This is a genomic window from Methylobacterium sp. CM6247, from assembly GCF_054817925.1.
Window position 1 is genome coordinate 1 of the sequence record NZ_JBTXKX010000001.1, and the last position, 44,509, is coordinate 44,509.

Sequence of the window (44,509 nt, forward strand, 5' to 3'; positions counted from 1 at the left end):
ATCCGCGCCGCACCGAGGAGCGCGTCACCGGTCTTCCGTCTTGTCATGGCTTCTGGCCCTCAGCGCGTAGCTTCGTCGCTTTAGGGATTACAGGACGCGGCATGTTCCGCCGCTCCCCGCTCTCCTGCGAACGATCAACCCCCGATAAGTCTTTGGTCAGATTACCATATTCTCTATATAAAACAATGTTTTAGGCCTGTCGCATCCGTGTCGGTTAAGGTCGGGCGACAGCTTCGAACGGCGCTCTAAGTGCTTGCGACGACACGTAGGCTTGCTCCGCTCCGGCATGCGACTCGTATTTGGTTTCGCCCACCCGCCTTGGCCTCGTAGAGAGCTCGATCGGCAATCGCGATGAGAGCAGCCGGATCCGCGGCCCGCATTTGGGGGATCTGCGCCAAACCACCGCTCACAGTCAGCACACCATGCGGGTTTGCTGCGTGCGGCTCCCTCCAGCCGGCGATGGCTTCACGGATGCGCTCAGAGACGATTTCAGCACCAACTGCGTCTGTGGCGGGTAGGATCACCGCGAATTCCTCACCACCGATGCGACAGGCGAGGTCATGAATGGGGTCGATCGCGGCTTCGATCGATCGCGCGATCAGCTTGAGCGCCTCGTCCCCTTTCTGATGTCCATAGCGGTCGTTGAAGCCTTTGAAATGGTCGGCATCAAGCAGGATCAGAGAGAGCGGCTGCTGGCTGCGGACAGAACGACGCCACTCGCGTGCAAGCACTTCGTCGAAGCGTCGGCGATTGGCGAGCCCCGTCAGGGCGTCGGTGGTCGCCATCTGCTCCAGCTCGACGTTTAGCGCAGCCGTGACCTGCTCGGACCGCTTCCGGTAGCTTAGCTCCCGACCAAACAGCCAAGTCAGAACCACCGTCGTGCCACAGAGGCTGAGCACGACGAATCCAAGCCCAAGGGCATTCTTCCACCAGTCGGCGTAGATCTGTGTGGGGGCAACGGACGTACTTAGGCGCAGCGGGTAGTTGCCAATCTGCGCGAAGACGAAGTGGCGATCCCCTTCACCCACCATCGCGGGACCGACGAAACTTCCGCTTTTGGCGGTCAAAATCTTCTGGTAGCTCGGCGTCTGCATCACGCTGGTGCCGAGCGGATGCGAACCGAGTGGTGTACGCATCACAACCGTGCCGTCGGGGCCGTACAATGTGACGGTGCCGGCATGCTCTGCCTTAGCCGAGCTGAGGAGATCGCGGAAATAGTCGATCTGAATGCCACCGGTGACGATGCCCGCGAAGGAGCCGTCCGCGTTCGACAGCCGGCGGCTCATCACCAGCACCGACTGACCGCTGAGACGTGAGATGACCGGCTTGCTGATGTACAGGCCGTCATTCGCGCCGTCGGCAAAGTGGCGGAAGTACTCTCGGTCTGCTGCGTTGAAGGAGATAGGGCCAAGGGTTTGGGAGTTGGCAATGACATTGCCATTCCGATCCAGCACGAGGACGTAGGCAAAGCCGGCCGCTGAGATCGCCCGGTCAAACAGGATCAGGTGGCGCAGTTTGGGGGACGCCTGCAAAACTTCTGTCAGTTGCAGATTGTCGACCGTGGCCTGCAGCGAGAGATCATACAGTTCGATGTTGCGTGCGATATCACGCGCCAGCACCTCCACGAGGCTGCGGGAAGTGATTTCTGTGCGCTGTTCTGCATCGAGGCGCATCTGCCACAGCATGAAGGCTGAGATCGCGCAGAGGCCAATGACTGAAAACAGGTTCAGGGCACCTAGCCATAGGGCCGATTGGGTCCAACCAAACCGACGTCGAACAGTGGGCGGCACAGACATCGTGAGGACTCTCTGTTCCGGTGTCTGGGGGCCCATGCTTCAGAGCGAGGGCACTCCAGGAGGCAAGGCCCTCTGGCAACCGTCGCCTTACATGCAACTTCCGAACGATTAGGCGGACGAGGCTCTCGGCGTGAGGAAAGGCTCAATGCCGACGAGCGCACGGGCGCAGGACAGCGTGCAGCATCAATCACGGGGCGTTCATTATCTAAATAGCTGATTAGCTACAATTCTCCAATGATCGAAGCGAGTGATCCGTAACTACCGGTTTTATTTGCTCTGGTTTTCCCAGAGCAGAAAACCGGCATTCAGAAGCCGAAACTCCTTCGGTTGCAAAACAGTTCCATTGAGTATTGCTCCATACCAACTAGGACTTGGTTATAAAGCCATACAACCGATTTATAATTCGTTAAGGAATGGCTGTACCTATTTATGCAGTCATCTGAGCTGTTCTATGAAGACCAGTTTGGTGCAGTGCACAGTTTATGTAATATACCAAGATCCTGGGGTTTGGAGATATTAATGGCTACCGTATCGATCCTCACCAATGCCGGTTTCGACGTCCGCGATTTCTTCCTGCCCAATCTCGGCGATGCCGACAGCGTCACGTTTACGGGTCTGGTCGACAGTGTCGGCGATCTCCTCCTCGGCGGCAGCCGCACGGATACGTTCGAGGTTCTGACCGTCGAGGCTAACGGCCTGACCTACAACTACACCGGCAATTGGGAGATCGAGGCGTCGACTGGCCTCCTCACAGGGACGGTCTCGGCCAGCGGCGGATACGACGGAGTCGAGGTGAAACTCGGGGATACGGTCTTGGCGACGCTCGACCTGCCGTTCCAGCCGGTCGACCTCGGGACGGAAACCAGCCCCGGCATTCTCGGCAGCGTTGGAGACCTCGCCACGGATCTCGTGGGCGGCACCGTGGATCTTCTCCTCGGAACCCTGGATGAGACTGTCTCCCTGGTCGGGCTCAACCTCGACGCCACGCCCGACCTCATCGACATCGTGATCGATGCTGGTGGCACCCAGATGGGCGGCGACGGCGATGATACGCTGCGCGGCGGCAACGGCGCGGATACCCTCGACGGAGGCGCCGGCAACGACACCATGATCGGCGGCGCCGGCGACGATACCTACATCGTCGATTCGTCCGGCGACACCGTGGTGGAGGATGCCGACGAAGGCGAGGACACCGTTCGCTCCTCGGTAACCTACACCCTTCCCGACAACGTCGAGAACCTCGTCCTCCGGGGCACCGGCGACATCGACGGAACAGGCAACGCCCTCGACAACAGCATCACCGGCAATGACGGCGACAACCGCCTCGATGGCGGGGCTGGAAACGACCGCCTCACTGGGCGTGGTGGGGACGATGTCCTCGTTGGCGGCACCGGCGACGACATCATGCGCGGCGGAGCCGGCGACGACGTCTACGTCGTGGATTCCACGGGCGATCAGGTCATCGAGGCCGCCGACGAGGGCAACGACACCGTCCGCTCATCGGTGACCTACAGTCTCGGCGCCAATGTCGAGAACGTCGTCCTGCTCGGATCCGACGCCATCGACGCCACCGGAAACGATGGCGCCAACAGCCTAACCGGCAATAGCGGTGACAACCGTCTCGACGGAGGCGCCGGCAACGATACCCTTTCCGGACGTGGGGGAGATGACACCCTTTTCGGCGGCACCGGCGCGGACACGATGCGCGGGGGAACGGGCAATGACACCTATGTGGTCGATGATGCCGGTGATCAAGTCATTGAACTGGCCCGCGAGGGCAACGATACCGTGCGCTCCTCGATCGACTACACCCTTGGGGCCAATGTCGAGCGCTTGGTGCTCACCGGAGCCGGAGACATCGACGGGACCGGCAACACCTTGAGCAACGCCATCTTCGGCACCGATGGCGACAACACGCTCAGAGGCGGAGCCGGCAACGACACCCTGCTTGGCAAGGGTGGTAACGACATCCTCGATGGTGGGACCGGCAATGACGCCCTTTATGGCGGTCTCGGCGACGACACGTACTTCGTCGACAGGGTCGGCGATAAAGTCGTGGAACTCCCGGGCGAGGGCCACGATACTGTTCGATCCTCCACCAGCTATAGCCTCTCTGCGAACGTCGAGGATCTCGTCCTCACGGGTAACCGCGGCTTCAGCGGCACCGGCAACGACCTCGACAACCACATCACCGGCAACGATGGTAGCAACCGTCTGAGCGGCGGTGCGGGCGACGACGTGCTGACAGGTAACGGCGGCAACGACACCCTGCTTGGTGGCACCGGTGCAGACACCATGCGCGGGGGCAGCGGCAACGACACCTACCTGATCGACAATGCCGGAGATCAGGCCATCGAACAGCCGGGCGAAGGCTTCGACACGATCCGCTCGACCGTCAGCCACACGATGGAAGCCAACATCGAGAAAATGGTGTTCAACGGAGCCGCGGATCTCACTGCCAACGGCAATGCCGGCAACAACCAGATCTACGGCAACGCCGGGGCCAACCAGATCTACGGCGGTGACGGCCGTGATCTCCTCTATGGCCGCGACGGCGCAGACACGTTCGTCTTCAAGGACGTCACCGACAGTGACGTTGCTGTTGCCGGACGCGACATCATCAAGGACTTCGATTTCGCCGCGGGCGACCGCATCGACCTGAGCGCGATCGATGCGAACTTCGGTCAAGGCGGAGACCAAGGCTTCGATTTCATCGGGACGGACACGTTCTCGGGTCAGGCCGGCGAGTTGCGGATGAAGTTCGGCGGCGGCAACACCCTGGTACAGGGTGACACCAACGGCGACGGAGCATCAGACTTCGACTTCATCCTCCAGGGCCATCATGTCCTCGACAACGGATCGTTCGTCGTCTGACACTTTCCTACACTCTCTGAAGGGGTTGCCATTGGGCAGCCCCTTCTTCTTGGCAGCAGAACGACGGATCAGATAGTGACAGCTCGCAAATGACGCCGCTGTCTCCGCAAGCCGCGCAATCGATTACGCATGCGTGAAAGTTATTCATCCTTTGATGCATAGCGTGCGTTAACCCGCCTGGTATGAGCAACCTCCAGCGATGGAATAACCATGCCGCCGCTTCCGCCAAATGAGGGCGAGCGTCTCGCGGCTCTGCGCGATCTGCGCATCCTCGATACGGCGCCTGAGGCCCACTTCGATGCGGTGTGCAGCACTGCGGCCGCGCTGTTCGCTGTGCCTATCGCACTGATCACGCTCATCGACAGCGACCGACAATGGTTCAAGGCCAAGTGTGGGATCGCTGCAGATGGCACGCCGCGTGATATTGCATTCTGTGCATATGCCATCCTGTCGGACGATGTTCTCGTCGTCGAAGATGCAACGACGGACCCACGTTTTGCCCAGAGCCCTTTAGTAACGGGTGAGCATGCCATCCGTTTCTACGCAGGCGCCCCTCTTGTTCTTCGATCAGGCATTCGACTTGGCACGCTGTGCCTCGTCGACACCAAGCCGCGAACGTTTTCAGAGCTGCAGGGAACCCAGCTTGAAGGCCTCGCTCGGATTGTTGTGGCTCACATCGAACTTCATCGGGCGCGGATCGCAGCTGAAACCGCCTTGGAGGAACGCACGCGATCGGAAGCACTGATTAGGGCGAGCGAGGCGCGCTACCGGACCGCACATGCGAAACTTGAGCAGACAGCCGATCTCCTCCGGCTTGCTCAGGAAGCTGCCGGAGCGGGAATTTGGCAGTGGAGCTTGGATGGAGATGTGGCGCAAAACTCTCCTGAGAGCGCCCACATGCTTGGGTTCGATTGCGAGTCGGGCTCAACGGACTGGATCGACATCGGCATCGCCGAATGGGCCGCAAGGGTACACCCGGACGACCTTCCACTTGTCCATGCGGCTCACGCAGCAGCGCTTCGTGATGGCTCGAACTACAAAGTAGAGTATCGGGTGAGGCGACCCGAGGGCAGTGCTGGGTACCGCTGGCTTATGAGCTTTGGCCGCATCATCCGTGATGAGGCAACTGGCAAGCCGCTGCAGATCGTCGGCCTTGATCTCGATGTAACCGAGCGACGCACGACCCAAGACGCTCTCATTCAAAGCGAAATGCGCCTACGCACGAGCGAGGAGCGCCTTGCCCTCGCCCTCGACAGTGGTAGCGATGGCTTATGGGACTGGAACGTCACCACGGGGCAGGTTTGGTACTCCGACCGCTGGTACACCATGTTTGGTTACGAGCCAGGAGAGGTCGAAGCGCACATCAACACCTGTATGGGGCTCACTCATCCTGACGACCTGAAGCAGACGCTGGCGCTTGTAGCGGAGCATTTCGAACAGCGATCCGCCACGTACGCCTCTGAGCGCCGCATGCGAACCAAGTCTGGCGACTACACCTGGGTTCTCTCACGTGGCAGAGTGGTGTCGCGGGACCCGCAAGGCACCCCGCTGCGCATGGTTGGCACTTATATCGACATCTCGGAGCGTAAGGCGTCTGAACACCGCATCGCCTACATGGCACGCCACGATGCGCTCACGGGCTTGCCCAACCGAACCGTTTTTTACGAGCATTTAGAGCACCGCCTGGCCGAGGTTCGCCGCGGCCGAGGCCAGGCAGCGCTGCTGTGCCTTGACCTCGATCGGTTCAAGTCCGTCAACGACACACTCGGCCACCCTGCGGGCGACCAACTGCTCTGCCAGATTGCCACGCGCTTGCGCGCAAACATTCGCGACGGCGATGTCGTGGTACGGCTCGGCGGCGACGAGTTCGCGATCATCGTCTCGCACGTAGACCACTTGCACCAAGTCAGCTCGCTGGCACAGCGTATGATCGATGCGGTAGGCCAACCACTCGATCTTGGCGGGCACCTCGTGACTGTCGGCGTCAGCATCGGGATTGCCCTGTCTCCGTCTAACGGCGACACAGCCGAAACCCTGTTCAAGAACGCGGACCTCGCGCTTTATCGAGCCAAGGAGGCAGCGCGCGACAGCTACCGCTTCTACGAAGCCGGTATGGATGCGGCTATCGAGACCCGCATGCAGCTTGAGTTGGAGATGCGTGAGGCCATCATGTGTGGCAGCTTTGCCATGCATTATCAGCCTGTGTTGCGTCTGTCTGACCACAGGATCGTCGGCTTCGAGGCGCTGATGCGTTGGCCTCACCCAACACGTGGAATGATTGCGCCTGGTGCGTTCATCCCATTGGCCGAGGAAACCGGACTAATTGTCTCGCTCGGTTCCTGGGCCCTGCAGGAGGCATGCCGGGAAGCTGCCTCCTGGCCCGGCCATCTGCGGATCGCCGTCAACGTCTCTGCCGTTCAGTTCCAGCAACCGGGGCTTGAAGAGAGTGTCATCTCGGCTCTGCGTAGCTCAGGTCTCCCGCCCCATCGTCTCGTATTGGAGATCACCGAGAGCGTTCTCGTCCAGGATGCGGAGGCGGTGATCGCCTGCCTGCACCGCTTGAAAAGCTTTGGCGTTCGCATCGCGCTTGACGACTTTGGTACCGGCTACTCGTCGCTAAGCTATCTACGCCGGTTCCCCTTCGATAGCATCAAGGTTGACCGATCGTTCGTCAGCGAGATCGACGACCCTGGGGCTGCGGCGATCGTTCGGGCTGTGGTGGGTATAGCGACGCAACTTGGGGCAACGGTTACGGCGGAAGGCGTTGAGACTGAGCATCAGCTTGAGCAGGTCGGTTTAGAGGGTTGTACGGACACACAGGGTTATCTGATCAGTCAGCCGCTATCATCAAAACACACTATCGAATTTATCATGCGGAATTTGAATAATTTTACATTTCCGAATTTATCAAATATTTGCAGGACAACTACGCACCGTGTTTGTGTGATGTAAAGTTTGTTCGCCCAAAAATGCATGTAATAAATTGTATTGAGGTGTCACTGCACGATAGAACATGCCGTCGTTAAAATATGGATTTTGTTGGAATTGGGTGCATACGGAAGATGCGTCCGCAAAACGACCGGATACCCGACACTGTCGAGTTATGCATTGGACGCACAGGCAGCCTCTGCGAGGCATACCAATGGATATGCGGTTTGGAATGACTGGGTTGGGTAGATTTCCGCCTGACCGCTTACGGTCGACAAAGCATGGAAGCGGACCTTGTCTTCGTGCGGGCTTTTGATCAGTTCGGCAGGAGTCCCGCCTCTTGATAGCTCCTGACCAACGAGTCGAACAGATTTATGTCCGAACGGCTTCGAGCGATGATCTGAGCTCCAACTACAGCAGCATAAATGGCACGGGCTCTCGTCTCTGCGTCCTTCGGCTCAACTAGCTTTGCAGCAATTAGCTGATCGCGAAGCCAAGCCGTATTAACGTCTGCAAAAGACTGGACCTCCTTCAGAACCTGCTCAGGCAACGCGTCATACTCTGTCGCCATGAAGCTGCTGAGGCACATGCGATTGTTGCGCTCCAAAGAGAGACGAAAAATGCTGGGGTATTGCCGCAGCGCTTCCATCGGGCTTTGCACATCCGTTGAAATAGCCCCAAGATCGCGGGCAATGTCTTCCCAATAGCGGCGCGCGACTGCCTCGCCGAGGAGGGCCTTATTGGCGAAATAGTAGTTGATGCTGGCGGCCTTGATGCCAACGGCCTCCGCGAGGTCGCGGAAATTGATGCCGCCGTATCCATAGGCCATCGCTGCTTCCCTCGCGGCCACGAGGATCGCCTCACGCACATCCCTCTTCAACGTCTCTGCCATTCTCAACCTCCATCTGTCATATGGCAGACAGGGGTTGACAGCACAAGACGCCTGCCTTAGCTCGTTACCTGTCATCTGACAGACAGGCAAAGTCTTTAGGAAAGCGAGACGACGATGTCCGACAAGCTCAAGCTCTTCACCTCACCCTCGGCCTTCCCGAACCCGCAGCGCCTGCGGATCTTCATGCACGAGAAGGGCATCGCCGATCACTTCGACGAGACGGTCTACGACATGTCACCGGTCGGCGAGCAGCGGGGTTGGAAGCACCTGAAGATGAACGCTTGGGGCGAGACACCGACCCTCGCACTCGCTGACGGATCTTACTTGAGCGAGACCTCCGCCATCGCCCGCTACCTCGACGACACGTTTGAAGGCCGCAAGATCATGGGCGAGACGGCGCACGAGCGTGGCCTTGATCAGATGTGGGACAACCGGGTGTGGGTGCACATCCTCTATCCCATCGTCACTGCATTCCATGTCCTGCATCAGGGTCTGGGCCCGAAGCTCGAACTGACCAGCAATCCGGCCTGGGGCGAGCACTCCCGCAAGGTGGCACTGGCGCATGCCGGCTTAATCGACCGGCACCTCTCCGACGGCCGTGCGTGGCTGCTGGGAGGCGATCAGCCGACGTTCTCGGACATCACGTTGGCGACGGCCATCGCGTTCTCCAAGTTCCCGGTGAACGCCACTCCGCTCGATGAGCGCTTCGAGCATCTCGATGCCTTCTGGCAGCGCTGGCAGTCTCGGCCGGCCTTTATCGCTGCCTATGCGGATAGGAGCAGCGGTGTGCCGGAGATCGACAACCGGACGTGAGCGCCCAGCGGTCGGTCCCGGCCGGGGTCCGACCGCAACCCTGCCCGAGGAGGTCATCATGCCTTTTGCACGTATCGGTTAGATCCAGGGGAAGCCCCCCGAGTACCGCGCTGCCGTGGCGGACATAGTCTATCAAAGCATCGTCGACGTCCTCAAAGCACCTGATGGCGACCGCTTTGGGGAAGCGCCGACGGTCATCGTGACGACTGGCATGGGTCGGCACCTGACGGTCCGCTTCACGATGCGGTAGGGCTGACGCCTGCAAACCCTCCGTGTTGGGAATACCGTCGTTTTCCCGACGAACAATGGATGCGCTTGGGACACACGTTGAAACAGCCCCGTTTATGTCGGGAAAATATGACTGGTTTTCTATTGCGGATTAAACGTGCTTGAATCACTATCCCGACATGCTCGTCGGATATGCCCGCGTCTCCACCCTCGATCAAAACCTCGACCTCCAGCGTGATGCGCTGACCAAGGCCGGGTGCGAACGGCTGTTCGAGGAGAAGAAGTCGGGAAAGGCCGGCACGAAGCGTCCCGAGTTCGAGGCTGCCCTCGCCTACCTGCGCCCCACCGACGTGTTGGTGGTCTGGAAGCTCGATCGGCTCGGCCGCTCGCTCGTCGAGATGATGCGCACGATCGACAGCCTTCGCACGAAGGAGATCCACTTTCGCAGCCTTACCGAGCAGTTTGATAGCGACACCGCTCATGGTCGCTTCGCCTTGCAGATGCACGGCGCCATGGCTGAGTACTTTCTCGACCTGAACCGTGAGCGCACGATGGAAGGGCTGAAGGCGGCCCTGGCCCGCGGCCGGAAGGGTGGCCGACCGAAGAAGCTCACCGATGCCGATCTCGAAGTCGGGCGCGCCCTGCTGCAATCCGGTACGATCTCGATCGCCGCCATCGCCCAGCGCCTCGGGGTCAGCCGGGATACCTTTTACAGCTACTTCCCCCAAGCCAGGGCACGCAGCCAAGCTGCCGCCGCAGCCAGGGAGACCTGATCGCGATGCCGATCCGGCGTGAGCACCGCTTCTACTACCCGATCGACTGGCCGCAGCTCTCCGCCGTGATCCGCTTCCGACGGGCAGGAGGTGCCTGTGAGGGATGCGGACGGCCGCACGGGCAGACGATCTACCATTTGGGCGACGGACGCTGGTGGGATGCCTCGACCGGCTGTTGGCGTGACGGAGGGGGGCACACTCTCCAAAGCCTCCCGAGCTTCGAGGAGCTTGGGCGCCTACGCCCGACCAGGGTAGTGCTCGCAACCGCGCATCGCGACCACGACACCGGCAACAACACGGACAAGAACCTCGCTGCGTTCTGTCAGCGGTGCCACATGAACCATGACCGGCCGGAGCACCAACGTCGTCGATGGCGAACCCTTTTCCGGCGCAAGGCCTCCGGCGACCTATTCCGAGGTTCGTACTAGCCAACGCCTTTGGCAGCCTGGCGCATCAGACGAAGCCACTCGCTGAGTTCGCGACGAGTTTCTACTGCTTCGGCTGTGTAGCGCCCGTGTCGATACATACCATTGCGCGAGCCCCGGGTAGGTGATCAACCCGCATCCTGCTCAACGATATGGATGCGCAGCTTCCGAGCTACGTCTGCTGCCGCCGTCCCTCCGGCCTCAAGCGCCTCGGCTTGGTTTGAAAATTCCGCACGTGAGCGAGTGATGAGGAACCGATCAGTGCCGCAGTAGATGGCCCACGCCCATTCAAGCGGTTTTTTGCCCGTGGCTTCGGCCTGAATTTGGAGAGATGTCGGTTTACCGTGGGGCATGGTCTTATAATGCAACGGGCGCTTATCGGCTCCAAAATGTAGAAGGATCTCGCAAACATTGAAAGAGGAGCTATCAATGGTTAACTTTCTTCTAAATCAGAGTTAAAATATAATTTTGGTCGCTATAGATTGAAATTTACAAGTTGGCCTCTGAGTATTCATTCCTGTGCGTCTGAGGCATAGCGCGAATACATCGTAAAGACCCTCCGACCTTCGAGCGAAGGCAATATACTAGTTCGTTTCTGTATTCAGTGCATTATGGTCCAATGCAAAATCAGCATGACGCACCGCACAATTATCGTGGTTAAATCTCTCTAACGGCCGGCTCATCGCTGACCAATGTGGAGAATTACCATGAGTACCGCCCAGGCCTTTACCCTTGCGATCCTTGCCTCTGCGACCTTCGTATCTGGAGCAGCTGTGGCTGCGGATGCAGTTCACCTCACCCCTCCCCTCTTCCGCGAGCACGCTCGAGAGACCCAGAAGGTGCGCAGCGTCAGTGATCTGACCACAACGCCTCAGCCAACCGTGGCGGCGAAGTCGGTGATCATGCCTCGCACGGTGCAGGTAGTTGCTGACGCTGAGGCTGCCGCCGTTCGCTGAACGGCGTTTGCGGGCTGAGCATCGATGCGCTGCGGGCAACATGCCTGCAGCCGGCCGGGTTGCTAATACAGCTCGTATGGTTAAGGTTCTACGTAGGAAGTGCGCAGAACCGCCGCGCCTTCCGCGGAGAGACAATTTGCTAGTCAATCACGATCGCCGCATTCTGACCAAAGCTGCGGAAGCCGTAGCCGGTCGGATTTCCGTTAAGCGCGAGCTGGATCGGTCCTGGCCTAGCGATCACAGTCGCCTTTGTGCTCTCCAAAGCCAAGGCGATCTACGGTGGATCGGCGAGCAGGCGGGGCCGCATATTGGCGGCGTATTCGCAACGTGGCAGATTACTCTGGAGGGAATGGCGCGCCTTGAGCGGCTAACTACCCTGCCGTCTGAACCGTTCGATTTTCCGGCAGCCGCTTAGCTCCGAACGATCGGCTAACGGCGTGCACAAGCGTGCAATCGGTTCCTATCAACGTGTCCCAAGCTTCACCTGTAGGTAGCGTTCAGAGGCTGGAACCCCTACTGGCGGCGCCAACCCTGAAAGACCCGAGCGTCGCCCATGTAGGCCCGCACCGTGGACGGGGCCTTGCTCACGCGTTGGTACGCCTGAACGATTGCGGCTGCTTCGGCTGGAAGGCCCACAATCGGCGGGCCGTTTTCCCCCGGCTGCGTCTCAAGCATCATCGTCACGGCCGAACACCTCACCCTCTTCCGCCAAACGAGCATTGGCCTCGTCGGTGCTCAATTCCTCCAAAGCCCGATGCTCGGAGAGCAGGCGCCGCATCGTCCGGTCTGCGTCCGAGCAGTCAGAAGGCTCATCCGCGTTGGGGGCGCATCCCTTAATCGTCTCTTCTGTCTGCTGATCGACAACCGTGCGGTCCGCGGCACTGAGCCCCTCAAGATCCCCAAGACCGAGTTCGCTCGCGACGTGAGCAGCAATCTCTTCCCGCTTCGCTGCGAGGGCCAACACTACCGTTTGAGCCTGATCCTTTGCATCGTCGCGTCCGACCTGCCGGGCCAATGCCCGGCGCCAGCCGACAGGAAGCGAGGCACCGCGAAGGCGCATGCGGTCTGTGACGCCGGCCAACACGATTTGCCAATGCTCCGCCGTGAGCGATGCCAGGTCCGGACTGAAGCCGAGGTTGTGGGCCATCACACCCGCAGCCTCTTCCCATTCAGCGTCCAGCTTTCGCTTCTCAGTCGAGAGGGGGATGATCGGTGTTTGGGACATGCTGTGCCTCCTCGGATCCGGAAACATAAGGGCCGTGCGGCTCGGGACCATCGGCATCGCACCCCCTCCCCGCTCCGAGCGCGTCTGCGATCATGTCGCCGAGAACGTCGGCGTCTCACTCAATTGACAGGACAATTAGCGCTCTGGCTGTCGGGCGATCCTACAAACGGATCGCTCGCGATGCATCGATCACTCCCCGCAACTCTTCCGGTTCTGGCTTGATGCTAACGGCGGCCTGAGGGCGGAGTGGGAGGCAGCCTCTCATCATCGAGGTTTTCATCGGGTTCGTCGGTCATATTATTTTCATCGTCTGGCGCTGGCTGCTCAATCTGCCCAGGCGGCTTACCCTCAAGGCCAAGGTCTCGCTCCCGCTTCGTTTTAGGGGGCACCATGATGCGATTATCATCCGAACCGACCCGAAGGTCCTGTGCCAGTCCAGGGCTAATGGGGAGCAGCGTGAGGGATGAGACAGCTAGGATCGATACGAGCTTCATTATGTTCATCCATAGCGAATGTCAGAAGCTTCCTGGGTCGCACGCGCGACATCTAACTTGCTAGTCCTCTTCTCACACGCTGAGGATGCTCATAAACATAGAACCGGCTGAATTTTTTCACCGATCCTTTAATCTGCCTGTCTCGAAACGTTCGAGAATGACGCTTATCGGAAGTTGCGCGCCGCATTATAGCATGGCGACAGTTTCATGCTTTAATGCTGTAGCGCTACTGCTCCCGTGATGCTCCGGCCTGTCTTTTATCGACGGCCGGAAAATGAGAGCGGACGAAAACGGGCGGCAGCACGAATGCCACCGCCCTTCCTCAATGCCTCGTGACCGGCTTATGCAGCCGTCCTTGGGCCGAACGTCCAAAACGGCTCGGGGTCGGGCAACAAGGTATCGCTCCACCTGTTCGCTGGCCAGGTGCTCAATGGCTTGATGCTGCAATGCTGCAGCATCAAAGCGCCATGGTAGGCTGTGCTACTCCCCGACCTTCCGGCCGGCCTTGATGGCCTCGACCGACGGGTGGCCGTGCTTCTGCAGGGCCGCGTCGATGCCCTCCATGATGACGTCATGCACCTTCACGTCACGCGTGAATGCGATCTCTCGCAGACGACGATGCACCTCGCGCGGCAGGTAGACGGAGGTATGGACCACCTCGGGTCGAGCCCGCCGGGACGGTGGCTTCGGAGTGGGCGCGGGCTCGGCTGGCGCAGGCTGGCCAGATGGCGCGAGCCCCGCGTCTGAGAGGGTGAGGCCGCCGACGATCGAAGGTCGCTTGCTCATGCCTTATTGCCCTTCATCTTGCGATCCGCCCAAGCCCACAAGGCGCGCACCTCGTCGGCCGCCTTTCCTTCGCTGGCGTATTCCGTCACCCCCTGCCCGGCGGCGAGCGCGTCTTGATGGTCTGCCCGCTGAGTTAGGGCCGGCTCCGCCAGCACCCCGAACATGCCGAGGCCGTTGGCGGCTTCGGTCGCGCGCGAGCTGCGCCCGGCCGGGCACTGATTGAGAACGAAGGCGAAGCGGTCCCGCATTTCCAGGCGCATCAGCGTCTCGATGGTTGGCATGGTGGCATGCAGGTCCAATCGTGACGGGCGCGCCGGTATCAGGGCAAGGTCGGCGGCCTGCATGGCAAGGTTGCCGCCGGTCGAGGACACGCCGGCCGTGTCGAGGATGGCGAGGGTGTAGCCTTCGCCGTCCAAGGCCTTGAGGATCGCTGCAAGGCTGCCGAGCTGATCGGGGCCGATGCGGTCGACGGCGGGGGCGTCGGCGGTGCGCATATCCCCCCAGGTTCCGAGCGAGCCTTGAGGATCTAGGTCGAGCGCGATGACGCGTTCTCCGGCCTCTGCCGCGGCGACCGCTAGCGAGGCGGCCAGCGTGGTTTTGCCGGCTCCGCCCTTCTGCGTGACGAGGGTAAGGGTTCGCATAGACATCCTATCGTGCTGTCGCGTCACAGCGGTAGAGCACAAAAGCATGAAAGCATCATCACCGGACAGCATCACCGCACGATAGAATGACAGCGTTATCTTTCTACCATGCTTTCGCGGCATAATGGTGTAGTGCTGCAATGCTAGAGCGCCACGATGTAGGCTGCGACCAGCACGGCGGCGGTGATGACATTGCCCCGGCCGACCTCGTGGCCGGCTCGCTTCAGGAGGTTGCAGCGCCAGCGGCGGGCCCGGCCGAGGAACCGAGCAATGTCGGAATGACCGAGGGATACGGCGGCGCGCTGGGTAAGACGGAGCTTCATCGGGGAGCGTCCTGCTGAGAGATTTCGCGGTCGGAGTCGGAGCCACGGAGCCAGACGACCTGGCTGCCGTGGTGCTGTTCGGGAGCGACGAGGGACGGTTCAGCGTCGGCGCCGTCCTCATCGTTCTCGTCGCCGTCGAGGCCGTCGAGGATGGCAATCAGCCGGTCGGCAGCATCCGTGGCTGCGAGGGCTGCGGCCTCAATCTCGGCCCGGATCATCGCCGGGGAGGGGCGGGGCGAACGCGCCACCGTGGCGCGCTTCGGCCGGAAGATGTGAACGTTGCTCATGGTCAGGCCGCCGCCTGCGGGTCGAGATGGTCGATGATGGAGAGGCACAGGCCGACGAAGGAGCCAGCCCCCCTACAGTCCGCCGTGTCGTCCAGCTTCAGCGCCAGCCGCGCGGCCTGCGCCTTCACCCGGAGATCGGAGGCCGATAGCGCCGGCGCGGCGTTGATCGCCTCCCGTAACCGCCAATGCTCGGTGAACAAAGGAGCGTCTAAAGCCTCGTCGTCTCCCGCCGCATCGCGGGCCGCGTCGCAGGCTTCCAGTTCGCCCCAGAGGACTTCGAGAGGCGAGGGCGAGACGGGGGCAGCGCCGGCCACCATGTTGAGCACGTCGCCGGCTATGTCGTAGGGCAGGGCCTCCGGCTCGTCGGGATCGTACTCCCGTCCATCCTCTTTGAGATCAGTCGCTCCATTCATCTCGGCGGCGATGCGGGCTTTGACACCGAGACCGGCCAGGGATCGCGCAGGGGTGTCACGGATCTGTTCCAGGACGCCGGCCCGCGCCTCGATGGCGACGGTCAATGCATCGCGCGCCTTGTCTGCGCCCGCCTCGTCCTTGGCGGCACGGATAGCCTCTTGCCATTGGTCCCAGGCCGCCACGATGCCATCGACGCGCTGTTGAACATGCGTGTCGGGCTTCATGCGCCGCCCGTCCGGCTGCAACTCGCCATCGTCGCCAAAGGTCTGGCGCAGGCACCGCCGGCCGCGCATCTGCTCGACCTCTGTGGCGCCGTAGGGCAGCGTACGGAACCTCCCCTCTCCAACCGCTTCGGTGCGAGGGCGCGGGATAGCGGTGTGCATCCAGTCGCCGCGCCAGGGGTTCAGCTCGATCGGCATCAACGGCTCGACGTACCGACTGCGGGCCTCCGTGAGGGCCGCGCCCGCCTTGAACACCACCGCATCAGCGACGTGAAACCGAGCTTCCAGGGCGAGCAGGAAGGAATCGTCCAAGGGCGATACGCTGGACGCAGGCAAGGCCACGGCTGCGTCAGGCTTCCGCCGGCCAAACCGAGCGAGACTGGCCTTAAGAGTGGTGGCCCGATCCTTCAGCGAAGGGCGGGACGGATTGCGACCGATCAGAGTTTGCAGATTGAGCGAGGGCATTGGCGCCCCTCCATGATGCGAGAAAGGAAAGGGCGGTTCAGGCGCTCAGTTTGCGCGTCGAGGCGTATTGGTGTTCGAGATCCGCGAGCGGTACGCCCGACACATTGGCAGCCGAGCGCAGCAGGTTCGGCCACGCGCCGCCTGTGTCTTTCCATGAGGATTCCGCAAGCACACGGACGAGCCCGGCCATGCCTTCGGGTGTCGTTGCGACATTGCGCGAGAGTTCGACGCGCAGGGCCTTCACGCCGTCGCGTGCGGCCTTCAGCGCCTTTTCAAGTTCGACGTACCCCGTTGCAGCCTCGACCTCGGCCACCCGCGCATCGAACGCATCGGCGAGCGGCAGGATCGCCTTCCAGCGCCGGATGCGGTGGGGCGTCTGGCCGCCCCGCCCAAGAACCGGAACGGCTAGGGTAATGACCTTCCGCAACACGGCGCCTCTCCATGCGCAGTGCGAGGAATGAAGATGGTCGTTCTCTTCGGAGAGCGCCGGGACATAGTGAAAGCGCAGCCAAGCGCCCCAGACCGGTTTCTGGAGCGGGGGCGAAAGGCTGTCACATTCCCATCGAGTCGCCCGTAGGTCGGCTGGGACTTCCTTCATCACCGCCCAGACCGCAGCCCATGCGACGTCGTGAGCCTCATCCGCTGCGGTCTCGATCTCCCTGGCGCGCATCAGAGCGTCGAGCGCATCGAGAAGGTGTTGGTCAGGATGCGCCGCAGCAGGAGCGGGCAAGGCGAGCGCCGGCAACGGCATTGCCGCCATGATCGAACCGGCCACCATGGAGCGCCGGCCCTGGTCCGCGCCCGCAGCAGGGCGACGGCCCAGACGCGAGAGGCTGGCTTTCAGCGAGGCGGCGCGCTCGCGCAGGGTCGGCTTGGCGGGGTCACGATGAACGAGGCGGGCGAGGGGGTTGCGCATCGAATAGTTCCTTGGCGTTGTCGTGCTGTCGTGCTGTCGTGCTGTCGTGCTGCGATGCTTCAGGCCAGCGTGGCGAGGCCGATGGAGACCATGCCGCCAGCGATGAGAGCGAAGCCGGCCAAGGCGGCGCCCATGGACGCGAGGACGCGAAGAAGGGGAGCGACCGGCTCGCGGGGCGGCGTCACCGGCAGGAAGTCGAGATGCAGCGAGCGGGCGAGGTCACCGGCACGGGCGAGGACCGCCGCGTCCGTGATGCCGTCGTGCTGAATGTGCCACCGCAGATGACGGAGGAGCGTGAGCGAGCCGAACCGGGTCGCGCAGGGCGTCACCAGCAGGCGGTTGAGGGCGGCGCTCATCTCGGCCAGGGCGCCGGCCACGCGAGCCTCTGGAGCCGCCTGCCAGACGGACCACGCCTCATCGTGAGCGTCGATGGCGGCCAGCATCGGGTCGGCGTGGAAGGGCACCCGCTCGACAACGATGGTCGGGACGAGGGAGACAGAGAAATCGGGGATCTGGGCATAGGTCATCGGTCGGGCTCCAAGGGGCTCGTGGTTTCAGGAATTCAGGGATTGAAGGAGTGAGGCGTTCAGGCCGTCGCGTAGGCCATGGCAGCGGCGCGGAGGCGGGCCGCGTTGTTGCGAGCGGCAACCTCGTGGATGCTGTCCGTGTAGGAGGTCGAGAGGCCGACGCGGACACGGGGCTCGATGGCGTCAGCGGCCTTCAGCGCCTCGATACCGAGACCGGCAAGGCGAACCGTCTCACGGGCCTCAGACCAAGCCCGCTTGAGCGCCCAGGTGAAGCAGCCCCAGCCGAGCGAGCGGAACGGCACGCGGGGGTAGTTGTAGGACTCGCGGAAGATGGCCCAGGCGCGGGCCAGGACGCCTCTGCGGAGAGCGGCAGGCATCGGAGCCACGGGGGCAACGGCCGGGACCGCGAGGCGGCGAGCGGCAGTGGCGCAGGCCCAGAAGAACCGGAGAGCGCGGGAGAGAGCCGCGCCCCAGGTCAGGGTCGGATCGTTCCGGCGGTGCTTGCGGGCCTCTACGATGGCGCAGGCCATGATGACGGAGACGTTGAACGATCCACCGGTGACGAGGCCGTGCTTCGCGGCGATCTGGACGCGGCCAGCATCACGCTTGGCGGCGCTTTCGGCCAGCATTGCGGCGTTGAACTCGGCCTTGGTCGGGCCAGAGTTGCGAATGCCGCTGAGGACCATGGACCAAGAGATAGAGCGGGAGTGGAAGGTCATCGGCCCAGCCCTCAGGAAGCGGCGACGGCACGGGTGCCGAGCTTGCGCACCAGGATCTCGCGGGCCTTGGCCTTGTCGGCGAAGCCACCGCGGACGCGCTTCACCTCGACGCCGAGCCAGACGTGAGCGGCCTGCGGGTCGCCGGTCTCTCTGACGCGAAAGAACTGGCCGGCGAGGGTTTCGATGATCGTTGGCATTAGAAGCGCCTTGCTCAAAAGCTGATTTCAGTTATATAGTCTGAAACCAGATGAGGTCGCAAGTCAAAAAGTATGAATTTGGTCGAAAAGACGCTTTCCGCAGGGCAATGCCGGGCTGCACGAGCATTGTTGGACTGGACCCGAGAGATGCTGGCCGAGCGCAGCAAGGTCTCGCGTGCGGCAATCGCGGATTTCGAGACCGATAAGCGTCAGGTTCGAGAGAGGACCACCGACGATCTGATCCGAGCCTTTGAAGCCGCTGGTATCGAGTTCATCCCCGAGAACGGCGGCGGCGCGGGCATTCGGTTCCGAGAGCGGAAGGATGCCGACCCGAACTTGTGCGCCCCATAAAAGGGACCGCTTTCTTTAATCGGAATAGGGGTGGCCGAAGGAAAACGTGCTCAGACTCGCGCGCCCTAAAAGCTCCTTGTCAGAGGCGCCGGCTTCCCGTTCCGCGATCGGAGAGTACGCGAGCAAGCGTTCCCATCGAATCGGTCTGTATCGATGGGAACACTAGGAGGAAAAGAGGATCAGAAGCGTCCCGCCTTCGTTCTCACAAAATACAGAATTTGCTATCTATTGCTTACTAGAAAGCGCAATTCACATTGCATGTCGCTTTCTCCAAGACTCAATGATGTGCTTATGACCCATGCCTGCCGATTCTGTGGCAACAACCACGAGAGGTTGGGGAAGAGTTTTAAGCCGATACTTTCTTATAAGTGTCAGTCATGCGGTTCTATAGTTCTAATGAGTTATGAAGATAAAATAATACTGTTTCGTAGATACAATTTGCTAAAGATAAAAAAGTAAAAATTGTTGTAAAATACTTGCCGGCTACAAGTGTCGCAACGTCGAATGGCGCCGTAAAATCTTTAATATATCGGAAGCGATTGAATGCGCGAGTGACTTAACCATTCTAATTAAGTAGTCATACGCACAGCATTGCTGGAAGTTTCAGTAAATTGCTTCTGATCTTTCAAGCTCGGTGGACATCGGCACCCCCAAAAAGATGGCAGTGGCTTCGCAGATTCCTTACGTCGCACTCAATCGGCGACTTCAGCCCGGTAACGCGTACAATTGTAGGCAAGGACGCATCGAGCAGCCGCCAGCGAGCGATCATATTCTGGATAAATAGTCCGGGATTTGCCGTATCATGGTGAAGCGAAACCGTACCGCCAAAAGGCGAGCCTTCGGGAGCGTGTATAAGTTTAAACTGGATCACATGATCCTCCCGGGTGGCGCTAAGCATACGCTTGTCGGAGGCTTGGTGCGATCGCTCGGAATGGGGATGCGAGGCTCAACCGTTTGGGCTCAAATTTCAAACTGAGACAGTGCCCAAGCCCAAAGTGCTTCCTTCAGCCTGCTCGCCCGCGTCAAGCGGATCGTTTGTAAAGCAGGATCCTGGAATTTGGACCACCACAACGGCCCCTTGGAGTTCTGCCGCAACCTCAACCTCAACCTCAACCAGTACCGCCATCGCCTTTCCGAGACGGTCCAGCATCGCCTCATCCATGATGCCTGGAAAAGCGGCCTCCAGCGCGTGGGTCGCTCCGACGATCGCCGCGCGTGATGCCGGCGTACACCGGCTTTTGAGCACTCAATCGACCGGCGAGAAGCGCTCAATGAAGCGCAGTCCGTCCCACAACTCGACTACCCGTCCATCCACCATATGACGTGCGAGGACAGACGCTTTCTGATCGTTGACGGCAGAGAAGACCCGCGTACGAAGGGTCCTCCCCCCGTGGTCGAGCAACCGAGCGCTATAAAAATGCGGCTCCGGCATCAGCGGGACAAGCGGGCGACTGGACAAGGCTGCGCTCTCCTAGTGGAAGCGGGAGCGCACGACTCTCTCAGTCATCGATGCCGTAGGGCCATGGCCGACGATGTCTAACCTTAGCCGTAACGTATGATTATGCACAGAGGTTTTTACCGGCCCTCGGAGCATTACGCTTCATAAGACAGGCAATGTTATCGCTCCCCCGCTCCCGAAAGCAGCTTCTCGACCGTTGCCAAGGCATTCTCGTGAGCCTTGGCTTCCGTTGGCAGGCTGCGATCTGAGCGTTGGACAAGCTTCCCATTCTTGCGAAGCGCCCACTGATACGAGCTACCCTCTGCCTTCGGGGGAAGGATCTCGATAGTGTATGGGTGGATCGACGTCTCGTTCATCGTCGCACCATGCCACGGCCGCGTGACTGCTCCTAGCCAGCTCGCTCCCGTTGGAACGTACGCAGGCCGACTGCTTTCGCGCCGCATCCGGCACGCTGCAGGCTCAAGATCCGTGTTATGGTGACGCCTATTCTTCCTTGAAGGTCATCCGGCCATGGACGTCGTCCTCACTCCTGTAGGATCTGCCGGCCAAGCATGGGACTTGAAAGATCGTCTCGGGCGAAGCCTCGGCAACATCTCAAAGACCGGGGACACTCCTGAAGTTCAAATTCAACCAGACGCTTCGAGCATACTGAAGAGTGTGAAGAGGGAGCATGCCTCTTTAGGCGACGCCATGTCTGCCATCGCTCGCGTCACTGCTGGCGCCTGCACGCTCGATAGCGGAGACTGGAACTAAATTGTTTTGTCCCATCTCGGGCCGTGGACCGTTCGGCAGGTTCGCTCTCCGCTAACCGCCTCGCCCGCATCCTCCGGTCGAGCCAAGTTGCGTATCGGCTCTCGTCGTGTGGACACGACACGCCGCTCCCCGCCGGCTCCGTGATCAGATCGGGGCGGCGGGGCTGCCCCCAAAGAGCGTCATGTGCATCTCTGATTGAGGTGTAGGGGTTAGGCAAAGAAGGAAGCTCCCATGCCGTGCAGAATGACCCTGCTAAAGCGCTCCGCAATCCTGGCCCTTACCGCGGGAGCCTTGTGGCTACCTGCTGGTACCGCATCATCTCAATCGCCGCAGAGCGCATCAGATGCCGATCGGGATAAGCGGATGGAGGCCATGCATCGGCAGCAAGTGGAGAACTCGGCAAGCCAGGCAAAGAAGGACAAGGACCGCGACGCCCGCACGGATCGCCTCGCGAAGTCCGTCTGCGTTGGGTGCGGTGGAGACGTCATTCCTTTCGATCCTAGCGGCACCTCGGCAAAGAAGGCGCCGCGTACGGCTCGTGCCGCAAAGCCTCGTCGTATCGACCCTGCTCGCGCCGGAGGTGGGAGCGACGATTGACGCCCGCAATCCACCGTCGATACGACCCGTTTTGCCCTGGGACCCGCCTCAACCGGCATTCGGGATAATGGCGGGTCGGGCACGCGTCGCGAACGTTCGCCCGACCCGCTCTTATGGCTTAGGTTATTCGGCCGCGGCAGCCTTGCGTGGCCGACCGGCACGCTTCTTCTCGGGAGCGGGTACCTCTGACATCACCTCATCCTGCGGAGCTTTTGCCGCTGCAGCCTTCGGAGCCCCCTTGCGCACCTGCCCCAGGCCGAGGGACCGAGCAAGCTCCGAGCGCTGCGCCGAGTAGCTGGCGGAGGTCATCGGGTAGTCGGCAGGCAGGCCATGTTTCGCACGGTATGCTTCAGGGCTGAACCCACGGAGCGTCAGGTGCCGGCGAAGTGTCTTGTAGGGCTTGCCATCCTCGAAGCTGATGAGGTGGTCTGGCGTGATCGACTTCTTGATCTGTGCCGGCGTCGCCTTCTCGATTTTATCTGCCTCCGGCGCGCTAGATCCCCTGTTGGCAAGGCCGCTGATGGCGGCGTGGATGCTGCTCAGCAAGTCGGCCAAAGATCCTACTGGAACCGGGTTGTTGGAGACGTAGGCAGCAACGATCTCAGCCGTAAGTTCGATGTGGCTGGTCTGCAATTCAGTGGTCTGATCGGTCATAATGTCTTTCTCTAAGGCTCAGTGAGTGCTCTATAGAGCAATTTTGGGCACGCCCTCGATAGAGTTGGTAACGGAATAAAAAAAATAGATTGCTCGAATATAGTGTCTTCGAAGCGAGCCCTGCCGATCCGGGCCGTGACGTGATAGGCCGTAGATGACGGACGAACTCCCACCCTGGCGCGAGATCACTACCGACGACTATGCGCCCCGCATTTTTACGGATCTGGCGGCGTTGGATGCTTGGACCGCTTCTTCGGAGACCATCCGGCGTTTATTGGCTCGCCAGCACGAGGGGGAGTTCCGCCTTCGCCTGATCCTTCGGGAGGGTGTCGATCTGAGGTGGGGGCCAACCGCAGACCCGAACTGGCGGTGGGATTACGCCCACGGTCCAGAGCTCGCCCTCGACGCCGCTGAAATCTGGATCGAGCGGGCCGATGGCCGGCGCAGGCAGGTGGATCAGATGGAGACGCGGCCCCACCCTTGGTAAGGATCTAGCGCGAGCCATCGGCCCATGTCACGGAAGAGCCAGGCTTATTGCTTTCCATAACATTGAGAAGGTCGAGGATCTCGTCGGCCTCATTGAGCAGAAGCAAGAACATTCGAACGCCCCGGAATATCGCCGGCTGCTGTGTTGATATGTTGTAGACTGTCCAGCCGCCTCGCTCGAAACGGATGTCGTATTCAATGATGTCATCATTGAGCGTGATGACGCTACCGGTGAGCATGGTTGCACCCTCCCCGTGATTCGAGGAAGCTTAGCACGGCATTCCTGCGGCTGCGTACGCCCTCACTCCTTCCCTTCGGGCGTCAGCTTGCGCTCGCGCCGCTTTGCAAACGAAAAATCCGCCACGGCGTGAGCCGGGCGGGGTCGTGGCAATCCAATTCGCTTAATCAGACAGGTTGAACCTTAGGCGGATCACCGATGGTGGCGCATCATCCGGTGACGCACGATCTGGCGGTGCATGATGCGACGCTTGACTATCCGACGCTCCATCCGGACGTTCGTGACGATATCGGCGGGAGCAATGACGATTGAGGAAGGTCCAACAGGTGCAGCTGAAGCTAATGCGGCTAAGGAGAATGCTCCGAGTGCCGTGAGCAGGGCAGTGGCGATGATGGACTTGCGCAATGCGGCTTCCTTTCGTTCCACCAGAAGGCGGCGGTCTCACCGGTCGGATGACCGGATGGGCCTCTGATAGGGCATTGCCTCGCCGATCGCTTCATCAGAAACTGTTAGACCCCGCTCCAGCGTGAGTCGGACGGAGTCCGTTTGCTGGTGCTCAGGGAGCCTGTCCACCGTGTCAGGTGCCGAGAAGGTGGCGACGCAGCCCCCGCTCTCACCAACCTCTCGTCCCGCCCCACCCCTGACCTCCGCCAACTCCCGCCGCAGCGCTTCCACCTCGGCATGGAGCTCGCCGGCATCCACGGCCAACTCGATGCACTGCTCCTGCGCCTCCGCGAGTTGGGCACGCAGTTCGGCATTCTCGGTGGCGAGGGCGAGCAGGAGCAGGGTGTCGGAAACGGCGGGCCTCCCATGGATCGGGCAGGCCGTGGGCGTCGCCGATGAGGGTTAGCGTTGACTTAACCGCACCCGCCGGCCGACATGGCACCGTGCCCGCCTCTCGCTCCAAGCGAGTCGTGAGCCGACCACCGTTGAGGATGACAGCCGCGAGAAAGATCTAGAGCCCCCAACGCGAAACGGCCCCGCATCGCCAAATGCAGGACCGTTTAAAATCGCAGGGCTTTTGAGGGCCGTTCACTTCCCCTCATCAGCCACAGCTCCCGCCGGGAGTCAATCGGGATCGTTTCCCGAAGCGATGGCGCTTGGCCTTTTGAAAGGGTGTTCAACTTGAACACCCCCGCTTTGACGCGGCCCAAGCAGGGCTGTGAACGATGTTCGCTGACGAAATCCGGCGCTCGGTAGAGGCGGCGCCGAGATCTAGGCTGCCCGATGTGGCGGCTGTGATGTGGCGCGCCTATGGGGCCGGTCAGATCAGCGAGACGGAGGCCGAGGCCCTGTCCGCCCTGATCGAGGCGCGCAAGGCCCTGCCAGCCACGCCAGCAGCCCCCAGGAGGCCCGTGGGTTCGCGGCCCCGCTCAGATACCAGCATGGAGCGCCGTCGCCGCTGGGCGGCTTCTGGTAGACTTCCTCCGGGCATCGCGGCCCGGTTCACGCTGGCCGAGACCGCGGTTCTCGCCATCGTGTCGGCCGAGACCGCCCGTCGTGGCGATTGCAGGCTCTACGTCGATCACATCGCGGCAGTCGCCGGCGTGTCCCGCAGCACCGTGAAGACCGCAATCCGGCAAGCCAGGACGCTCGGCCTCATCACCGTCGAGGAGCGACCGCAGACTGCGTTCCGCAACCTCTCGAACGTCGTGCGGATCGTCTCGAAGGAGTGGACCGCCTGGCTACGTCTCGCCCGCTCTGCCGGCATAGGGGTCAAATCCTCGACCGGCACGAATACTGAAGCTCTAGAACTACGGGGAAAGCGGCCAGCGGAAGCGCAGAAAGGGCTGCCGGGGACCGGCGGTTGGCCTCGACCAGAGAGACCACAAAGGAATCGACGCGACCGACAGGAGGCGTGACGCCATGCGGTGACGACATGCAGCCGGACGGTATAACGAACGTGGCCTCAGCCCTATCAACCCTCTCACCGGGCTTGGTATTGCCCATGACGCAGCCCCGCGTTGCCGCTACCTAAGGCTCTCTGATGAAGATCATTTTCGTTTCGATAGGTAGCCATGGGGACGTCCTACCGTTCATAGGGCTTGCCGTCGAAATGCGCCGACGCTCCTTCAATGTCCTCCTTGCTGCGCCAGGACATTTTGAGACGCTGGCGATGCAAGCGCGACTGCCGTTTCACCCCCTTGGCAGCCAAGCTGATTACGATGAGGCCATCGCCGACCCGAACCTTTGGCATCCTCGCAAGGGGGCGGCCCTTCTGCTTGAGTACGCGCTGAAACTGATGCCGGTCGTTGACGCCTTCCTAGGTCAGGAGGCGGAACGGGGGCCGATCCTGGTGGTCGCCTCGACACTCAGCTTAGGCGCCCGTATCGCTCAGGATCGCCTTGGGCTCGACGTGATCACGGTTCACCTCGCTCCTTTCATCTTCCGTAGCCGGCACGCACCTCCCGTCATCCCAGGAGTGCCGCTTCCCCGTTGGTTCCCAAATGGTCTCAAGCACTCAATCCAGCTTGGTGCCGAAAAATACGTGCTCAATCCCGTCTCTCTTCCCGCGGTCAACGCATATCGGGCTGAGTTCAATCTGCCTGCCGTGGATCGATTGAGGACATGGTGGCACTCACCTCAGCGCATCATCCTCATGGTCCCGAGCTGGTTCGCCCCGCCACAGGATGACTGGCCACATCGCACAGTCCAGACCGGATTTCCTCGCGTCGATACCTTCGGCGATGCCGGCACGCTGTCACCATCGCTTGCTGCGTTCCTAGAAGGCGGTGAGCCTCCCCTGATCTTCACTTACGGCTCCGCGATGAGACAAGCAGGGCGTTTTTTCGAGACGGCTGTCGCTATCTGTAGACGGATGGGACGTCGAGGTGTTCTCCTGGCGCCTCAGGACGGCCAGATCCCCGACGATCTACCAGCCGATGTGTTCAGAGCGGCCTACGCCCCTCTCAGTGCATTGCTCCCATATTCTGCCGGGCTGATCCATCATGGCGGGATTGGCACTGTCGCGGAGGGGCTGGCTGCTGGCGTTCCGCAGCTCATCGTACCGGTCGCCTTCGACCATTTCGACGAGGGTGAGCGTCTGCGTCGCCTCGGGGTAGGTATGACGCTCTCCCGCAGACGCTTCACACCTTCTCGCGCCAGCCGATGTCTCAATATGCTTCTCCATTCTCCAACCGTTGCGGAGGCTTGCAAAGAGGCCAAAGAACGAACTGCTCAAGAGAACGGCATAAAGGCCTGCTGCGGCATTATCGAACGCTTCGCGAAGCGGAGAACAAGCCCAAGCACTGCCTAAGGTTGATCTTTGGTGGCTTACCCTGACTTCAGCGAGTCATGGACATGTCCTGGGTGGCGAAGGCCATGCGGTGACGACATACGGGCGTTCGACAAGACGGACAGTCTCAGATCCGGTTCCCGCTTTCGAGCGTTTTTGCGCGGAAATCGCCCCTAACGCATTGCTACCGCATTCTAATTCCGCGTCCCGCTTTTGGAACGGCTTTGAAACCTCATGCCGGCGTGAAGTTCTTCGCAATCGACACAGAAACCCGGATATACGCCGTTGACGTATAAACGCCGTTGGCGTATAGAATGGCTATGTCCAAGCCGCTCCACACCATCGTCGAGACGCCCGATTATCTCCGCGATGCGGATCAGGCTGGAATGACCCAAGCCGAGAAGGTGAAGGCCATCGACAGCTACGCCGCCGACCCGTCGCAGGGCGACGAAATCGTGGGGTCCGGTGGCGTGCGGAAAGCCCGCCTCGCCGGACGCGGCAAGGGTAAGAGCGGAGGCTACCGGATCGTTTCCGTATTCCTCGGCACCACCATTCCGGTGTACCTCATTGGCGTACTGAGCAAGGGAGACCGCGAGAACTTCACCGACAACGAGGTCAAGGCGTTCGCGACCTTCACCAAGCGGCTCAAAGAAGCCTTCCGCAGCAAGCGGTAGGAGACGACCCCGCCGTGGGGGCCAGGACGGGAGGAACCCGTACCCGCCCTCACAGCACAACCGGCCCGCCGACTGCGCGAGCTGGCACATGGACAGGAGAACGAAATGACTGAGGACAGCTTCGCACGCCTTATTGGCGGCCTAGAGAGCGCCGTCGCCCACGCGGAAGGCCGCCCGACCAAGGGCACCCGCGTTCACGTGCCGAACAACCTCGACGTGGCCGCGATCCGCGCCCGTACCTCGCTCTCGCAGGCGGTGTTCTCGGGTACCATCGGCGTATCGGTCGATACCCTTCAGAATTGGGAGCAGGGTCGCCGCCAGCCCCAGGGACCGGCCCGCGTGCTGCTGGCGATGCTCGATAAGAACCCCAGCGTGGTCGAGGAGACGTTGGGGCAGCCCTGATTCCGAAAGGCGGACCTTCAAAAGCGAAACCGTTTCGCATTTGCCGTTCCCCAAATTCGGGGAGCGGAACGGTATGACGAACGCGGGGACCGTGCCTATATTCGTGGGATGAGCCGCGCACCCGAAGTCTACGATCCGCACGGTGCCAGGATCGCGAGCGTCATCAGTCTCAATGGTTTCGTGGCAAGCTCCCGAACAAGGACCGCCACGTTAGGAGATGGCGCCCCCTCGACCTATCGGGGAGAACCCGGGGACGGGGCGGGAATAACCCCTACGCTGCGGCTCAGGGTTGCCTCTTCACGCCGAGCACCCGGGACTAGCCGTCCTTCAGGACACGGCCGGCCTTAGCGTCGACCTTCTTCCTGTCGGATGCCGAGAGCTTGCCCGCCTTCTCCTGCTGGGCGGCGCGGGCCTTGGCGTTGCGGGCGTGGGCCTTGTCCTCGATGGGGTACTTGTGCTCGTCCGGGAGGGCGAACTTGCTTTCAGGTAGGTTCTCTCGCTCATCGGTCGTTAGCTTCGACATGGTCGCCTCCATCGTAGAGGCCTAATCAACGTTCGGCTTGGCCTGGCGTTCGCTCGACGACGCGATCGTCGATCCCATCTACTGATCCGCCCTTGCAGCCAGTCGAGCACGTTCGGCACGTTGCCGCTCAACTATCGAGGCAAATTCTTAGAATACGGTCGTTCGGTTTCATCGCCTGCCTTCAGTTGCTTCCCGCGGTCGCCCGCTCCATCTTCGCGGGATGGCCCGCAAGTTCGACAATTCCACCGAGAACCCGGAATGGCTGCGGCGCCCGAAGCCCCAGCTTCCGCTCCGCTCCACTCCCTCACCGTGGCCCGTTCGGCTGACCTGGATGGCGGCGCAGGCCGCAATCTTCTGCGGTGTGCTTTGGGTTTATTTCTACGGGATGGACCCCCCGATAGATTTCAACCAAGAGCCCCGCGCCATAGGACTCGTCTTCTTCTTCGCCTTCGTCGTCGCGGCGTTGTTCACGGGCGTGGCGTCGCTCATCATGAGCCTATCGGCCCGAGCGGTTCGGAAGGTTGCCGGACGACCCGCCAGCGGCGCTCAGACCGAACAGGCGGGCCAAGAGCATCTGCGCGGAGGGCTGGCCGGCTCCATCTCGAAGCAGCGCCATGAGATCCGCAGTCGGGACTGATTGATCCGTCAGCATCCGGGCTACGTCGTCCCCGCCACGGCCCATCCGGTAGCGCATCATCCCATCGGAAACGCCGCGCTTAAGCCCGAGGTAGGCGCCACCGGCCGCGCCGCTTCCGCCGCCGACCATCGCACCCATCGCCCCGCCCTTCGTAGCCTCCGCAATCGCCGAGGAGACCGGGCCACTGCCATTCGCCAGGATGTCGCGAATGTCCGAATTGAACACTGTGTCGGAGCCCTTCTGCGGCTTGTAGCCGGTGGCTTCCAAGGCGGTCAGGAACCGATCGGTAGAGGTGCGCTTGTCCGCACCGTTGGGAAGCGCGCTGAGGGCTGCGTCGAGGTTCTTGCGCTGTTGCCCGCTCCCCCGTGCCGCCGCGGCGAACCCAGCCCCGCCGTACTGCGCCGGCCCGCCCTTCAGATCCCGCGTCGCCGAGTCGAACAGGTTCGCAAAGAACTGGCGCGTGATGTCGTTGGCCGCCCTCGGATTGTTCTGGGCCACAGCCCCCATTGCCCCGCCAATCTCGCCCTGAGAGCCAGACAGTGGGTTGCGCGGGAACAGGACCTCGGTCGCCCTCCGCGTGTCGGTGTTGGCCGCGAGCTCACCCAGCGGGGTCGCCTCTAGCCGGTTCATGCCGTTGCGAGCCTGCGCGATGGTCTGAAGCCGCTGCGCCACCTCCGGCACCATTTGGAGCACGTCGGCATTGTCCCGCATCGTCGTCATCAGCTTGCCAGCGTTGATCCCGCCTCGCCCGTCGTCGGCCGCATCAAGGATGCGCGTTGCCAGGAACCGCCCCTGAGCCTCGCGCGCCGCCGGAACGCCGCTCGCCAGTAGCTCCCGCATCGCAGACGGCCCCTGTAATGCGCCGGGCACTTGCTCCGCTGGCATCGCCATGCGGCCCGACAGGTCGTCACGCTGGACCACGCGGGCAAGCGGCGCGTTGGCCGCCGTGAACGGCTCTAGGGGCCGCGAGTTGGCCGCGAAGTTCGCATCGGCCGTGGCAACCTCGGGGACCGTCTTCAACTGCGCATCGAGCGTCCGACGGGTCTCTTGCAGGCGCGTCGCCTTCGTCCGATCGCCGGCCTTGAAAGCGTCCTCGATCTGGAAGTCCAGCCGCTCGCGAGCCTGAAGGAGGCCGGGGACTGACATATCCAATTCGGCGCCGCCGGGCTCGTAGAGGTCGCGTTCCGTCCGGCCGAGAGCCGACCGCACGTCGCCCTTGGCGTAGCGGGACTGTTCCGTAATGGCGTCGAGAGCCGGTTGCGGGTTCACTTGGCCGAACCGCACGTCAGGGATCGTCTCGGTGACGGTGGTCGATTTTACGTAGGGGTCGAGAGGCCCCTTCATGGCACCGACAACCCGCTCGTAGGCATGGAGCGGGTCGGAGTGCTCGCCGCGGACCAGGGCGCCCACGACGCGGCTCTGAATGTCGGGATGCACGCTGGCAGGGTCGACCCCGGCCCGCGTCAGATCCTCGTGGAGCCGGCTCTGAGCGAGTGAGAGGTCGTTGACGTATTCGTCCGCTGTCTGGCTGTTTACCGATCGCCCTTTCTTCCGGCCGGAGCTATCGAGCGGGTACGACGGCATGCCGCGCTGCTCGTTCTGGAGCTTGCGCAGCAGCTCCGAGGAGATGTCACGCGCCATGCCGCCATCGGCATCAGGCCGAAAATACCCCTCCTCGATCAGGCGTTCCCGCCAGAAGCTGTCCAGGCTCTTGCCGTCCGGCCGAGCAACCTTGCCGACGCCGGGGATGACGAACTTGTGCAGATCCGCGGCCCTCGCGTCGCCGTCGAGGCTCAGACCACCATGCTCAGCGATGAAGCGGGCGAGGCTCTTGGGCGGGGCCTCCTTTCCCTCCGCAGCGGCAGCCCGGTACGGCTCCAACGGACGAGGCGCATCGGCCTCGAACTGCGGACGGGAATAGGCCGGCTGGGTGACGATGGGCTCCCCAGGCCGCTCGACCTCAATCTGGCGCTCGATCCCGGCATTCTCCGGCGCATTCTTAGCCATTCGGTAATCGCGGTTCGCCTGCCCCGACCGAACGGCCTCGCGGAGGTCCGCCTGAGCCCGTAGAGCCGGCTGGATCTCCTGACCCGCCTGATAGGCCGTCATCCGCGGTCCAGCCGCCTGACGGGCCTGTGTGAGCGCCATGCCTTCCGGGGTCTGGTAGAGGCCGGCGCGAGCAGCGTCCTGCACATCGAACCCGATCGCCGAGGGCGAGGGACTGACGGGGCCGAACATATCGAAGGTGCCGCTGGCGGTTCTCGCGATCTGCCCCGGCCGGGCCGCGTAGAGTTCCGCCATCCGCTCGGCACCGGGGCCGCCGGAGTGGGTGACCACACGCGAGACCTGAGACAGGCGGTTCGTCCGCCCGTCCGTGACCTTCGCCAGTGCCTCATCCAGAGAAATCGGGAAGCCGCCGTTCGGCAGCTCGCGAGCCTGCGCACGGAGACCCTGCGCCGCCGTCAGTTCCTCCGGCGTCACGCCAAGGAGACCCTGGCGCAAGGCGACCTGTCCGCCGCGAGGAGCCTGCGCTACCGCCGCACCGATGCCGCCCGTGAGAGCACCGCCGAACCGCGCCGCCCCCTCGTACTCTGGCGCCATCTGGCGAGCCGCCTGACCGGCTCCCTCGCTGAATAGCGCCGGGCCGACAACCTGCCCGATCCGCTGCGCCGCCGACCCACCGCCGAACAGGGCGTTAGGGGCGAATTCAGCGAGCGTGTTCACCGCCTCGCCCGCGATGGTCTGGGGCTTGTAGAGAGGCCCTGTGACCGCCTCGACCGGCTTCAGCACTTGGTCCTGAGACAGGAAGCCACCGGAAATTCGGCGCTGGCCTTCGCGAGGCCGGGGCATCAGGCCGGCAAGACCCATGGCCTTATCAACCGTCCAATCAACTCCCTGCTCTGCAAGGCCAAGGGCTGCATTCGGGAACCCAACCACACCGGCCACGCCTCGCGCGAGACCGGAGGGGACCGTCTTCGCGATGTCCATGGCCGTCGAAGCCGCCGCGCTGGGCTGGGGAGCCATCACTACCCGACCATGCATCTTGCGCAGCTCGTCGTCCGAAATCCCCGAGAGGTCCAGGGTTGGCGGAGGAGCGGAGGCCGGCGCCTGGCTGTAGAGCCGCGTCAGCTCGTTATCGGAGAGCTTGGACAGATCCATTAGCGGAGCCCCCTGCGGCGCATTTCAGCTTCGATTGCGGAGCGATCCGGCGCAGCGGCGGGCGAGGGCGACGCGCCGCCTCCCGTGTTCCCGAAGTTACGGGGCGCGGGGACCGCAGGCAGCGCAATCACGTTGTCGGGGTTTACACCGTACCGACCAGCAATGCCGCGGTATTGGTTGCTCAAACCCTCGGCGTTACCGCGAGCTGTGTTGTAAAGTTCCTGAGACTGGCGGACGAGATCCTCTCTCTGCGCCATGGTCAGGAATTCACCCTTCAACGCCTTGTTGTACATGTTGGCGATCTGGTCAGGGATGCCGGTGGCGTTCTTGGCCGTCGCATACTCGCCTTCGCGGACGACCGACGTGGGGTCGAGCATTTTCATGAAGCCAAAGACGAGGCTCATGTCGGAGGCCGGCGTTACCTTGCCGGGATCGGTCTCGCGCAGCTTGGTCGCCGCCAGCACTCGGCCATAGCCGTCGTGTACGTCTTGGAACGATCCAAGGTTTTTGTTGAAGTCCGACCGTAGGGTCTTCTCCATATCGAAGCCCTCGGCCTTGGACGGGTCCGCCTTCGCGATGACACGCCCATCCGCGCTTCGACGTTCCTGGCCTGGACCCAGGGTGAAATCGGCGTCTGGCGTGGCAGAGTTCGTGCCCCTGGTCTGTGCGGCCGCTTTTTCCTCGATTTGCTGCGGCGTCAGCTCGCCCGCCATCTTCTGCTGGCGAAGCGTGTTCGGGTCCTGCGGGCCGCCAACGGCTGGCGCATAGGAACCATCAGCCTGTTTCACCCAGCCGAATGGCACTTCCTGTGGCGCTGGGACTGCCGTCTTGAGCAGGTTGTTCAGCGCCTCGGAATGGCCGGCTCCCGAAGCCGAGATGGCAAGATCCACTTTTTCAGGAGCATGGCCGGCTCGGATGAGGCTGGCGCGGGTGCTGTTGTTAGCTTCCGTCTCACGCCGGACCTTGCCGGTCTTCATCTCCAATTCGGCACGGGCCAGGTCAGACACAGCCCGTTGTGCGCTCGCCTTCTGGGCATTCTGGAAGCCAGCCGCGAGACCAGGGCCGAAGCCCTTGGTCGTCATGAGCCCTGTGCCAATACCGATGAGCTGGTCGCTGACGCCGCTCTCGCCGAGCTTCTGGAAGAAGCCACCCAGACTGAAACCAGGGGCATCAGGGGCCGCCGGTTGCGCGGTCGGCGCAGGCATCGTGCCGGCGGTGGGAACGGCATCTGCGGTCGGCATGTCGGCCTGAGCCGTGACGCCGGGCACCAGCCCGAAGTTTGGACGGACAGGCGGCATCGGCACCCGCGAATTCGGCATCGGCGCGTCTTCCGCGAGGAATTGGGGCGATGCGGACGAAGCCGGGACAGGCTGCGCCGGAGCACCGAACGACAGGGGGCGAGGAGCCCGAACCGGAGACGCCTGCGGGACCATCCCCGTCTGCATCTCGGCCGCACGGGTAGCCGCCTCGTTCTCGGCCACGAGAGGGTCGTACCCGAGCCCAGGCGGACGGGTCGGCGGCATCGGGGCCGCGCCCATCGCCTGCGGAGGCAGAGCGTCCGGCATCGAGGGAGCGCCGAAGGGAGATGCGCCAAATCCGAAAGGAATCGACGGCGCCAGGGGCTGGCCCTGATCGGGGGCCGTCATCGGAGGAGCACCAGGGGCACCGGCCTGCTGGGCGAGCAACCGTTTGATGTCGTCGGCCGAGAAGCCTTGAGACGCGCCAGCGCCACCGCCGAAGCCAAATGCCATTACGAGATCCCTTCACATTCGAGCATGAGCCTGCGGCACCGCATCCACGCCTCGGCGCGGCCATGCAGTCGGGCCTGGACAAAGGCGAGCATGTCGCACTCGTCCTGTGGCCCGTTCGCCTTCAGCAGGAAGATGCGGGCGTCGCCGATGCTCTGAGCGGCCTGGACGTTCTCGGCGGCGTAGGCGGCATATTCGGCGGCCATCGCCATTCGCTGATCGGACGGGGCAGAGGCCGCGACGCTCTGATCGGTGTCGGGGGCGGTTTCTTGCGGCTGATTCATCGGCGCGACCTACCTGTGCGCCGAGGCGGGGCGGGCCCCCGAGGATGATGCGCGGCCCGAGGAGGCAGCGGTGATAGCCGCCAAGCTCCTACGGACCCAATCGCTTGCCGTAGAGCCTTCGCGCGCAGCGGCGTCAGCGATGGCGGCCCGCAACTCGGTGTCGATCCGAGCCGTGAAGGTGATGGGGTAGGCGACCGGGCGAAGGGCGGCCGAGGAAGCCATAGTTGAAAACTCTCCGTTGCTGTCCTCGACAGTAACAGAAAGATAAGATCGTGTAATACGTGAGAAGGTTAACTCTAGTTTGAGCTAGATAACTGAGTGCCGGTGCGGATACTGAGGCGCAAAATAATTTAGCGGGTAACAGAAATACCTCCGCCCGAGGCTAGGCCCCGTCCCCGCGACGAACTTCCGACATGCTGGATACCCATTCTAGAAATTCTGGGCTCCGAGGATTGGCGAGCATCCTCCCCATGAACTGTCCGGTTGATTGCACCTTGGATAGCCACGCCTCATCAATTTCGCTTTCCCTCGCCGTCTCAGGGATCTCCTTGCGGTTGAACGTCTCCACGATGGCGGACTGTGCCGCAGCCACGACGCCATATCGAGTATAGGTATCAGTCTGCCATTTCTTTTCGGTATATGCGCAGACAGCACCGATCGCCGCAGTAATGGTCCTAATCAGCGTTGCGGTGTCTTCGTCACCTTCTATTGCTTGAGCGACAAGATTTCGCCTAATGTCAGCTTCGTGATGCTCAGATACAAAGCTTTGCTCTAATCGGAACTCGACCTCTTGAGCAATTGAGCGTCCCGACAGCTTTGCTGCTTCCTTTAAAGCATTGTGCGTCTCAAACGTCAGGCGCGAACTAAGCGGATACCGCTTGCCAGGACCGTCGGGCATCGGGCGGGGCATCAAGTCGTCTCCGGCAACCGAGTTGCGCTGAGGCAACCCACTGGACGGGTACACCGCGCCCCGGTTTAACGTCAACGCCTAAAGTACCCGTGAGGTACAAAAAGCACTTGCGTCACCCTAGAGCATGTGCGTATCCATAGTGTACAGGTGAGGTACAAGCTCCTTTCCGGCGAAAGGAGACCCGCTATGGACGCGATCACCACGCATAAAGCTGGAGCTGCCGCTTCAGATCAGCATACCGCCTCGGCGATCGTATTCGAGCGCATCCGCAAGGGGCTGAACGTCAAGGTCAAGGATTTGGCGCCTGTCGTCGGCATCACGGATGCCGGTCTCTTTCGCGCGGTTCGAGAAGGCCGCGTTCCGGCAGTGACTATCGGTCGGGCCGTTTTCATCACCGCGAAGGTCGCTGGACCGCTGGTCGGCATCGAACCGGAGTCTACCGCCGCCTGATCCGCCGCTGGCGGGATCTGGCCCCGCCGGCATCCGTACCCAGCCCTGACGCGCAAAAAAACGGCCCCGGCACGAGGGTCACTCGCGCGGGGCCGAAAAGGTAAAATTGCTGTGGCAGCTAATAACCGATCCCCCGCCCGGCGGCAATTGCCCGCCGTCCCGATGGCGTCCTTTGACGGACCGTCACCCGCTGAACTTCGTGCCCATCGCGTCCTGAACCGCGTCAGCGTCTCCCGCGAGGTCGCCGAGCAGATCGCAGTCCTCGCCTACGGCTCCGTTCCCGAGAAGTGGGAGCGCCGCGCATGAGCACCGCGACCATCCCCACCCCCGACGATGTGGCCCTGGCCCTTCGCGCCGAACTCAACGCATCCGGCATCCCGTACACGAGCCGGGAGGCCCACGCCGCCCTGCATGAGGTGTCGCCCGGCATCGCCGCACGGCAGGCGGAGGCCGTTTTCCTCTCGCTGTCGCATCAGAACGGCCCAGGGCAGACCGCCTTCAATGCCGTCATGGACGCAACGTTGGAGACCTTCGCCGCAGTCATCCGCCGGTGCTTCGAGGCGTTCGGCCCGGCCGATCACGTCGCGGTTGAGAAGACGATCCAGCGGGGCAAGAGCGCCCTGGTAGCTCGCCTTCGAGCACTCGCCGACGCCACGGGCGGGGAGGGCCGCGCATGATGGCCGCTGCGCAGACCGTGCGCCCTCCCCAGCCGTTCACCGCCCCCGATGACCGTGGTGCGGTCTTCGACGCGATCGGGACCGCCATGGCCTCCGCCGAGGTCTACGCGGCCACCGCCGCCAACTTCGCCACCCTGCGCGACGCGCGGGGGTTGGCTTACGCGATCCGTAGTGCCGCCGCCTGTCTCTCGACCGCAGCCGAATTGCTGGACGAGGTGAAGCCGGCCCCTCGCAATGGAGGCCGAGCATGAAGACCCGCCGCCCCCGCACCATGAAGCGCATGACGGCCGAGGCCGACGCGATGCGCGAGTCCGACCGGCTGTTCTTCGAGCGGTTCCCGCATCGGCAGCACCGCGTCCGGCGGCTCAGCAAGGCCGAACTCGCTCAGTTCGAGGAAGCCACCGGCACGACGCTCCTCGTTCCCAGCCAAGCCGATGCCCTGTTCGTCATCATCAAGAACCTAGCGCCCGGCGTCCGGCTCCGCATCCACACGCTGGGTCCGGCCGACGAGACCGGCGACGACGCACCCGAGGCGATGGTCGCCGCCCTTTGGAACCGGAAGGCCGCCAGCAACCCCTTCCTGCTCAAGCAAGAGGCCCACATTCAGAAGGCCATGCGGTTGCCGGGCGGTCCCCTTCACGAGGGGGGCAATGCTTGAACGCCAGATCCCCGCTCGCCTCCGATCCGGTCATCGTCCGCTCGTTCTGCGAGACGGTCCACAACGCCGCCGCCATGGCGCTCGAAGGAGCGAACCGGCCCGGCATGTTGCAGCTCGTCCGCATCCACCCGGCGGATGAGAAGGCAATCCCGAGCCAGTTCAAGATCGGTGAAATCGACTTGATGGCCCGGCACGCCGTCATGCACGCCGACGCCGGGTACAACGTCTATATCGAGACCAGAACCGTCGATGAGACCCCGAGAGGGGAGCGCGGAGGGGCGAGCGCCACGCGAGGCGTGTTCGCCTTCGTGGTCGACGCCGACAACGACAAGGGCAAGGGCGGGCACACGGGCGTGCAGCCCTCGCTCGCGGTCGAGACCAGCCCAGGCAACGCCCACCACTGGCTGTTCCTCAGCCGGGCATTGACGGCCGACCAAGCCAAGCCCCTCGGCGAAGCCATCCGCCATAAGACCGGCGCCGACTCCGCTACCGGTGTCGTGACCCAGCCCTATCGCGTCGCTGGAACCCCGAACTACCCCGGCAAGCTCAAGCTCGCTCGCGGTCGTGTCGCCACTCAGACACGAATCCTCGAACACCATGGCAAGGCATGGTCCGCCGATGAGTTGCAGGCAGCGTTCCCGCCACGGCCGAAGGCGGAGACGGCGCGCGGACCCCGGCCCTCCGGGGCCAGCGGGCGCACCAGCAGCCGCGTTGAGGATCTGGTTTCCGATACCGGCGCCGACCGATCCGAGCGGTTTCACGCCGCCGTGGATACCGCCTTCAAGGACGGGCTCACCCCCGACGACCTCGAAGCCCTCATGCGCCAGCACCCCGAGGGATGCGGTGGCAAGTATCTCGAACCCTACGACCGTCTCGCCCGCGAGATCGAACGCTCGTGGGACAAGGTGGAGGCGAAGGCGGAGGAAGTCCGACAGGCCGCCAGCAAACCGGCCTACGAGGACGGATCGAACCCGGTCGAGACCGCACGGCACGCCGTAGCCGAAGGCGTGCAACGCTTCATCGAGGCGGCCACCGCCTACAGGCTCGCGGCCGACGACGAGGCCGAGCCTCCGGTTCACGCCCTCCCCGTCTCTACCGGCGTCGGTAAGACCCGCGTCACCGCCCGCACCATTGCCGAACACATCGTCAGCCGCCGGGACACGGGCAGGCCCGCCAAGCCCATCCTGTACGCCGTCCCGACCCACCGTCTCGGCAACGAAATCGAGGCGCAGTTTGCCGAGCATAGCGTTATGGCTCGGGTCTTCCGCGGGCGCAGCGCCGACGATCCGGCCCGGCCGGGCGAATTCATGTGCGACGACCTGGAGGCCGTGAAGATCGCCCTGAGCATGGGCGCCCCGGTTGGAAAGAGCTGCTGCAAGACGAAGCTGGAGAACGGCACCGAGGCGCGTTGCCAGTTCTTCGGCCAGTGCTCCTATCAGGCCCAGATGACGGCCGGACCCGAGGTGTGGATCGTCGCGCACCAGATGCTGTTCCAGGCAACCATAGCCCTCGGCAAGGTCGAGATGGTCGTCATCGACGAGGGGTTCTGGCAGACCGGCATCCGCATTCCGAAGCGCGGTCTCACGCTGGATGAAATCGGGGCCGTCGTCGCCACGAGCAGTTCCGCCCGCGACTACCTCGCCAACGATGTCGAGGTGTACCGCGCCCAATTCGCCCGCGCCCTGAAGCGCCAGGGCCAGCCCGGCGGGGTGCGCCGCGCCGACCTCATCGCCGAAGGGATGACCGTCGAGCGATGCACGGACGCCATCTCGGCCGAATGGCAGCTTAAGGACAAGGTTGCGATCTGGCCGGGGATGCCGAAGGCCGATCGCAGGATTGCCGCCAGAGCCGCCGACAAGGCCCGCCACTCCCAAGCCTTCATCACGCTCTGGAATGCCGCTCGCGGGCTCCTCTACGACGAGGAGGTCGAGGTCTCCGGCCGGCTCTACATCGACACCCGCGACGACGATGACGGCCGGGTGCTCGTTGCCAAGGCCCGCAGCCTCAAGAGCGTCCCGAAGCAGTGGCGCAAGCCGACGCTGATCCTCGACGCCACCCTCCCCAGCCTGGAAATCCTACAGGCGTTCTACCCGGAGGTAGAGCCCGCCCCCGCGATCGAGGCCGCGATGCCTCACGTCCGCGTGCGCCAGGTGATCGACTCCCCGACCTCCGGCCGGAAGCTGAAACCCGACGAGGATGGTGGCGCCGGCCGGAACCTGCGGGCGATCCGCCGCGAGATCCTGCGGCGGTTCCTCGCCCTCGGCCGCGCCCCGGTCCTCGTCATCGCGCAGAAGGTCATCTCGGAATGGCTGCGGGCGAGCGGCCTGCCCGCCGGCATCAGCACCGAGCATTTCAACAACGTCGCCGGCCTGGACCAATACCGCGCCGTTCGCGGCCTGATCGTCGTCGGCCGCACCCTGCCCTCGCCCCTCGCCGTCGAGGCATTGGCCGGCGCCATCACCGGCAAGGACATCGAGAAGGCGGACCCCTGGTATCCGAAGCCGGTCAAGGGACTGCGCACCCGCGACGCCTCCCCGGTCGGCATGGAATGCGAGACGCACCCAGATCCGGTCGCCGATGCGTGCCGCTGGCAGATTTGCGAGGGCGAGCTGATGCAGGCCCTCGGCCGTGCCCGTGGCGTCAACCGCACCGCCGCCGATCCCCTCGACATCGACATCATCGCCAACGTCGTCCTGCCGATGACGGTGGACGTGGCCGAACCCTGGAACCCGCCCGGCGAGGAGATCGAGATGCAGATTGAAGGCGTCGTCCTCGACAGCGCCGCCGACATGGCCGCGGCTTGGCCGGAGGTCTGGGCGACGGCGCGCTCCGCAGAGTCATGGCTTCACCGCGAGCGCGAACGGACCGGACAAGCTCACACCCACGCAGAACCCTATAAGGACTATCTCTATAAAGGGATCTGCGTAGGTGTGAGGCGCTTCCGCTACCAGCGGCCAGGCGCCCGCCAGAAATGGCGCACCGGGGCTTATGACCCCGCCGTCGTCCCTGATCCGAGGGGGTGGTTGGAAAGCAGGCTCGGCCCATTGGCCGGATTCCATATCGTTGAGACTGCCGCGCAGCCGGCCGGTCCCGCTCGCGCCGCCGACTACGCCCCGGCCCTCATCGCGCGCTTCCGCCTCGTCGCCGAGGCGCCGGCCGCCGACTTCCGCCCCGAGCCGGTCAAGGCCGAGGTGGTGCGCTGGGATCTCAAGATGCCGGGCCCCGGCAGCGTCTACGCCCGCCTCGTTGGCGCCCTGCCGCCGGTTGAGCCTGAGATTGCCGTAGAGCGCGGCAAACCGGCCAGCACACGGGTTTTGTCTCAGGTTGAGGCGAAACTTCTCCGGCCCGTACCGCCCGCCCCGGTCCCCGTTTTCGGGGCGCGGCCATGATCCCGGCAGGCGACGCATGGGGACCGTTCGCCCCCGACCTCGATCCGGCCAAGCGCCATAGCGCCATAGCGCCGGGGGCGAGGGGAAAGTTCTAGGTCAATCGCAGAGCTTGGCGAGTTTCCAGTACGCACGGTTGAGCTGGAATGCTTGGTGGCATGTCATACACACGCAACGGTGCGGCGAAACCATCCCGATCGGCGATGATTGACTGTTACCATGGGTGGAAGGGCCGCCCGTCAGCGCACCTGCACCGTCAGCCTGTCATGATCTACACCCACAACCGTTTCCTTATCTGGGCGCCCCGTCCTGTGAAGCGCCACTCGACCCCGTTCAGGATCGGCGTCGACTATGCGATCGCAGATGCCTTCCCCCTCCTTAAGGACGACTTCCCCGAGCGGATCGCGTGGGCAATCGAAGCTCTTGAGGCATCCGAGACCAAGGCGGGCGGGCTCACCAGTTAGCTCGGTGGGAAATGCTCGATCAAACGCACGCCGTCCCACAGTGGTAGCTCGGACGAATGTCCCTACCCACGGGGGTCAGACGATGGCGATATGTGGTCTGAAGGGTCCCGCCTCGCCAGCAACCTCGTTGGGGGCTCCCTGAGCGAACCGTTAGACCGCGCCGTGTTCTACTCTGGCCGCAGCGAGTAGGCCCTGGAATTTGAGCGCAACGGAAACCCTATTCATGGGTCGCGTCCACTTTTGCGCGCGCTATAACGGCCCGCAGAGCCGTACTGCCCTCGGTCAGAAACCATGCTCGCAAAGTGTCGGTTATCTCTGCTGTGTCGCCGGACCGCTCACGGAAGAGTTCAACGTAGCGGGTAAGTTCTCGCTGCAGGAATGTGTCGAGATAGCCAGAGCCTTTAGTCCGCGCGAGGTCCACGAGAGCGTCATTCAGAACGCGACGCATCATTTCGCCAACCATGGCTGAGACATAGACCGCCTCAGCGCTGCCTTGTTGGGGTTCCGTCAACCAAGCCTCCGATCTGTCTCATAGCCATGCAGAGACGCTGCCCGCGTCCTAGACCGGGCGTGATGCCCCATGCAAACCTACCGGCGACAAAGGATATGAAGGCGGTCTCGCAAGGGTCCGGCTCTGGCTCAACAGCTCCGGTTAAATCGTCTCTGCCCAGTGTCGTCCACGAGAGGCAAGGCAAAGGATAGCCCGCGCCAACCGGCCCAAGGAGGATGCTCTACTGGAACCGAATGGAACGGGGGCAGCCATCGCTCGCGGACTCTCGGCGATGTTCTTCACAGCGTAGAGCCCGCTGCTCGACGAGACGGCCGAAAAACCGCTCACGTTCTAGATGAACCTCGGCGTCGATCTTCGCCTGGTCAGGCCATGTCGAGGCCGAATAAATGGCAAGAGGTGTTATCGCGAGAAGGGTTATCACAAGGATTGGGCGCAACATCTCGGCTCTCGCTTCAGTGGCCGCTTGTGCATTTGAATTCAACATTCCGCGATGTCTGGCGTTCCGAATGCAAAATAAGTCGCTAAAATTATTGCTTATTGATGGTTACCAAATCATTTCCGTCCGAAGACGCAAGCTGCAGGAACTTGCAAGCGCGTGCGCTAATCTCCGCCGAGGCCACCCTCTCTTTGTCTTGGATGCGAGCCCGAAGCCATGATCCGCCCCCGGACGACTGGACACCTTGCTGAATCCATCAAGCAGCCAGAAGCAGCCGCGAAGTCCTCGTCGCAGGAGAGTACCGACCTGATCGGCCAGGCGCTTCTAGCCCTCGTCATCGTAGTCGAGAGCCAACCCCTCGTTGGACCAGCCGTGAAGGCCTACCAAAGTGCCATCAGGCGCAACGGCGAGGAGGCCTCAGCCAACGGCGGTCATGAGGCAATGGAGGTCGCTCTGCGCTTCGTCATGAATGCCGCTCCTGACCGAGCTGAGCGGCGTGAGAGCATCATCGACAAGGCATGGGCTGGCCTGCCGGGGTGGCGCTCGTGATCGATGGTGCTCAGATCTCGGTCGGGCGTCGGACGACCGCTGTCTCGTCCGTACCCTTCTGTGCCAGCGCAACATCGCGAGCCTCATCGGTGCCGGTCACAGGCTCGGTCGTCAGCTTCTTCCCCGCAGTTGGCGCCGCTTTGGATGCCTGCTCAGCGCGAGCACGTCGGTTGCCATCGTACTCGGTGTTTCCAAGGTCTTCCGTGTGGACCACCAGTTTGTCGGGCATGAGTTGCTCTCCGTGTGCGAGGGCAACGTATCTTGCTTCCGGAAGGCCGGGAACAGGTTGGCAGCACAAGGCTGCGATCCCCCGCACACGAAAACGGCGAGGCTTTCGCCCCGCCGGTGGTCGTCTTATGGATGTGAAGGCTTAGCAACCACCGTCCGAGGTCTGACATCGGTGGCGAGCGTGGTGGGGCTTAGCAGCCGAAGTTATAGGGCTGTGCAACCCTGATTGTTCAGAAACGTAGCTTCGGTTTCACCAACCTTTCGGGCCTCGTCTTCAGTTTTGTAGGAGTCTGGTGCATGAATCTTGTGTGCGAGATCGGACGAGAGAAGCAGCCACCTGTAGCGCTCTTCGTTTAGCGAACAGCGACGAGTTATAGCGCTGTAGATCGGCTTGATTGAGTTCGGCATTCTACCGCCATGCCATGCAGGCACGGCGAGACCAAGGCCGGCGCAACGCCGTCGGGCTGCAAATCAGCTTATTACCGAGGGCGATAATCGCCGCCGTCACCATCGAGTCTCGCAACGATCACCGCGAGGTCCGCCAGCAGGCCGCATCCGCTGCCCTTCATGGGCTGGCCGAAGGATTGAAGCAGCTAGTCCCGCAGAAGCCTGCCACCGGAGCGTGAAGCCATGACCGAACGACCGAAGCCGCCCTGCGCCGTCATCACCAGCCCCCAGAGCGCCGAGGCTGCGAAGAAGCGCTTGGTCGAGGCCATCGAGGAGCTACGTCGCCGGCAGGGCTATCCGCCGGCCCCGCCCCGTTGGGTGCAGTAGCCTTGCTATCGCCCACCAGAGACGCCCCAATTCAGGCGGCTATGCGCTGAGGCATATGAGGCTCTGAACTGATCCTGCTCTCCAGGATAACAATCCCCGCTTCCACTACGCGCTGTTTCGCACTTTCGCTGAAATCCCCGAACATGTCGTCAACTGCGTCGTACCAGTTATCGAGCGTAGGGGTGTCGCTCTGGCTTAGAAGGAAAAGCGCGATATCAATGACTCGTTCGTGCGTGGAGCGGTTGTTTAAAACGGATGCTGACATTCTACGCTATTCCCCGAGCGAGCCGGCCGATGCTCATGCCGTGAGAGCTTGACGCCTCCAAGCATGGTTAATTTATGATTTCAGGCGACAGGCCAGCGATCACCCCGCGAGATCCAACGGCATCCCTCGTTCGTACCCTCTGCCGCTCGCCTACCGCCCCGCGTTCCGCAGCATCTGTTCACTGATCCGCATCGTCTCGCGCAGATCCCGTCCGGCCTGCGCGATGGCTCGCTTCATGGCGATGTACTGAGCCGAGCGCCGCCCGTGCTTCCAGTTCGAGCGCGCCGCCCTCTCTCGGCCCTCAGGCGTCCTCGGCCCGGTGCTGGCGCCACCATGGACCCGGCACCGCCCGTTCTTCATCGCCATGCCGTTGCAGACGCCACCGCGTTTCGTCTTCGCCCCGCAGCGCCTCGTCTGCCACGCGGCATCGAGCGCGACCCGCCATTGGGGTCCGTGGGGTGCGTCGCACATAACCGACCCTACCCCCCTACCCGTCTATTCGCTCTCGGCCCCCGCCCCCTGCCCCCAAGCTCGGGAGCGACGACAGTCTGAGCGCCGGCCGCATAGTTGTGCTGGTGCTGCACCTGAACGATCTGCTTCCCGCCCGACCGGACCCGCTGCAAGGTCATCATCCCGGCCTGGAATGAGCCCGTCAGCCGCGAGTAAGCGCCGGCCAGCCTGGATGCCTCGACGCACGCCATCTGCCGCTCTGGCCCTTGCGTGCGCCCAGCGTGGTCTAGCTGCGCCTGCATCACCGAGGCCGCCTTCATCGCGCAGGCGTGGGCCGTCGCCATCTGGTGCGCGAGCATCCGTTCCAGCCCGTCGCTCGCCTGCATCGCGTCGGCGGTGTCGAGGGCCAGTTCCAACGCCCCGGCCCGGTGTACGAGGTCGAGCCTGTCCCGGCTGGCATCGGCCGCGACTGCATCCGGGTTCGCCAGCGTGTCGATGATCGCCGGCAGGGTGTCCGACGCGAAGTCATCGCCCGGCACCAGCTCGCCGCCTGCGCCGATCCGCAGGTTCTCGGCCGGTAGCTTCTCCCGCGCCCTGCCCTCGATCCGATCCGTGAGGGCCGAGCCTTTGGTGCCGCCGTTCTCGGCCTTG

48 protein-coding genes are annotated in these 44,509 nt (G+C 62.7%); 23 read left to right on the forward strand and 25 right to left on the reverse strand.

The annotated features are described in order from the left end of the window. Positions 1 to 245: 245 nt before the first annotated feature. Positions 246 to 1,796 carry a sensor domain-containing diguanylate cyclase gene (locus ACYQOP_RS00005; RefSeq protein WP_461220586.1) on the reverse strand — a complete coding sequence of 517 codons (1,551 nt, stop codon included), beginning with the start codon at positions 1,794 to 1,796 and terminating at the stop codon, positions 246 to 248. A 519-nt stretch (positions 1,797 to 2,315) separates the two neighbouring features. Here ACYQOP_RS00005 and ACYQOP_RS00010 point away from each other — a divergent pair. After that, positions 2,316 to 4,670, forward strand: a complete 2,355-nt coding sequence (locus ACYQOP_RS00010) for a calcium-binding protein (protein WP_461220587.1) — start codon at positions 2,316 to 2,318, stop codon at positions 4,668 to 4,670. 210 nt (positions 4,671 to 4,880) lie between these two features. After that, the gene (locus ACYQOP_RS00015; RefSeq protein ID WP_461220588.1) at positions 4,881 to 7,622 is read left to right on the forward strand and encodes a sensor domain-containing phosphodiesterase; all 2,742 of its coding nucleotides are present in this window, start codon (positions 4,881 to 4,883) and stop codon (positions 7,620 to 7,622) included. 292 nt (positions 7,623 to 7,914) lie between these two features. On the opposite strand, the gene ACYQOP_RS00020 is transcribed toward ACYQOP_RS00015, so the two are convergent. Further along, positions 7,915 to 8,490, reverse strand: coding sequence for a TetR/AcrR family transcriptional regulator (locus tag ACYQOP_RS00020; protein ID WP_461220589.1), 576 nt, complete (start codon positions 8,488 to 8,490; stop codon positions 7,915 to 7,917). A 114-nt stretch (positions 8,491 to 8,604) separates the two neighbouring features. Between ACYQOP_RS00020 and ACYQOP_RS00025 the strand changes: the two genes are divergently transcribed. From ACYQOP_RS00025 to ACYQOP_RS00035, 3 genes are all read left to right on the forward strand, one after another. Then, a complete protein-coding gene (locus ACYQOP_RS00025) occupies positions 8,605 to 9,303 on the forward strand; it encodes a glutathione S-transferase family protein (RefSeq protein ID WP_461220590.1) in 699 nt (232 codons plus the stop codon). Between the two features lie 407 nt (positions 9,304 to 9,710). Continuing rightward, entirely contained in the window at positions 9,711 to 10,304 is a 594-nt protein-coding gene (locus tag ACYQOP_RS00030) for a recombinase family protein (RefSeq protein WP_424753357.1), read from the forward strand. Positions 10,305 to 10,309: 5 nt separating this feature from the next. Continuing rightward, on the forward strand, positions 10,310 to 10,732 hold the full coding sequence (locus ACYQOP_RS00035) for a hypothetical protein (RefSeq protein ID WP_461220591.1): 423 nt from the start codon (positions 10,310 to 10,312) through the stop codon (positions 10,730 to 10,732). Positions 10,733 to 10,857: 125 nt separating this feature from the next. Here ACYQOP_RS00035 and ACYQOP_RS00040 read toward each other — a convergent pair whose 3' ends face one another. Next, complete coding sequence (locus ACYQOP_RS00040; RefSeq protein ID WP_461220592.1) at positions 10,858 to 11,097, reverse strand: hypothetical protein; 240 nt, start codon at positions 11,095 to 11,097, stop codon at positions 10,858 to 10,860. Between the two features lie 339 nt (positions 11,098 to 11,436). Here ACYQOP_RS00040 and ACYQOP_RS00045 point away from each other — a divergent pair, with 339 nt between their 5' ends. After that, positions 11,437 to 11,685, forward strand: coding sequence for a hypothetical protein (locus ACYQOP_RS00045; RefSeq protein ID WP_461220593.1), 249 nt, complete (start codon positions 11,437 to 11,439; stop codon positions 11,683 to 11,685). Positions 11,686 to 12,352: 667 nt separating this feature from the next. Here the strand turns inward: ACYQOP_RS00045 and ACYQOP_RS00050 are convergent. The 10 genes from ACYQOP_RS00050 to ACYQOP_RS00095 all read right to left on the reverse strand — a co-directional run bounded on the left by ACYQOP_RS00050 (position 12,353) and on the right by ACYQOP_RS00095 (position 18,900). Next, complete coding sequence (locus ACYQOP_RS00050) at positions 12,353 to 12,910, reverse strand: hypothetical protein (protein WP_461220594.1); 558 nt, start codon at positions 12,908 to 12,910, stop codon at positions 12,353 to 12,355. A gap of 974 nt (positions 12,911 to 13,884) precedes the next feature. Beyond that, positions 13,885 to 14,190: a hypothetical protein gene (locus ACYQOP_RS00055; RefSeq protein ID WP_461220595.1), complete on the reverse strand. Its 306-nt coding sequence runs from the start codon at positions 14,188 to 14,190 to the stop codon at positions 13,885 to 13,887. Further along, the gene (locus ACYQOP_RS00060) at positions 14,187 to 14,831 is read right to left on the reverse strand and encodes a nucleotide-binding protein (protein WP_461220631.1); all 645 of its coding nucleotides are present in this window, start codon (positions 14,829 to 14,831) and stop codon (positions 14,187 to 14,189) included. The genes ACYQOP_RS00055 and ACYQOP_RS00060 overlap by 4 nt, the downstream gene beginning before the upstream one ends. Positions 14,832 to 14,974: 143 nt before the next feature. Further along, positions 14,975 to 15,154, reverse strand: coding sequence for a hypothetical protein (locus tag ACYQOP_RS00065; protein WP_461220596.1), 180 nt, complete (start codon positions 15,152 to 15,154; stop codon positions 14,975 to 14,977). Next, the gene (locus ACYQOP_RS00070; protein WP_461220597.1) at positions 15,151 to 15,441 is read right to left on the reverse strand and encodes a hypothetical protein; all 291 of its coding nucleotides are present in this window, start codon (positions 15,439 to 15,441) and stop codon (positions 15,151 to 15,153) included. Before ACYQOP_RS00070 ends, ACYQOP_RS00065 begins: the two co-directional genes overlap by 4 nt. 2 nt (positions 15,442 to 15,443) lie before the next feature. Beyond that, positions 15,444 to 16,388: a hypothetical protein gene (locus ACYQOP_RS00075; protein ID WP_461220598.1), complete on the reverse strand. Its 945-nt coding sequence runs from the start codon at positions 16,386 to 16,388 to the stop codon at positions 15,444 to 15,446. 190 nt (positions 16,389 to 16,578) lie between these two features. Then, entirely contained in the window at positions 16,579 to 17,457 is an 879-nt protein-coding gene (locus tag ACYQOP_RS00080) for a hypothetical protein (protein ID WP_461220599.1), read from the reverse strand. Positions 17,458 to 17,516: 59 nt separating this feature from the next. Continuing rightward, complete coding sequence (locus tag ACYQOP_RS00085) at positions 17,517 to 17,984, reverse strand: hypothetical protein (protein WP_461220600.1); 468 nt, start codon at positions 17,982 to 17,984, stop codon at positions 17,517 to 17,519. A gap of 59 nt (positions 17,985 to 18,043) precedes the next feature. Then, entirely contained in the window at positions 18,044 to 18,670 is a 627-nt protein-coding gene (locus tag ACYQOP_RS00090; RefSeq protein WP_461220601.1) for a hypothetical protein, read from the reverse strand. Between the two features lie 44 nt (positions 18,671 to 18,714). Next, a complete protein-coding gene (locus ACYQOP_RS00095) occupies positions 18,715 to 18,900 on the reverse strand; it encodes a hypothetical protein (protein ID WP_461220602.1) in 186 nt (61 codons plus the stop codon). 72 nt (positions 18,901 to 18,972) lie between these two features. Between ACYQOP_RS00095 and ACYQOP_RS00100 the strand changes: the two genes are divergently transcribed. Together ACYQOP_RS00100 and ACYQOP_RS00105 are read left to right on the forward strand one after the other, a co-directional pair. Further along, a complete protein-coding gene (locus ACYQOP_RS00100; protein ID WP_461220603.1) occupies positions 18,973 to 19,251 on the forward strand; it encodes a helix-turn-helix domain-containing protein in 279 nt (92 codons plus the stop codon). Positions 19,252 to 20,308: 1,057 nt separating this feature from the next. Next, entirely contained in the window at positions 20,309 to 20,470 is a 162-nt protein-coding gene (locus ACYQOP_RS00105) for a hypothetical protein (protein ID WP_461220604.1), read from the forward strand. Between the two features lie 1,713 nt (positions 20,471 to 22,183). On the opposite strand, the gene ACYQOP_RS00110 is transcribed toward ACYQOP_RS00105, so the two are convergent. After that, on the reverse strand, positions 22,184 to 22,714 hold the full coding sequence (locus ACYQOP_RS00110; RefSeq protein ID WP_461220605.1) for a Ros/MucR family transcriptional regulator: 531 nt from the start codon (positions 22,712 to 22,714) through the stop codon (positions 22,184 to 22,186). Positions 22,715 to 22,868: 154 nt separating this feature from the next. On the opposite strand from ACYQOP_RS00110, the gene ACYQOP_RS00115 reads away from it, so the two are divergent. Continuing rightward, positions 22,869 to 23,201, forward strand: coding sequence for a hypothetical protein (locus ACYQOP_RS00115; RefSeq protein ID WP_419952105.1), 333 nt, complete (start codon positions 22,869 to 22,871; stop codon positions 23,199 to 23,201). A gap of 4 nt (positions 23,202 to 23,205) precedes the next feature. Here the strand turns inward: ACYQOP_RS00115 and ACYQOP_RS00120 are convergent, their stop codons facing one another. Continuing rightward, positions 23,206 to 23,439, reverse strand: a complete 234-nt coding sequence (locus ACYQOP_RS00120) for a hypothetical protein (RefSeq protein ID WP_461220606.1) — start codon at positions 23,437 to 23,439, stop codon at positions 23,206 to 23,208. A gap of 551 nt (positions 23,440 to 23,990) precedes the next feature. Here ACYQOP_RS00120 and ACYQOP_RS00125 point away from each other — a divergent pair. The 5 genes from ACYQOP_RS00125 to ACYQOP_RS00145 all read left to right on the forward strand — a co-directional run bounded on the left by ACYQOP_RS00125 (position 23,991) and on the right by ACYQOP_RS00145 (position 27,749). Then, complete coding sequence (locus ACYQOP_RS00125; protein ID WP_461220607.1) at positions 23,991 to 24,281, forward strand: hypothetical protein; 291 nt, start codon at positions 23,991 to 23,993, stop codon at positions 24,279 to 24,281. A gap of 326 nt (positions 24,282 to 24,607) precedes the next feature. After that, positions 24,608 to 25,300 (forward strand): hypothetical protein, encoded by a 693-nt coding sequence (locus tag ACYQOP_RS00130; RefSeq protein WP_461220608.1) that lies wholly within the window; start codon positions 24,608 to 24,610, stop codon positions 25,298 to 25,300. Positions 25,301 to 25,425: 125 nt separating this feature from the next. After that, entirely contained in the window at positions 25,426 to 26,694 is a 1,269-nt protein-coding gene (locus ACYQOP_RS00135) for a glycosyltransferase (RefSeq protein WP_461220609.1), read from the forward strand. A 293-nt stretch (positions 26,695 to 26,987) separates the two neighbouring features. Continuing rightward, entirely contained in the window at positions 26,988 to 27,347 is a 360-nt protein-coding gene (locus tag ACYQOP_RS00140; RefSeq protein WP_461220610.1) for a type II toxin-antitoxin system RelE/ParE family toxin, read from the forward strand. Positions 27,348 to 27,452: 105 nt separating this feature from the next. Beyond that, positions 27,453 to 27,749 carry a helix-turn-helix domain-containing protein gene (locus tag ACYQOP_RS00145; RefSeq protein WP_461220611.1) on the forward strand — a complete coding sequence of 99 codons (297 nt, stop codon included), beginning with the start codon at positions 27,453 to 27,455 and terminating at the stop codon, positions 27,747 to 27,749. A 316-nt stretch (positions 27,750 to 28,065) separates the two neighbouring features. On the opposite strand, the gene ACYQOP_RS00150 is transcribed toward ACYQOP_RS00145, so the two are convergent. From ACYQOP_RS00150 to ACYQOP_RS00170, 5 genes are all read right to left on the reverse strand, one after another. Beyond that, positions 28,066 to 28,272 carry a DUF6582 domain-containing protein gene (locus ACYQOP_RS00150; protein WP_461220612.1) on the reverse strand — a complete coding sequence of 69 codons (207 nt, stop codon included), beginning with the start codon at positions 28,270 to 28,272 and terminating at the stop codon, positions 28,066 to 28,068. A gap of 496 nt (positions 28,273 to 28,768) precedes the next feature. Beyond that, positions 28,769 to 32,068, reverse strand: coding sequence for a hypothetical protein (locus ACYQOP_RS00155; protein ID WP_461220613.1), 3,300 nt, complete (start codon positions 32,066 to 32,068; stop codon positions 28,769 to 28,771). Beyond that, positions 32,068 to 33,549: a hypothetical protein gene (locus tag ACYQOP_RS00160; RefSeq protein WP_461220614.1), complete on the reverse strand. Its 1,482-nt coding sequence runs from the start codon at positions 33,547 to 33,549 to the stop codon at positions 32,068 to 32,070. The genes ACYQOP_RS00155 and ACYQOP_RS00160 overlap by 1 nt, the downstream gene beginning before the upstream one ends. Before the next feature lie 269 nt (positions 33,550 to 33,818). Beyond that, complete coding sequence (locus tag ACYQOP_RS00165; RefSeq protein WP_461220615.1) at positions 33,819 to 34,100, reverse strand: hypothetical protein; 282 nt, start codon at positions 34,098 to 34,100, stop codon at positions 33,819 to 33,821. A 382-nt stretch (positions 34,101 to 34,482) separates the two neighbouring features. Then, entirely contained in the window at positions 34,483 to 34,998 is a 516-nt protein-coding gene (locus ACYQOP_RS00170) for a TraY domain-containing protein (protein ID WP_461220616.1), read from the reverse strand. Between the two features lie 198 nt (positions 34,999 to 35,196). Between ACYQOP_RS00170 and ACYQOP_RS00175 the strand changes: the two genes are divergently transcribed. The 7 genes from ACYQOP_RS00175 (at position 35,197) to ACYQOP_RS00205 (ending at position 40,645) form a co-directional block, all read left to right on the forward strand. Beyond that, positions 35,197 to 35,460: a hypothetical protein gene (locus ACYQOP_RS00175; RefSeq protein WP_461220617.1), complete on the forward strand. Its 264-nt coding sequence runs from the start codon at positions 35,197 to 35,199 to the stop codon at positions 35,458 to 35,460. Positions 35,461 to 35,622: 162 nt separating this feature from the next. Further along, positions 35,623 to 35,766: a hypothetical protein gene (locus tag ACYQOP_RS00180; protein WP_461220618.1), complete on the forward strand. Its 144-nt coding sequence runs from the start codon at positions 35,623 to 35,625 to the stop codon at positions 35,764 to 35,766. Then, the gene (locus ACYQOP_RS00185) at positions 35,763 to 36,137 is read left to right on the forward strand and encodes a hypothetical protein (RefSeq protein ID WP_461220619.1); all 375 of its coding nucleotides are present in this window, start codon (positions 35,763 to 35,765) and stop codon (positions 36,135 to 36,137) included. The genes ACYQOP_RS00180 and ACYQOP_RS00185 overlap by 4 nt, the downstream gene beginning before the upstream one ends. Then, on the forward strand, positions 36,134 to 36,388 hold the full coding sequence (locus ACYQOP_RS00190) for a hypothetical protein (RefSeq protein WP_461220620.1): 255 nt from the start codon (positions 36,134 to 36,136) through the stop codon (positions 36,386 to 36,388). The genes ACYQOP_RS00185 and ACYQOP_RS00190 overlap by 4 nt, the downstream gene beginning before the upstream one ends. Beyond that, positions 36,385 to 36,795, forward strand: coding sequence for a hypothetical protein (locus ACYQOP_RS00195; protein ID WP_461220621.1), 411 nt, complete (start codon positions 36,385 to 36,387; stop codon positions 36,793 to 36,795). The genes ACYQOP_RS00190 and ACYQOP_RS00195 overlap by 4 nt, the downstream gene beginning before the upstream one ends. Next, entirely contained in the window at positions 36,792 to 40,184 is a 3,393-nt protein-coding gene (locus ACYQOP_RS00200; RefSeq protein WP_461220622.1) for a hypothetical protein, read from the forward strand. Before ACYQOP_RS00195 ends, ACYQOP_RS00200 begins: the two co-directional genes overlap by 4 nt. A gap of 263 nt (positions 40,185 to 40,447) precedes the next feature. Continuing rightward, complete coding sequence (locus ACYQOP_RS00205) at positions 40,448 to 40,645, forward strand: hypothetical protein (RefSeq protein WP_461220623.1); 198 nt, start codon at positions 40,448 to 40,450, stop codon at positions 40,643 to 40,645. 217 nt (positions 40,646 to 40,862) lie between these two features. Here the strand turns inward: ACYQOP_RS00205 and ACYQOP_RS00210 are convergent, their stop codons facing one another. Further along, complete coding sequence (locus tag ACYQOP_RS00210; protein WP_461220624.1) at positions 40,863 to 41,156, reverse strand: hypothetical protein; 294 nt, start codon at positions 41,154 to 41,156, stop codon at positions 40,863 to 40,865. Positions 41,157 to 41,808: 652 nt separating this feature from the next. On the opposite strand from ACYQOP_RS00210, the gene ACYQOP_RS00215 reads away from it, so the two are divergent. Beyond that, positions 41,809 to 42,141 carry a hypothetical protein gene (locus ACYQOP_RS00215; protein ID WP_461220625.1) on the forward strand — a complete coding sequence of 111 codons (333 nt, stop codon included), beginning with the start codon at positions 41,809 to 41,811 and terminating at the stop codon, positions 42,139 to 42,141. Positions 42,142 to 42,151: 10 nt separating this feature from the next. Here ACYQOP_RS00215 and ACYQOP_RS00220 read toward each other — a convergent pair whose 3' ends face one another. Then, entirely contained in the window at positions 42,152 to 42,370 is a 219-nt protein-coding gene (locus ACYQOP_RS00220) for a hypothetical protein (protein ID WP_461220626.1), read from the reverse strand. A gap of 629 nt (positions 42,371 to 42,999) precedes the next feature. Between ACYQOP_RS00220 and ACYQOP_RS00225 the strand changes: the two genes are divergently transcribed. Beyond that, positions 43,000 to 43,143: a hypothetical protein gene (locus tag ACYQOP_RS00225; RefSeq protein WP_461220627.1), complete on the forward strand. Its 144-nt coding sequence runs from the start codon at positions 43,000 to 43,002 to the stop codon at positions 43,141 to 43,143. Between the two features lie 31 nt (positions 43,144 to 43,174). On the opposite strand, the gene ACYQOP_RS00230 is transcribed toward ACYQOP_RS00225, so the two are convergent. From ACYQOP_RS00230 to ACYQOP_RS00240, 3 genes are all read right to left on the reverse strand, one after another. Further along, positions 43,175 to 43,408 (reverse strand): hypothetical protein, encoded by a 234-nt coding sequence (locus ACYQOP_RS00230; protein ID WP_461220628.1) that lies wholly within the window; start codon positions 43,406 to 43,408, stop codon positions 43,175 to 43,177. A gap of 150 nt (positions 43,409 to 43,558) precedes the next feature. Next, positions 43,559 to 43,879 (reverse strand): HGGxSTG domain-containing protein, encoded by a 321-nt coding sequence (locus ACYQOP_RS00235; protein ID WP_461220629.1) that lies wholly within the window; start codon positions 43,877 to 43,879, stop codon positions 43,559 to 43,561. 8 nt (positions 43,880 to 43,887) lie between these two features. Next, positions 43,888 to 44,509 (reverse strand): hypothetical protein (locus tag ACYQOP_RS00240; protein ID WP_461220630.1); only part of this gene is annotated, 622 nt, incomplete at its 5' end.

Excerpts from the sequence above, each read along its gene's own strand:
- ACYQOP_RS00050 (WP_461220594.1), bottom strand. The coding sequence starts at position 12,910 with ATGTCCCAAACACCGATCATCCCCCTCTCGACTGAGAAGCGAAAGCTG.
- ACYQOP_RS00060 (WP_461220631.1), bottom strand. The coding sequence starts at position 14,831 with ATGCGAACCCTTACCCTCGTCACGCAGAAGGGCGGAGCCGGCAAAACC.
- ACYQOP_RS00080 (WP_461220599.1), bottom strand. The coding sequence starts at position 17,457 with ATGCGCAACCCCCTCGCCCGCCTCGTTCATCGTGACCCCGCCAAGCCG.
- ACYQOP_RS00145 (WP_461220611.1), top strand. The coding sequence starts at position 27,453 with ATGACTGAGGACAGCTTCGCACGCCTTATTGGCGGCCTAGAGAGCGCC.
- ACYQOP_RS00020 (WP_461220589.1), bottom strand. The coding sequence starts at position 8,490 with ATGGCAGAGACGTTGAAGAGGGATGTGCGTGAGGCGATCCTCGTGGCC.
- ACYQOP_RS00095 (WP_461220602.1), bottom strand. The coding sequence starts at position 18,900 with ATGCCAACGATCATCGAAACCCTCGCCGGCCAGTTCTTTCGCGTCAGA.
- ACYQOP_RS00230 (WP_461220628.1), bottom strand. The coding sequence starts at position 43,408 with ATGTCAGCATCCGTTTTAAACAACCGCTCCACGCACGAACGAGTCATT.
- ACYQOP_RS00100 (WP_461220603.1), top strand. The coding sequence starts at position 18,973 with ATGAATTTGGTCGAAAAGACGCTTTCCGCAGGGCAATGCCGGGCTGCA.
- ACYQOP_RS00030 (WP_424753357.1), top strand. The coding sequence starts at position 9,711 with ATGCTCGTCGGATATGCCCGCGTCTCCACCCTCGATCAAAACCTCGAC.
- ACYQOP_RS00175 (WP_461220617.1), top strand. The coding sequence starts at position 35,197 with ATGGACGCGATCACCACGCATAAAGCTGGAGCTGCCGCTTCAGATCAG.
- ACYQOP_RS00035 (WP_461220591.1), top strand. The coding sequence starts at position 10,310 with ATGCCGATCCGGCGTGAGCACCGCTTCTACTACCCGATCGACTGGCCG.
- ACYQOP_RS00235 (WP_461220629.1), bottom strand. The coding sequence starts at position 43,879 with ATGTGCGACGCACCCCACGGACCCCAATGGCGGGTCGCGCTCGATGCC.
- ACYQOP_RS00195 (WP_461220621.1), top strand. The coding sequence starts at position 36,385 with ATGAAGACCCGCCGCCCCCGCACCATGAAGCGCATGACGGCCGAGGCC.
- ACYQOP_RS00185 (WP_461220619.1), top strand. The coding sequence starts at position 35,763 with ATGAGCACCGCGACCATCCCCACCCCCGACGATGTGGCCCTGGCCCTT.
- ACYQOP_RS00155 (WP_461220613.1), bottom strand. The coding sequence starts at position 32,068 with ATGGATCTGTCCAAGCTCTCCGATAACGAGCTGACGCGGCTCTACAGC.
- ACYQOP_RS00130 (WP_461220608.1), top strand. The coding sequence starts at position 24,608 with ATGTTCGCTGACGAAATCCGGCGCTCGGTAGAGGCGGCGCCGAGATCT.
- ACYQOP_RS00180 (WP_461220618.1), top strand. The coding sequence starts at position 35,623 with ATGGCGTCCTTTGACGGACCGTCACCCGCTGAACTTCGTGCCCATCGC.
- ACYQOP_RS00140 (WP_461220610.1), top strand. The coding sequence starts at position 26,988 with ATGGCTATGTCCAAGCCGCTCCACACCATCGTCGAGACGCCCGATTAT.
- ACYQOP_RS00055 (WP_461220595.1), bottom strand. The coding sequence starts at position 14,190 with ATGAGCAAGCGACCTTCGATCGTCGGCGGCCTCACCCTCTCAGACGCG.
- ACYQOP_RS00090 (WP_461220601.1), bottom strand. The coding sequence starts at position 18,670 with ATGGTCCTCAGCGGCATTCGCAACTCTGGCCCGACCAAGGCCGAGTTC.
- ACYQOP_RS00120 (WP_461220606.1), bottom strand. The coding sequence starts at position 23,439 with ATGCTCACCGGTAGCGTCATCACGCTCAATGATGACATCATTGAATAC.
- ACYQOP_RS00110 (WP_461220605.1), bottom strand. The coding sequence starts at position 22,714 with ATGACCGATCAGACCACTGAATTGCAGACCAGCCACATCGAACTTACG.
- ACYQOP_RS00015 (WP_461220588.1), top strand. The coding sequence starts at position 4,881 with ATGCCGCCGCTTCCGCCAAATGAGGGCGAGCGTCTCGCGGCTCTGCGC.
- ACYQOP_RS00225 (WP_461220627.1), top strand. The coding sequence starts at position 43,000 with ATGACCGAACGACCGAAGCCGCCCTGCGCCGTCATCACCAGCCCCCAG.
- ACYQOP_RS00025 (WP_461220590.1), top strand. The coding sequence starts at position 8,605 with ATGTCCGACAAGCTCAAGCTCTTCACCTCACCCTCGGCCTTCCCGAAC.
- ACYQOP_RS00190 (WP_461220620.1), top strand. The coding sequence starts at position 36,134 with ATGATGGCCGCTGCGCAGACCGTGCGCCCTCCCCAGCCGTTCACCGCC.
- ACYQOP_RS00085 (WP_461220600.1), bottom strand. The coding sequence starts at position 17,984 with ATGACCTATGCCCAGATCCCCGATTTCTCTGTCTCCCTCGTCCCGACC.
- ACYQOP_RS00010 (WP_461220587.1), top strand. The coding sequence starts at position 2,316 with ATGGCTACCGTATCGATCCTCACCAATGCCGGTTTCGACGTCCGCGAT.
- ACYQOP_RS00135 (WP_461220609.1), top strand. The coding sequence starts at position 25,426 with ATGAAGATCATTTTCGTTTCGATAGGTAGCCATGGGGACGTCCTACCG.
- ACYQOP_RS00115 (WP_419952105.1), top strand. The coding sequence starts at position 22,869 with ATGACGGACGAACTCCCACCCTGGCGCGAGATCACTACCGACGACTAT.
- ACYQOP_RS00045 (WP_461220593.1), top strand. The coding sequence starts at position 11,437 with ATGAGTACCGCCCAGGCCTTTACCCTTGCGATCCTTGCCTCTGCGACC.
- ACYQOP_RS00065 (WP_461220596.1), bottom strand. The coding sequence starts at position 15,154 with ATGAAGCTCCGTCTTACCCAGCGCGCCGCCGTATCCCTCGGTCATTCC.
- ACYQOP_RS00220 (WP_461220626.1), bottom strand. The coding sequence starts at position 42,370 with ATGCCCGACAAACTGGTGGTCCACACGGAAGACCTTGGAAACACCGAG.
- ACYQOP_RS00170 (WP_461220616.1), bottom strand. The coding sequence starts at position 34,998 with ATGCCCGACGGTCCTGGCAAGCGGTATCCGCTTAGTTCGCGCCTGACG.
- ACYQOP_RS00215 (WP_461220625.1), top strand. The coding sequence starts at position 41,809 with ATGATCCGCCCCCGGACGACTGGACACCTTGCTGAATCCATCAAGCAG.
- ACYQOP_RS00165 (WP_461220615.1), bottom strand. The coding sequence starts at position 34,100 with ATGAATCAGCCGCAAGAAACCGCCCCCGACACCGATCAGAGCGTCGCG.
- ACYQOP_RS00150 (WP_461220612.1), bottom strand. The coding sequence starts at position 28,272 with ATGTCGAAGCTAACGACCGATGAGCGAGAGAACCTACCTGAAAGCAAG.
- ACYQOP_RS00205 (WP_461220623.1), top strand. The coding sequence starts at position 40,448 with ATGATCTACACCCACAACCGTTTCCTTATCTGGGCGCCCCGTCCTGTG.
- ACYQOP_RS00070 (WP_461220597.1), bottom strand. The coding sequence starts at position 15,441 with ATGAGCAACGTTCACATCTTCCGGCCGAAGCGCGCCACGGTGGCGCGT.
- ACYQOP_RS00005 (WP_461220586.1), bottom strand. The coding sequence starts at position 1,796 with ATGTCTGTGCCGCCCACTGTTCGACGTCGGTTTGGTTGGACCCAATCG.